Origin of the sequence: Novosphingobium sp. AAP1, from assembly GCF_001295765.1 — a bacterium.
GTDB classification, from domain to species: domain Bacteria; phylum Pseudomonadota; class Alphaproteobacteria; order Sphingomonadales; family Sphingomonadaceae; genus Novosphingobium; species Novosphingobium capsulatum.
Genome location: NZ_LJHO01000005.1, coordinates 1 through 55,743, shown reverse-complemented (window position 1 = coordinate 55,743; position 55,743 = coordinate 1). Strand labels below are relative to the sequence as shown.

Annotated in this window: 52 protein-coding genes, 2 tRNA genes and 2 riboswitches (1 of these 56 only partly in view); of the genes, 24 read left to right on the top strand and 30 right to left on the bottom strand. The window is 66.9% G+C overall.

Annotated elements, in window-relative coordinates:
- The 3 genes in view from cobM to IP65_RS12095 are tightly spaced (at most 2 nt apart) and all read right to left on the bottom strand, a layout consistent with a single transcriptional unit that may run on beyond the window.
- Positions 1-747, bottom strand: the 5' portion of a protein-coding gene (gene cobM / locus IP65_RS12105) for a precorrin-4 C(11)-methyltransferase (RefSeq protein WP_054131919.1). Its footprint begins 36 nt before the window's first position; the window shows 747 of its 783 coding nt (coding positions 1-747); the start codon lies at positions 745-747; its stop codon lies off the left edge, out of view.
- The gene (locus IP65_RS12100; RefSeq protein ID WP_054131918.1) at positions 744-1,121 is read right to left on the bottom strand and encodes a cobalamin biosynthesis protein; all 378 of its coding nucleotides are present in this window, start codon (positions 1,119-1,121) and stop codon (positions 744-746) included. The genes cobM and IP65_RS12100 overlap by 4 nt, the downstream gene beginning before the upstream one ends.
- 2 nt (positions 1,122-1,123) lie before the next feature.
- Positions 1,124-2,332 carry a bifunctional cobalt-precorrin-7 (C(5))-methyltransferase/cobalt-precorrin-6B (C(15))-methyltransferase gene (locus IP65_RS12095; RefSeq protein ID WP_054131917.1) on the bottom strand — a complete coding sequence of 403 codons (1,209 nt, stop codon included), beginning with the start codon at positions 2,330-2,332 and terminating at the stop codon, positions 1,124-1,126.
- On the opposite strand from IP65_RS12095, the gene IP65_RS12090 reads away from it, so the two are divergent.
- A complete protein-coding gene (locus IP65_RS12090; RefSeq protein ID WP_054131916.1) occupies positions 2,331-3,092 on the top strand; it encodes a cobalt-precorrin-6A reductase in 762 nt (253 codons plus the stop codon). The two genes, IP65_RS12095 and IP65_RS12090, sit on opposite strands and share 2 nt — an antisense overlap.
- On the opposite strand, the gene cobJ is transcribed toward IP65_RS12090, so the two are convergent.
- From cobJ to IP65_RS12055, 7 genes are all read right to left on the bottom strand, one after another.
- On the bottom strand, positions 3,056-3,817 hold the full coding sequence (gene cobJ, locus IP65_RS12085; RefSeq protein WP_022676219.1) for a precorrin-3B C(17)-methyltransferase: 762 nt from the start codon (positions 3,815-3,817) through the stop codon (positions 3,056-3,058). The two genes, IP65_RS12090 and cobJ, sit on opposite strands and share 37 nt — an antisense overlap.
- Positions 3,814-4,557 (bottom strand): precorrin-2 C(20)-methyltransferase, encoded by a 744-nt coding sequence (gene cobI, locus IP65_RS12080; RefSeq protein ID WP_054131915.1) that lies wholly within the window; start codon positions 4,555-4,557, stop codon positions 3,814-3,816. The genes cobJ and cobI overlap by 4 nt, the downstream gene beginning before the upstream one ends.
- Positions 4,554-5,183 (bottom strand): precorrin-8X methylmutase, encoded by a 630-nt coding sequence (locus tag IP65_RS12075; protein ID WP_022676220.1) that lies wholly within the window; start codon positions 5,181-5,183, stop codon positions 4,554-4,556. The genes cobI and IP65_RS12075 overlap by 4 nt, the downstream gene beginning before the upstream one ends.
- On the bottom strand, positions 5,167-6,327 hold the full coding sequence (locus IP65_RS12070; RefSeq protein WP_054131914.1) for a cobalamin biosynthesis protein CobG: 1,161 nt from the start codon (positions 6,325-6,327) through the stop codon (positions 5,167-5,169). The genes IP65_RS12075 and IP65_RS12070 overlap by 17 nt, the downstream gene beginning before the upstream one ends.
- Positions 6,324-9,602 carry a cobaltochelatase subunit CobN gene (gene cobN, locus IP65_RS12065; RefSeq protein WP_054131913.1) on the bottom strand — a complete coding sequence of 1,093 codons (3,279 nt, stop codon included), beginning with the start codon at positions 9,600-9,602 and terminating at the stop codon, positions 6,324-6,326. Before cobN ends, IP65_RS12070 begins: the two co-directional genes overlap by 4 nt.
- A 16-nt stretch (positions 9,603-9,618) precedes the next feature.
- Positions 9,619-10,656 carry a cobalamin biosynthesis protein CobW gene (gene cobW, locus IP65_RS12060; protein WP_022678352.1) on the bottom strand — a complete coding sequence of 346 codons (1,038 nt, stop codon included), beginning with the start codon at positions 10,654-10,656 and terminating at the stop codon, positions 9,619-9,621.
- 193 nt (positions 10,657-10,849) lie between these two features.
- A riboswitch (cobalamin riboswitch) is annotated at positions 10,850-11,071 on the bottom strand.
- Between the two features lie 71 nt (positions 11,072-11,142).
- Positions 11,143-12,156, bottom strand: a complete 1,014-nt coding sequence (locus IP65_RS12055; RefSeq protein ID WP_028658409.1) for a HoxN/HupN/NixA family nickel/cobalt transporter — start codon at positions 12,154-12,156, stop codon at positions 11,143-11,145.
- Between the two features lie 199 nt (positions 12,157-12,355).
- Positions 12,356-12,598, bottom strand: a riboswitch (cobalamin riboswitch).
- 158 nt (positions 12,599-12,756) lie between these two features.
- Here IP65_RS12055 and IP65_RS12050 point away from each other — a divergent pair.
- Positions 12,757-13,755, top strand: a complete 999-nt coding sequence (locus tag IP65_RS12050; protein WP_022678350.1) for a hypothetical protein — start codon at positions 12,757-12,759, stop codon at positions 13,753-13,755.
- A 10-nt stretch (positions 13,756-13,765) separates the two neighbouring features.
- Here the strand turns inward: IP65_RS12050 and IP65_RS12045 are convergent, their stop codons facing one another.
- The 3 genes from IP65_RS12045 to IP65_RS12035 all read right to left on the bottom strand — a co-directional run bounded on the left by IP65_RS12045 (position 13,766) and on the right by IP65_RS12035 (position 15,238).
- On the bottom strand, positions 13,766-14,644 hold the full coding sequence (locus IP65_RS12045) for an oxygenase MpaB family protein (RefSeq protein WP_022678349.1): 879 nt from the start codon (positions 14,642-14,644) through the stop codon (positions 13,766-13,768).
- Positions 14,645-14,784: 140 nt separating this feature from the next.
- A tRNA-Met gene (locus IP65_RS12040) sits at positions 14,785-14,861 on the bottom strand.
- 128 nt (positions 14,862-14,989) lie between these two features.
- A complete protein-coding gene (locus tag IP65_RS12035; RefSeq protein WP_022678348.1) occupies positions 14,990-15,238 on the bottom strand; it encodes a YdcH family protein in 249 nt (82 codons plus the stop codon).
- A gap of 185 nt (positions 15,239-15,423) precedes the next feature.
- Here IP65_RS12035 and IP65_RS12030 point away from each other — a divergent pair.
- A tRNA-Thr gene (locus tag IP65_RS12030) sits at positions 15,424-15,499 on the top strand.
- Positions 15,500-15,691: 192 nt separating this feature from the next.
- Here the strand turns inward: IP65_RS12030 and IP65_RS12025 are convergent.
- A complete protein-coding gene (locus IP65_RS12025) occupies positions 15,692-17,221 on the bottom strand; it encodes a glycosyltransferase family 39 protein (protein WP_054131912.1) in 1,530 nt (509 codons plus the stop codon).
- Between the two features lie 19 nt (positions 17,222-17,240).
- Positions 17,241-17,621 (bottom strand): glyoxalase/bleomycin resistance/extradiol dioxygenase family protein, encoded by a 381-nt coding sequence (locus IP65_RS12020; protein WP_022678208.1) that lies wholly within the window; start codon positions 17,619-17,621, stop codon positions 17,241-17,243.
- A gap of 275 nt (positions 17,622-17,896) precedes the next feature.
- On the opposite strand from IP65_RS12020, the gene IP65_RS12015 reads away from it, so the two are divergent.
- Positions 17,897-18,793 (top strand): helix-turn-helix domain-containing protein, encoded by an 897-nt coding sequence (locus IP65_RS12015; protein WP_022678209.1) that lies wholly within the window; start codon positions 17,897-17,899, stop codon positions 18,791-18,793.
- Between the two features lie 50 nt (positions 18,794-18,843).
- On the opposite strand, the gene IP65_RS12010 is transcribed toward IP65_RS12015, so the two are convergent.
- Positions 18,844-21,276, bottom strand: a complete 2,433-nt coding sequence (locus IP65_RS12010; protein WP_171794986.1) for a TonB-dependent receptor — start codon at positions 21,274-21,276, stop codon at positions 18,844-18,846.
- A gap of 284 nt (positions 21,277-21,560) precedes the next feature.
- On the opposite strand from IP65_RS12010, the gene IP65_RS12005 reads away from it, so the two are divergent.
- Positions 21,561-22,916, top strand: a complete 1,356-nt coding sequence (locus IP65_RS12005) for an amidohydrolase family protein (RefSeq protein ID WP_054131910.1) — start codon at positions 21,561-21,563, stop codon at positions 22,914-22,916.
- On the opposite strand, the gene IP65_RS12000 is transcribed toward IP65_RS12005, so the two are convergent.
- The 7 genes from IP65_RS12000 to IP65_RS11970 are packed head-to-tail and all read right to left on the bottom strand — an operon-like array spanning position 22,913 to position 28,495.
- Complete coding sequence (locus IP65_RS12000; RefSeq protein ID WP_022678211.1) at positions 22,913-23,563, bottom strand: TetR/AcrR family transcriptional regulator; 651 nt, start codon at positions 23,561-23,563, stop codon at positions 22,913-22,915. The two genes, IP65_RS12005 and IP65_RS12000, sit on opposite strands and share 4 nt — an antisense overlap.
- A 54-nt stretch (positions 23,564-23,617) precedes the next feature.
- Complete coding sequence (locus tag IP65_RS11995) at positions 23,618-24,295, bottom strand: arylsulfatase (protein WP_022678212.1); 678 nt, start codon at positions 24,293-24,295, stop codon at positions 23,618-23,620.
- Positions 24,292-25,056, bottom strand: coding sequence for an alpha/beta fold hydrolase (locus IP65_RS11990; protein WP_022678213.1), 765 nt, complete (start codon positions 25,054-25,056; stop codon positions 24,292-24,294). Before IP65_RS11990 ends, IP65_RS11995 begins: the two co-directional genes overlap by 4 nt.
- On the bottom strand, positions 25,053-25,880 hold the full coding sequence (locus IP65_RS11985) for a 2,3-dihydroxyphenylpropionate 1,2-dioxygenase (RefSeq protein ID WP_022678214.1): 828 nt from the start codon (positions 25,878-25,880) through the stop codon (positions 25,053-25,055). The genes IP65_RS11990 and IP65_RS11985 overlap by 4 nt, the downstream gene beginning before the upstream one ends.
- Positions 25,873-26,178: an Aromatic-ring-opening dioxygenase LigAB, LigA subunit gene (locus IP65_RS11980; protein WP_022678215.1), complete on the bottom strand. Its 306-nt coding sequence runs from the start codon at positions 26,176-26,178 to the stop codon at positions 25,873-25,875. The genes IP65_RS11985 and IP65_RS11980 overlap by 8 nt, the downstream gene beginning before the upstream one ends.
- A complete protein-coding gene (locus IP65_RS11975) occupies positions 26,175-27,335 on the bottom strand; it encodes a S9 family peptidase (protein ID WP_051146480.1) in 1,161 nt (386 codons plus the stop codon). The genes IP65_RS11980 and IP65_RS11975 overlap by 4 nt, the downstream gene beginning before the upstream one ends.
- A 47-nt stretch (positions 27,336-27,382) precedes the next feature.
- Positions 27,383-28,495: an FAD-dependent oxidoreductase gene (locus IP65_RS11970; protein ID WP_022678217.1), complete on the bottom strand. Its 1,113-nt coding sequence runs from the start codon at positions 28,493-28,495 to the stop codon at positions 27,383-27,385.
- A 284-nt stretch (positions 28,496-28,779) separates the two neighbouring features.
- On the opposite strand from IP65_RS11970, the gene IP65_RS11965 reads away from it, so the two are divergent.
- From IP65_RS11965 to IP65_RS21715, 15 genes are all read left to right on the top strand, one after another.
- Positions 28,780-29,289 (top strand): hypothetical protein, encoded by a 510-nt coding sequence (locus IP65_RS11965; protein ID WP_022678218.1) that lies wholly within the window; start codon positions 28,780-28,782, stop codon positions 29,287-29,289.
- A gap of 39 nt (positions 29,290-29,328) precedes the next feature.
- Positions 29,329-30,357, top strand: a complete 1,029-nt coding sequence (locus IP65_RS11960) for a hypothetical protein (protein ID WP_022678219.1) — start codon at positions 29,329-29,331, stop codon at positions 30,355-30,357.
- Positions 30,358-30,359: 2 nt separating this feature from the next.
- A complete protein-coding gene (locus tag IP65_RS11955; RefSeq protein WP_022678220.1) occupies positions 30,360-31,850 on the top strand; it encodes an aldehyde dehydrogenase family protein in 1,491 nt (496 codons plus the stop codon).
- Positions 31,813-32,937, top strand: a complete 1,125-nt coding sequence (locus IP65_RS11950; protein WP_369801289.1) for a maleylacetate reductase — start codon at positions 31,813-31,815, stop codon at positions 32,935-32,937. The genes IP65_RS11955 and IP65_RS11950 overlap by 38 nt, the downstream gene beginning before the upstream one ends.
- Positions 32,934-33,782, top strand: coding sequence for a dioxygenase (locus IP65_RS11945; RefSeq protein WP_054131908.1), 849 nt, complete (start codon positions 32,934-32,936; stop codon positions 33,780-33,782). The genes IP65_RS11950 and IP65_RS11945 overlap by 4 nt, the downstream gene beginning before the upstream one ends.
- Positions 33,772-34,152, top strand: coding sequence for a Rieske 2Fe-2S domain-containing protein (locus IP65_RS11940; RefSeq protein WP_171794987.1), 381 nt, complete (start codon positions 33,772-33,774; stop codon positions 34,150-34,152). Before IP65_RS11945 ends, IP65_RS11940 begins: the two co-directional genes overlap by 11 nt.
- Positions 34,153-34,194: 42 nt before the next feature.
- Positions 34,195-34,908, top strand: a complete 714-nt coding sequence (locus tag IP65_RS11935; RefSeq protein WP_054131906.1) for a CoA transferase subunit A — start codon at positions 34,195-34,197, stop codon at positions 34,906-34,908.
- Positions 34,905-35,567 (top strand): 3-oxoacid CoA-transferase subunit B, encoded by a 663-nt coding sequence (locus IP65_RS11930; protein WP_054131905.1) that lies wholly within the window; start codon positions 34,905-34,907, stop codon positions 35,565-35,567. The genes IP65_RS11935 and IP65_RS11930 overlap by 4 nt, the downstream gene beginning before the upstream one ends.
- On the top strand, positions 35,567-36,769 hold the full coding sequence (gene pcaF / locus IP65_RS11925; protein WP_054131904.1) for a 3-oxoadipyl-CoA thiolase: 1,203 nt from the start codon (positions 35,567-35,569) through the stop codon (positions 36,767-36,769). Before IP65_RS11930 ends, pcaF begins: the two co-directional genes overlap by 1 nt.
- Before the next feature lie 177 nt (positions 36,770-36,946).
- Positions 36,947-38,386: a PLP-dependent aminotransferase family protein gene (locus IP65_RS11920; RefSeq protein ID WP_231627675.1), complete on the top strand. Its 1,440-nt coding sequence runs from the start codon at positions 36,947-36,949 to the stop codon at positions 38,384-38,386.
- 75 nt (positions 38,387-38,461) lie between these two features.
- The gene (locus tag IP65_RS11915; RefSeq protein ID WP_171794989.1) at positions 38,462-39,097 is read left to right on the top strand and encodes an FMN-binding negative transcriptional regulator; all 636 of its coding nucleotides are present in this window, start codon (positions 38,462-38,464) and stop codon (positions 39,095-39,097) included.
- A 39-nt stretch (positions 39,098-39,136) separates the two neighbouring features.
- Positions 39,137-41,365: a TonB-dependent receptor gene (locus tag IP65_RS11910; protein ID WP_054131901.1), complete on the top strand. Its 2,229-nt coding sequence runs from the start codon at positions 39,137-39,139 to the stop codon at positions 41,363-41,365.
- Positions 41,365-44,502, top strand: a complete 3,138-nt coding sequence (locus IP65_RS11905; RefSeq protein ID WP_054131900.1) for an amidohydrolase family protein — start codon at positions 41,365-41,367, stop codon at positions 44,500-44,502. The genes IP65_RS11910 and IP65_RS11905 overlap by 1 nt, the downstream gene beginning before the upstream one ends.
- Positions 44,499-45,605 carry a PepSY domain-containing protein gene (locus tag IP65_RS11900; RefSeq protein WP_054131899.1) on the top strand — a complete coding sequence of 369 codons (1,107 nt, stop codon included), beginning with the start codon at positions 44,499-44,501 and terminating at the stop codon, positions 45,603-45,605. The genes IP65_RS11905 and IP65_RS11900 overlap by 4 nt, the downstream gene beginning before the upstream one ends.
- Positions 45,602-45,778, top strand: a complete 177-nt coding sequence (locus IP65_RS21715) for a hypothetical protein (protein WP_166643369.1) — start codon at positions 45,602-45,604, stop codon at positions 45,776-45,778. Before IP65_RS11900 ends, IP65_RS21715 begins: the two co-directional genes overlap by 4 nt.
- On the opposite strand, the gene IP65_RS11895 is transcribed toward IP65_RS21715, so the two are convergent.
- The 3 genes from IP65_RS11895 to IP65_RS11885 form a co-directional block, all read right to left on the bottom strand.
- Complete coding sequence (locus IP65_RS11895) at positions 45,768-47,441, bottom strand: amidohydrolase (RefSeq protein ID WP_054131898.1); 1,674 nt, start codon at positions 47,439-47,441, stop codon at positions 45,768-45,770. The two genes, IP65_RS21715 and IP65_RS11895, sit on opposite strands and share 11 nt — an antisense overlap.
- 443 nt (positions 47,442-47,884) lie before the next feature.
- Complete coding sequence (locus IP65_RS11890) at positions 47,885-48,775, bottom strand: ImmA/IrrE family metallo-endopeptidase (RefSeq protein ID WP_054131897.1); 891 nt, start codon at positions 48,773-48,775, stop codon at positions 47,885-47,887.
- On the bottom strand, positions 48,775-49,089 hold the full coding sequence (locus tag IP65_RS11885) for a helix-turn-helix domain-containing protein (protein WP_054131896.1): 315 nt from the start codon (positions 49,087-49,089) through the stop codon (positions 48,775-48,777). Before IP65_RS11885 ends, IP65_RS11890 begins: the two co-directional genes overlap by 1 nt.
- Positions 49,090-49,224: 135 nt before the next feature.
- On the opposite strand from IP65_RS11885, the gene IP65_RS21345 reads away from it, so the two are divergent.
- Both IP65_RS21345 and IP65_RS11880 read left to right on the top strand, forming a co-directional pair.
- Positions 49,225-49,428: a hypothetical protein gene (locus tag IP65_RS21345; RefSeq protein WP_156306565.1), complete on the top strand. Its 204-nt coding sequence runs from the start codon at positions 49,225-49,227 to the stop codon at positions 49,426-49,428.
- Positions 49,429-49,547: 119 nt separating this feature from the next.
- Positions 49,548-49,901, top strand: a complete 354-nt coding sequence (locus IP65_RS11880; protein ID WP_054131895.1) for a hypothetical protein — start codon at positions 49,548-49,550, stop codon at positions 49,899-49,901.
- Positions 49,902-50,240: 339 nt separating this feature from the next.
- Here the strand turns inward: IP65_RS11880 and IP65_RS11875 are convergent, their stop codons facing one another.
- Genes IP65_RS11875 through IP65_RS11860 form a run of 4 tightly spaced genes read right to left on the bottom strand, consistent with a single transcriptional unit; the run spans position 50,241 to position 52,598 of the window.
- The gene (locus IP65_RS11875; RefSeq protein ID WP_054131894.1) at positions 50,241-50,879 is read right to left on the bottom strand and encodes a GNAT family N-acetyltransferase; all 639 of its coding nucleotides are present in this window, start codon (positions 50,877-50,879) and stop codon (positions 50,241-50,243) included.
- A gap of 20 nt (positions 50,880-50,899) precedes the next feature.
- Positions 50,900-51,445 (bottom strand): hypothetical protein, encoded by a 546-nt coding sequence (locus tag IP65_RS11870; RefSeq protein WP_054131893.1) that lies wholly within the window; start codon positions 51,443-51,445, stop codon positions 50,900-50,902.
- Positions 51,442-52,275 (bottom strand): SPFH domain-containing protein, encoded by an 834-nt coding sequence (locus tag IP65_RS11865; RefSeq protein ID WP_022677533.1) that lies wholly within the window; start codon positions 52,273-52,275, stop codon positions 51,442-51,444. The genes IP65_RS11870 and IP65_RS11865 overlap by 4 nt, the downstream gene beginning before the upstream one ends.
- 41 nt (positions 52,276-52,316) lie before the next feature.
- Positions 52,317-52,598 (bottom strand): hypothetical protein, encoded by a 282-nt coding sequence (locus IP65_RS11860; RefSeq protein ID WP_022677532.1) that lies wholly within the window; start codon positions 52,596-52,598, stop codon positions 52,317-52,319.
- 201 nt (positions 52,599-52,799) lie between these two features.
- On the opposite strand from IP65_RS11860, the gene IP65_RS11855 reads away from it, so the two are divergent.
- Both IP65_RS11855 and IP65_RS11850 read left to right on the top strand, forming a co-directional pair.
- The gene (locus IP65_RS11855; protein ID WP_054131892.1) at positions 52,800-54,311 is read left to right on the top strand and encodes a tryptophan halogenase family protein; all 1,512 of its coding nucleotides are present in this window, start codon (positions 52,800-52,802) and stop codon (positions 54,309-54,311) included.
- Positions 54,308-55,693 carry a putative 2OG-Fe(II) oxygenase gene (locus IP65_RS11850; RefSeq protein ID WP_054131891.1) on the top strand — a complete coding sequence of 462 codons (1,386 nt, stop codon included), beginning with the start codon at positions 54,308-54,310 and terminating at the stop codon, positions 55,691-55,693. Before IP65_RS11855 ends, IP65_RS11850 begins: the two co-directional genes overlap by 4 nt.
- Positions 55,694-55,743: the final 50 nt, after the last annotated feature.

Sequence of the window (55,743 nt, the reverse complement as noted above, 5' to 3'; positions counted from 1 at the left end):
CGGGCGAAAGCGGCGATCATAATCGGCGGCATAGAGGCTGCTTTCGACAAAATCAGTAGCGCCCAACACGCGGCCGACCAGGATCAGCGCGGTGCGCTCCATCGTGCCGGCCACGGCGGCCTCCACGCTGTCCAGCGTGGCGCGCACCACGCGCTGATCGGGCCAACTGGCGCGCCACACCACCGCCACCGGGCAATCGCCGCCATAATCGGGCAGCAGATCGGCCACCACTTGCGCCAGGTTGTGGATCGACAGGTGAATGGCGAGCGTCGCGCCGGTCTGGGCAAAGGCCACCAGAGTTTCGCGCGGTGGCATCGCACTGGCCCGGCCCGGCGTGCGGGTCAGCACCACCGACTGCCCCAGCGCCGGCAGCGTCAGTTCGCTTTCCAGTGCGGCGGCGGCGGCGGCAAAGGCCGGCACGCCGGGCGTGATGGTGAAGGGAATGCCTAGCGCCCGTAAGGCCCGCAGTTGCTCGCCCAACGCAGACCACACCGACAGATCGCCCGAATGCAGCCGCGCGACATCGTGGCCAGCGGCATGGGCCTGGATGATGTGGTCCATGATCTGGTCAAGCGAGAGCGGCGCCGTGTTCACGATGTGCGCGCCGGGCGGGCAATGGGCGAGCAGTGCCGTGGGCACCAGCGACCCGGCATAGAGGCACACCGGGCACGCGGCGATACGATCGCGCCCGCGCAAGGTGATGAGATCGGGCGCGCCGGGGCCGGCGCCGATAAAATGGACCGTCATTGTTCAATTTCCTGGGCATGGCCCTGAGCAAGGGCACAAGTGGCCATGCGATCGGGCGATATCTGGCGGTGGCACAGCAACTGCGCGCCCGGCCCCGCTGCGGCCAGCGCGGCTGCTTCAGCCAGGCTGCCAGTGCCGCGCGTGCGCAGGCTGGCGGCGGATTGCGTGGCCGTGCCGCAGCGCTGCACGGCATCGGCCGCCACCGGGATCAGCGGCAGGCCCAGCGCGCGCGCCAGCGGCGCCAGCGCCGGGGCCTTGTCTGCCGCCGTGGCCAGATGCGTGGCGGCCGGCAGCCCTTGCTGGGCCATGGCAAAGGCCGCGTGCAGGGCAGCAAGCGGGGCGCCCGCGCGAAAGCCCAGGCCGGCGACGATCATTGTCATCGCACCACGCTCCACTGCACGATCGGATAGCGCGCCTTCCAGCCATGCCGCGTGCCGAGTGGCGCGGCGTCGGCCAGTTCGATCCGCAACAGGCTGCCGCCAACGCGGCCATACCAGGCGGTAAGCAGGGCTTCGGATTCCAACGTCACGGCATTGGCGAGCAGCCGCGTGCCGGCCGGCAGCCGCGCCCATAGCGCATCGAGCAGCGCGGCCGACAGCCCGCCGCCGATGAACACCGCATCGGGCGGCGGATCATCGGGCAGGCACGCCGGCGCGCGGCCGGTGATCACGCGCAGGCGATCCACGCCCAGTGCCCCGGCATTGCCGCGCACGCGGGCGGCACGCTGCGGATCGGCCTCGATCGCCACGGCGCGGTTGGCGGGATGGGCCAGCAGCCATTCGATGCCGACAGAGCCAGAGCCGGCGCCGATATCCCAGAGCAGTTCACCCGCGCGTGGCGCCAGCGCCGCCAGGGTGAGCGCGCGCACGGCTGACTTGGTGATCTGGCCATCGGCGGCGAACAGCGCATCGGGCCGTCCGGGCGTGAGCGGCAGAGCCAGCCCCTGCCCGGCAACGACAATGCCCACCGCCACCGGATGGGCGACATCGCCAAGGGCAAAAGCCTGCGCCTCAAAGCAACGCACCCGCTCGCGCGGGCCGCCCAGCGCTTCGAGCACGCATAGCGTGCTGGCGCCAAAGCCCAGCGCGACGAGATAGGCTGCCAGGTCTGCCACCGCCGCGCCATCGCGCAACAGGGCAATCACGCGCTGGCCGGGCGCGAGATGCGGACGCATGCGCGCCAGCGGCGCGGCGTGGAGGCCCAGGCACGCGCAATCCTGCACTGCCCAGCCCAGGCGCGCCGCCGCCAGGGAAAACGTCGATGGCTGCGGATGGGCCAGCCATTCGTGCGGCGCGAGGTGGGTGATGACACTGCTGCCGGCACCGAACCAGAATGGATCACCCGATGCGAGCATCGCCACACGGCGCCCACGCAAAGCGAGCAATTGGGCGACACCATCGGCAAAGGGCACTGGCCATTCCACCGCCTTGGCCTTAAGCGAGCCCAGCAAGGCCAGATGGCGCGGCGGGCCGATCACCACCTCGGCCTCGTCCAGTTCGGCCAAGGCCACCGGGGACAGGCCGTCGCGGCCGTTTTCGCCAAGGCCGATGATCGTCAACCATGCGCGCAAAGGGGTATCAGCCATGGCCAATGTCCTGCTGCTGGGCGGAACGAGCGAGGCCAGCGCGCTGGCCCGCCTGCTTGCCGCGCAAGGCATTGCCGCCCGGTTGAGCTATGCCGGGCGCACCCACGCCCCGCTGGCGCAGCCCCTGCCCACGCGGATCGGCGGCTTTGGCGGCGTGGCCGGGCTGGCCGCCTATCTGCGCGAGGAAGGCATCACCCACCTGGTCGATGCCACCCATCCCTTTGCCGCGCAGATCAGCGCCCATGCCATCGCCGCCGCCGCGCAGGCCGGGGTGCCGCTTATCGCGCTTACCCGCCCGGCCTGGCAGGGCCAGCCGCAAGACCGCTGGACCATGGTGCCAGACGTGGCCGGCGCCGTAGCGGCCCTCGCTGGCCCGGCGCGGCGTGTGATGCTGGCGTTGGGGCGGCTGCACGTGGCCGATTTCTTGGCCCAGCCGCAGCATGACTATCTGCTGCGCTTTGTCGATGCGCCCGCCGCACCGCCGCCCTTGCCGCGCCATCGCCTGGTGGTGGACCGGGGGCCGTTCACCGTGGCGGGCGATCTGGCGCTGCTGCGCGACCAGGCGATCGACGTGGTGGTATGCAAGAACGCCGGCGGCAGCGGCGCGCAGGCCAAGCTGATCGCCGCGCGCGCGCTGGGCCTGCCGGTGATCATGATCGACCGGCCGTTCATCCCGCCACGCCAGAAAGTGCATGAGCCAGCGCAAGTGCTGGACTGGATCGCTCATGGCGCCACCCCGCCCGCGCTGCGCGGGGTGTAGAGCAGCGGGCCAGCGGCACGCGCCACGATCCGCGTCTGGCTCGATCCCACGATGACCACGGTGCGCATGTCGGCCATCTCGGGCCGCGCCTGGGCCAGCGAGACGATGCGTAGGTCTTCCTGCGGGGTGGAGACGGCGCGGGCAAACAGGATCGGCCGTTCCGTGCCGCAGCATGTGCGCAGCAATTCCAGCGCGCGGGCAAAGCCCTCTGGCCGCGCGCGAGAGCGCGGATTGTAGAGCGCCATGGCAAAATCCGCCTCTGCCGCCAGGCGCAGGCGCCGCGCGATCATGTCCCACGGCTTGAGATTGTCAGACAGGTTGATCGCGCAGAAATCGTGGCCCAGCGGCGCCCCGGCGCGGGCGGCAGCGGCGAGCATGGCGGTAATGCCGGGCAGCACGTCGATCGCCACATCGTCCCATGATGCCGGGCCGCTTTCCAGCACCTCGAACACGGCGGCGGCCATGGCGAATACGCCGGGATCGCCCGATGAGACCAGCACCACGCGGCGGCCCTGCGCCGCCAGATCGAGCGCATGGGCAGCGCGTTCGCGTTCGACGCGGTTGTCCGACGGATGCAGCACCAGGCCGGGGCGCGGCGCCACACGCGCGACATAGGGGATATAGCCCAGCACATCGGTGGCGGCATCGAGCGCGGCGCGCACCTGCGGGGTGATCATCGCCTCGCTGCCCGGGCCCAGCCCGGCGATCGCCAATGTGCCCGTCATGGCCGGCGCCCCTGGCCGTGGATCAACAGGATCGAGAAATAGGGCGTGACGGCTTGGGCCTCGCCCAGCGGCGTAACCCGCTGGCCGGGCATGGCGGCATGTTCCACCAGCCAGGCCTCCCCCTCGCGCCCGGCGGCGGCCACCGCGCGGCGCAGCTTGGCGAGGTGCCGCCCGATCTTCATCACCACCAGGGCATCGGTATCGCGGATGCGGCGGGTCAGTTCCGCCTCGGGCAGGGTGGCCATGGCCACGGTGAGCACGTCATCGCCCCAGGTGATGGGCACGCCGGTGGCATTCCACGCGCCCGCCATCCCGGTGATGCCCGGCACCACCTGCACGGGCACCTGCCCCGCCAGGCGGCTGTGCAGGTGCATGAACGAGCCATAGAAAAACGGGTCACCCTCGCACAGAACGACCACGTCTTCGCCGGCGCGGGCCAGATCGGCCAGGCGAGCGGTGCACGTGGCATAGAACGCGGCGAGACATGCGTTGTAGCGCGGATCGCTGACCGGGATTTCGGTGGTGACCGGGTATTCCATGGGAATTTCCACGGCATCGGCGCGCAGCAAGTCTGCCGCGATGCGCCGCGCCTGGCCCGGCCGCCCGGCCTTGCGGAAATAGGCGATGTGGCGTGTGCCGCGCACCAGCCGATCCGCACGCACGCTCAACAGGTCGGGCGCGCCGGGGCCCAGGCCAACGCCGTGGATCGTGCCAACCGGCGCAAGGACTGGCGCGCTCATTCCGCGTCGCTCGCCAAGGCGTTGATCGCGGCCACGGTGATCGCGCTGCCGCCCAGGCGCCCTTCGACGATGCAACACGACACGCCGTGCCACGCCCACAGCGCGGCCTTGGATTCGGCAGCGCCGACAAAGCCAACCGGGCAACCGATGATCGCGGCCGGGCGCGGGCAAGCCGGGTCTTCCAGCATGGTCAGCAGGTGGAACAGCGCGGTGGGCGCATTGCCGATCGCCACCACGCTGCCGGCAAGATGCGGTCGCCACAGTTCCAGCGCGGCGGCAGAGCGGGTGTTGCCCATGGCCTGGGCCAGGGCCGGCACTGCCGCATCATGCAGCGTGCACAGCACCGGATTGGCGGCGGGCAGGCGCGTGCGGGTGACGCCTTCCGAAACCATTCGCGCATCGCACAGGATCGGCGCTCCCGTGCGCAGCGCGGCGCGCGCCGCCGTGGCGAAATCGGCGGAAAAGCGAATGTGCGGCGCCAGTTCCACCATGCCCGCCGCGTGGATCATGCGCACCGCCACTGGCTCTTCGGCGGGTGAAAAGCGCGCCAGATCGGCCTCTGCCCGGATCGTGGCGAAAGACTGGCGATAGATGGCCGCGCCATCGGTTTCATAGACATGGGGCATTGGGCAGCTCCGCACTGGGGCAACTTGCAAACTGGTCGAGCGCTTGCTGGGCGGTGAGCGGCGCCTGGCACGGCGGCGCGCCAGCGGCGGCATCACGCGCCAGGTCGAACCGGCCATCGGCCCGGCCGGTGAGCACAAGATCGGTGGCGCGGGTGCAGGCACAGCCCTTGGCACAGCCCGATACGTGCAAGCTGCCGCGCACATGCGGCGCCAGGGCGATGGCAAGATCGCGCGTGGGCACATGGGCCTGCGGGCAGGCCGGCGCGCCGGGGCAGGCTTCCACCCGCAACAGCGGATCGGCCGGATCGGCAATCAGGCCTGGCACGGCATCGCCGCCGGCGCCTTCCACCATCAGCAGGCGCCAGGGCGTGATGCGCAGCGCTTGGGCGCCGGGCGCGGCCAGCGCGGTGGCCAGCACCGGCGCTGCAACCCGGCCGAATGGCGCGCCATGCACCATGCCGAGCGCGCAAGGCCCTGGCCGCCAGGCCAGCGCCAACGCCGCTGGCAGATCCTGCCCAGCCGCCCACGCAGGCAGCGGGGCATGATGGCGCGCCATGCGCCCCTGCCCGCCGCTTTGCACGAACCAGCGGGCCAGCGCGATCAGCCCGTCAACCTCTGCCCCGGACGTCAGGGCCACGCCATGGGCGCGCCCAGCCGCGCGCAGGATCAGGCCGCCATGCCTGCCGCGCTCGACTCGAAAATCGCCCGGCTCTGCCAGCAATTGCGGGTGCGATCCGGCGTCGATGACAAAGCCCGCCTTGGCCGGCAGCACCGGCAGTTCGTTGAGGCGCGCCAGCAGCGCCATGGCGATGCGGTGCGTGTCATCGCCATCGCGCCAGCCGGGCGCCACCAGCAGGTTGCGCCGCGCCTCTGCCAGCGGATCGGCATCGACCAGGCCCACCGCCAGCAGTTCGGCCAGCGCAGCCTGCCAACCCGCGTGATCGAGCCCGCGCAGCTGCAGGTTGCCCCGCCGCGACACATCGATCAGGCCATTGCCATGCCGCACGGCAAGCGCGCATACCGCTTGCGCAGCATCGCGAGACAGGCGCGCCAGGCGCGGCTTGATGCGCAACAGCAGGCCGTCGCCCGCCGCCATCGGGCGCCAGGCATCGGGGCACCAGCCTGCCACGCGAAAGCCGCTCATGCCCTGCCCCCCGCGTAATCGGCCAGATCGGCAAGAATGGCATTGCGCCGCGTGGCCCACAGGCCAGCGGCGTGCAGCGCGGCAAAGCCCTGCTGCATCGCGGCCAGGGCGCCGGGGTTCTCGCGCAACAGGAACGCGTACACTGCCGCATCGCCCAGGGTGGCCTGGTAATAGAGGTCGAACAGGTGCGCTGGCACGCTGCCAGGGGCGAGATGGGCAAAGGCGCCCAGGTGATCGAGCGTGGCGGCCAGTTCCGCCCCGCCGCGAAAGCCGTGGCGCATCATGCCCGCGATCCAGCCGGGATGGGCGGCGCGGGCGCGCACCACGCGGGCCAGTTCCTCGCCCAAGGGCCGCGCCACCGGCCGCGCGGGGTCGCGGCTGTCGAGGTGATAGAGCGCGGCCTTGCCCCCGGCCCCACCCCCGACCACGCCCTGCGCGGCGGCAAAGCCGGCCTCGTGCGCGGCATAGTCTGCGGCGAGCAGCAGGTCGGTTTCCGGCAGATCCTGGGCGTGGACAAAGGCGCCGGCCCGCCCCACGCGGGCGCGCAGGCCAGCAGGGTCTGGCTGCGCCGCGCCGGTATCAAAGGCGTGGTTTGATGCCGCCAGCCAGGCTTCACCCGCCGCGCGGCGGCCGGCGGCGTCATAGGTCTGCGCCGCCTGCCCCATGCTCAGGCCATAGCGCCCCGGCGCCGGGCCATAGACCCGCGCACCTGGCGCCTTGCCGACAAACGGGTTCCACTCCGCCGGCTCGTCGCGCGCGGCCAGGGCGCGCACCGCCTGCCCGAACAGCACCGGCAGCAGCGGAAAGGCATCGCGCAGCAGGCCCGAAATACGCAGCGTCACATCCAGACGCGGGTGATCGAGCCGAGCGATCGGCAGAATCTCGATCCCCGTCACCCGTTGCGAGGCGGCATCCCATTCCGGCCGCGCGCCCAACAGGTGCAGCGCCATGGCAAATTCCTCGCCACCGGTGCGCATCGTGGCCGAACCCCACAGGTCCACCACCAGGGCACGGGGATAATCGCCGTGATCCTGCAGATGGCGGCGCACCAGTTCCTGCGCCAGCACCACGCCTTGCGCATGGGCGGCGCGGCTTGGCACGGCGCGCGGATCGATCGCATAGAGATTGCGCCCGGTGGGCAGCACATCCGCCCGGCCGCGCCACGGCGATCCGGCCGGCCCCGCCGTAACCCGGCGCCCGTCGAGCGCGGCCAGCACACCATCGCGCTCTGCCCCGCCCTGCGGGCCGCGGCCGAATATGTGCAGGCCATCGCCATACTGGCTGTCCTTCACATCGCAGACAAAGCGGTCGATCCGGGCAATCGCCTCGGCCGGGGTGGCGGCCGGATCGATGCCCAGCTCTGCCTCAAGCCCCAGCGCCTGCGCCTGCGCGCGGATGGCCACGATCAGCCGGTCGCGCCGCGCCGGATCAAGGCCCACCGCGCCGGAAAACTCGTCGAGCAGCGACTCCAGCCCAGCCAGGCCCGCGCCGCTTTCCGTGCGCCGCAGCGGCGGCGGCATGTGGCCCAGCGTGACCGCGCCGATGCGGCGCTTGGCCTGCGCCGCCTCGCCCGGATCGTTGACAATGAAGGGATAGATCACCGGCAGGCTGCCGATCAGCGCCTCGGGCCAGCAGGCACCCGACAGCGCGACGGCCTTGCCCGGCAGCCATTCCAGCGTGCCATGCGCGCCCATGTGCAGCAGGGCATCGATCCCTTGCGCGCGCAGCCACAGATAAAACGCGACATAGCCATGGCGCGGGCAGCGCGACAGATCGTGATAGGCCTCGTCGCGCCCGGCCAGATCGCCGCGCTCGGGCTGCAACGCCACCAGCGCTTGCCCCGCGCGCAACGCGGCAAAGTGAAAGGCGCCATCGCGAACCGCCGGATCATCCTCTGGCGCGCCCCAGCTTTGTGCGAGATCCTGCTGCAGGGCCGGCGGCAGTTGCGCCAGCGCGGCGCGATAGGCGGCCAGAGGAAACGCCAAAGTCTCGTGGCCAAGCCGGCGGGCTAGGTCACCAGGCGGCGCCACCGCATACCCAGCGTTGGCCAGATCGGCGAGCAGCGCTGTGGTAGAAGCCAAAGCATCAAGGCCCACCGCATGGGCCATGGCATGCGCCTTGCCCGGATAAGTGGACAGCACCAAGGCCAGGCGCCGCTGCGCCACGGGGCGCCGGGCCAGCGCGATCCAGCCCGCCACCCGCGCCACGATGGCGTCGATCCGCGCCGGATCGGGCCGGTGCATGTGGCGGGCAAAGCCGAGATCGGCATCCTGCGTGCACGGTTCCTTGAAACTGGCAGCGCCGGCAAACAGCCGCCCGTCAATCTCTGGCAAAACGACATGCATGGCCAGGTCGGCCGGCGCCAAGCCGCGCACCGCCCCGGCCCAGCTTTCGCGCGTGCCAGTGGCCAGCGCCACCTGGAACACCGGCACGCCGGCCAGGTCCAGCGGGCTCTGCCCGGCATCGTCCTGCGCGGAAAAGGCCGTGGCATTGATGATCGCGGCCGGGCGCAGCCGGCCGAGTTCTGCCGCCGCCACCGCGCGCGATTGTGGTTCCTTGAGCGAGGTGACGTAAAGCCCCTGCGCAGCCAGGCCTGCTTCCTCCAGCGCGGTGATCAGCGCGGTTACCGGCGCAACATCGCGCGCGGTGAGATAGGCGCGGTAGAACACGACCAGCACCAGCGGGCGCGCGGCGTCCACCGCCTTGCCATGGGGATGCCACAGGCCCGCCGCCGGCAGCGGCGCCACCGGCGCGGCAAGCGCGGTTGCGTTCAGCGCCAGCCCGCCCGCCTGTGCCAGTGTCACTAGCGCGCGATGGGCAGCATCGGGCCCGCCCGCCTCGCACAGCGCGGCCAAATCGCGCAAGCTTTCGCGCGGCAAGGTAGAGGCTTCGTCAAGCTGCGGATCGGCCCGCCCGTCTGCCGGCAACACCGCAAGCGCCACGCCGCACGCGCGTGCCAGGGCCGCCACCTGCCCCAGGCCATAGCGCCACCACGAAACCCCGCCGATCAGGCGGATCAGGATCGCCCGCGCGCCAACCAGCGTGCGCTCGATATAGGTATCGACCGACAAGGGATGTTCCAGCGCGGCCAGATTGGCCAGGCGCAGCAGCGGGAACGCCGGATCGGCCTGGCGCGCCAGGTGCCAGCCAGCGGCAAAGGCGCCCAGGTCGCTGTCGGAAAACGACAGGACGACGAGCGGCGCCGGCGCCTGCCCCAGATCCTGGGGCACGGCCGTTTCCTCAAGCCCGTGGCTCTCGCGGAAGATGACGTGCATGGGCCCGCGCCGCCGATCAGGCCGCCAGCACCGCCCTGATCGTTTCGGGTTCCAGCTTGTCGCGCTCGGCAATCGCCACCAGTTGCCCGGTGCGCGGCTCTCCCACCTGCCAGGGCCGGTCATACTGATGGCGCACGCGCGCGCCCACGGCCTGAACCAGCAGGCGCATCGGCTTGCCCGCCACCGCGACATGGCCTTTCACGCGCAGCACGCCATGCTCTGTGGCCAGGCGGGCGATGCGCGCGGCCAGGTCGGCCGGATCGGATACCTCGCCCAGCGGCACGACGGTGCTGGCAAAATCGTCGTGCTCGTGATCGTCGGCGCCATCGTGGTGCGACGGGCGGGCTGCGATATCGTCTTCGGCCGCCGCGTTTAGCCCCAGGATCACGCGCGGATCGGCTGCGCCTTCGGCCAGGTCAATCACCGGAACCGCGCGCGGCGCGGTATCAGCAATCATGGCGCGCGCCTTGGCCAGACCCTCCGGCCCGGCCAGATCGCCCTTGGTCAACAGCACCAGATCGGCACACGCCAACTGGTCTTCGAACACTTCGGCCAGGGGCGTTTCGTGATCGATGCCGGGATCGGCGGCACGCTGCGCGTCGAGCGCGGCGAGATCGGGGGCAAAGCGGCCGGCGGCCACCGCCTCGGCATCGGCCAGCGCCAGCACGCCATCGACGGTGATGCGGCTGCGGATCGCCGGCCAGTCAAACGCCTTGAGCAAGGGCTTGGGCAGCGCCAGCCCCGAGGTTTCGATCAGGATGTGATCGGGCCGGGGATCGAGCGCAAGCAGGCGTTCGACCGTGGGGATGAAATCATCGGCCACGGTGCAGCAGATGCAGCCATTGGCCAGTTCGACGATGTTTTCGGCCGGGCAATCGGGAATGGCGCAGGACGTGAGGATATCGCCATCCACCCCCAGCGTGCCGAATTCGTTGACCACCACGGCCAGGCGGCGCCCGCCAGAGTGGCGAAGCAAGTGGCTGATCAGCGTGGTCTTTCCCGCGCCGAGAAAGCCGGTCACGATGGTGACGGGCACTTTTGCCAGATCCGGCATGCACAAAACCCTTCCGCGGCGCCAGGCGAGCGACACGGCAGGGCTTGCCGGAAAACGATCCGGCCAGGCGCGCGGCAGCGGGCCGGCGCACGAAAGCGCCCACCACAACGCAACCCGTGCAGCCCCAGCCGCACAAGTCTTCGTCGCCCAGACGGAAGTATTACCGTGCCCGGACCATCCCCTGGATCAAGGCAAGAGCGACCAGTGCGCCGGCAGGTCTCCTGGCTCGTGGGTCAGGGCTTGATGCACGCCTTCCCAGGCCCGCTTGGGGCCCAGTGGCCATCCCCGTCGTGCGGGGAACAGTGCATCGCGCTCGCCACTTACAGTTGCAGGGACAGCTGCGGACTTGGGGCAAAGCCCCGCACCGCATTCCCGATTAAGCCCCTCTCGGGGCACCGACGCGATCTTTTGCAGGGCACTGGCCGAAACCGGCGCCTGCGCTGCCCTCCTAGCCGAGTTCGCCGGCCAAGCCAACCGGGCATGACATCAGATTGCGCGAACCACCTCGATGTCGTCGAGCCGCTGCCAGCGATAGATCGCCGCACTGGCCAGCCAGCACAACGCAAACAGGGCAATGATGGCAAAGCCCAGCCCGTTGAAATTGCTGGCAAGATTGGCCGCCAACCGCCATGGCGCACCGGTCAGGCCCAGCTTCTGGCCGATCAGTGCGGCCGCCTCGATCCCGCCGATCACGATCGCCACCAGCGCCGAAACCAGCGTGATGGTGATGTTGTAATAGAGCTTGCGGATCGGCTTGACGAAGGCCCACTCATAGGCGCCAAGCATGACCACACCATCGATCGTATCGATCAGCGCCATGCTCACCGCAAACAGCGCGGGCAGCACCAGGATCGTGCCCAACGCCAGGCCACTCGCCGCCTGGCTGGCCGACAGGCCGAGCAGCGCGACTTCCGTGGCCGTATCGAAACCCAGCCCGAACAGAAAGCCAAGCGGCGCCATGTGCCACGATCGCGTGACCAGGCGAAACATCGGGCGGAACAGGCGCGATAGCAGGCCCCGGCCCGACAGCAGCAGGTCAAGGTCTTCCTCCACATAGGTGCCCCCTGCGCGCACATGGGCAAAGGTGCGCCACACCCCACGCAGGATCACCAGGTTCATGGCGGCAATGGCAAACAGGAACAGCGCCGATATCGTCGTGGCGATCATCCCGCCCACCTCGCGAAAGGCGCCAAACCGGGCGAGCGCCGTGGCCGTCAGCGCCACCAGGACCGAAGCGATGGCGATGATCGTGGCGTGGCCCAGGGCAAACCACAGGCCCACGGCGATCGGCCGCTGCCCCTGCTGCATCAGCTTGCGCGTGACATTGTCGATCGCGGCGATGTGATCGGCATCGACCGCGTGGCGCAGCCCCAGCCCCCAGGCGAGCACGGCGGTGCCCAGCATCAGCGGCTGATCATGGAACAGGCCCAGCGCCCACAGCCAGGCCAGGGCATTGGCCAGCAGCAGCCCGGCCAAAAGAGCAGCGATATGCCGGCGCAGCGAGGGCGCGGCCGAACGGGCCAGCAGGCGGCGAACAGGAAAGGAAACAGGCACGAGCGGAATACTCCGGCCAGAATGGCGACGGAGCCGGACGCGTGACGCCACGCGCACGCCACAAGGCGCCCACGCAGCCACACACCGGCCAGGCGGCGTCGCTCTGACGGACCGAACCGTGCCGCGGCCATCCCCTGGACCAAGGCATGAGCGACCAAGCGCCGGCCGGTCTCCTGGCTTGCGGGTCAGGGCTTGATGCATGCCTTCCCAGGCCTCGCCCGTCTTGGCGTCCGGCCCAGTGGCTGCCCTCCCCGCCGATATCGGGAAAGGCGGTATGCATCGCGCTCGCCGCTTACAGTTGCAGGGACAGCCGCGGATTTGGGGCGCCATGGCCCCGCACCGCATTCCCGATTGAGCCCTTCCGGGCACCGGCGCGATCTTTGCCCGGCAGAAATCCCGCCAGGCCCACCGGGCATAGCCAGCCGGCAGCGGCGGCGCAACGCCCACGCGATGGTGGCGCTGCGTTTTCGGTGGTTGCGAGCGACGGCGCGCTGGGCAATGATCGGCACTGCCCGGCATCATCGCCGTCGCAGGAGGCCGCGCAGGATGATTCCAGCCGCACGCATCGCGCATCATCGACGGGCAGCAAACCTGGTCCCCGCCGTCGTCATCGTTGCCGCCATGCTGGCCGCGCGCCTACCGCTGGCGCAAAGCCACCCCGCGCTGTCCTTGTGGCTTTGCCTGTGGCTGAGCGCCGATAGCCTGCTGTTGTCACGCATCGCGCGCGATGGCGCCGGCCGTCCCGACGCTCGAACCGTATGCGCGACGCTGGCAGGCGCCTGTTGCCTCGTTAGCATGGCCGCACCGCCTGCCCTGCGTGCCGCCTTGTTGGCCATGCCCGGCACGATGGTGGCCATGGCGCTGGCGCTGCTTGCCCACCTTGCCCTCGCCGGTCGGCAGGCGCTGGCTATCGTGCGCCGGGGCGGCACGGCCGCGCGCTGGGAAAGCGTAGCCGCACAATTCCTGCCCCCTGCCCTGGTGCGCCTGGCCCGCGCGGAACTGGTGGTGCTGCACATGGCTCTGTTGCGCTGGGGAGGACCAGCCGACGTTCCACCCGGCGCGCGCGCCTTTGCCTATCACCGGCACCTTACGCCGATGGCGATAACGCTCCTGTCGCTCTCGGCCATCGAAGTGGCGGTCTATCACGTCTTTCTGGGCCACTGGAGCCGCCTGCCGGCCTTGGCGATGTTCGTCGTGAGCGACTTGGGACTGGTCTACCTGGTGGGCGTGGTCAAATCGTTCCGCTTTCGCCCGATCCTGCTGGAGGCAGACAGCTTGCGCATTCGCGCCGGGCTGCTCCTCGACGTGGCAGTGCCGCTCAACCGCATCGAGAGCGTCAGCATGGCCATCGACGGCGCCGAGGTGCGCGATGCCGCCACGCTCAATGCGGCGCTGCTGGCCTGGCCCAACGTGATCGTGCATTTGCGCGCCCCGATTGATCATCATCGCCTGCTGCGCCGCCGCAGCATCAGGCGCGTGGCGTTCCGCCTGGATGAGCCAGAGCCATTCGTGCGCCTGTTGCAATGGCGGCTGGGCCAGCCCTGAACCGCGCCGTTCAACCTGCCGGTGGCAGGCGGCGGGCCGGGGCAAATGCCCATTGCAACGTGCGCGCCATGGCCATGGCGCCACCGCGCACGATCGGTGTCGCCGGCCGGGACAGGTGGCGCCCGTGCAGCGCCTGCGCCCAGCGCGGCATCAAATCGACCGCCGCCTGGAACAGCAGGTGCTGGGCCGGAGCGGCGGCCAGCGAGGGCGACGGCTGCGACAGCACCATGCGCGCGACCTGCCGTGTGCGCTGATCAGCATGCAGTTCAGGGCGAAACGCGGCGATGAGTGCCTCGGCCTGCGCGCGCGTTTCCGGCACCGGATCGGCGCCAAGCCGGCGCGCCACCACACCCGCCTCGCGCATATAGGTGTCCTGGTCTGCGCTTGACATGCCGGGCTCGCCATAGGCGATCCACGCATCGAGAAAACCGATAGCCTCGCACACGTGCACCCAGGCCAGCAGGTGTGGGTCGCTGGCGCGATAAGGCGTGCCGTCGGCCAGGGTGCCCTGTACATATTCGTGCACTGCCCGCACCTTGTCGATCGCGGCATCCGCCTGCCCACGCTCGGCATAGGTTGTCACGGCAATGAACCGCGCGGTGCGGCGCAGGCGGCCCAGCATGTCGTTGCGGAAAGTGCTGTGGTCCCACACGCCAGCCAGCGCTGCCGGGTGCAGCATTTGCAGCAGCAGCGCGGTCACGCCCCCGATCATCATCGTGGTGACATCGCCATGCACCCGCCAGATCACCGAATCCGGCGCAAACAGCGCATCATTCGAACGCACGATCGGGCTTTCGCCCTTGGCCCGATCATGGAACAACGCCTGCACCCGCCCGACAAGCAGTCGCCGCAGCGTTGCGGCAGGGCCAAGATCACGGCGTGAGGTCATGCTCAAGGGTTTGCCGCAAGGCCACGTGCAGCGCCAGCGCAAAGCCAATGCAAGGACACGGCCATGCGGGCAAAACACTGCGCGCCTGGCGACCGCGCCCCTGTAAGAGCGCCATTATCGCTGCTGAATATCAGGAAAAGTGGTAGCGGAGGAGGGACTCGAACCCCCGACACGCGGATTATGATTCCGCTGCTCTAACCGACTGAGCTACTCCGCCCCAGGTCCGCGCCGCGTCTGGCGACGCGCGGTAGGGCGGCCGATTAGGCGGCGCGGGCTGATCCGTCAACCTGCTTTTTTCCAGCGATCCCGATGTTCTCCACAGGCTTGCGCATGGCCGTTGTGCGCTCAGCCAGCCTTGGCAAGCACCAGTTGTTCGGCCAGCGCGTCCAGAACCGCCAACCGCTGCTTCTTGAGCGCTTCCACGTGCTGGTCAGAGCTGGGCGCAACCTCGCTCTCGATCCGGTGCACCGCATGGTTGAGGGCGTGATACTCCTCGACCAGGCGGTGCACATGCGCATTGCCGAGCTTGAGCGCGTGCAACAGCGCGGCATCGTCGGGAAAGGCATCCTTGAGATCACCGGGCACGTGGGTCATCGCTTGCTCCTGCAAAGGTGTTCGTGCACGCGATCATGCCGGCCTGGGCACGCGGCGCATTGCGCTCCATCAAACCGGCATGGCCATGGCTGTGCAGAGATATCCACAAAAACCCGGCAGCGCGTGCAAAACCCATTGCAATCCCGTGCGTGCAAAGCTAATCGCCCGCCAGCCCACACGGCAGGGCCGCTTTAGCTCAGTTGGTAGAGCATCGCATTCGTAATGCGGGGGTCACAGGTTCGAGTCCTGTAAGCGGCACCACGGGTTTCTTCCCATAAAATCTCAAAATATTGATTTGGCCATATTTTCGGTCGATTTCGTCTTCCGGATGCTCTCGCTTTGCGCCAGAATTTCGCACCGCGGTTTACGCCAGGTGGGGGCATTTCTGGGGGAAACGGGAGCCTGGCAAAAGGCGTTGCCGCCAAATAGGCACGTTTGCTGCTGTGGCTGCCGTCAGGAGAAGTTCTTGAGATCCGGCCACATCTCGGTCAGCGATGGCTTCACGTTTTCGCACAGCGCTATCACCTTGCCGTTTTCATACGCCATGGCATAGCGCGACCAGGTTTGGCCGAGCAGCGTGACCTTGCGGCAATAGGGCTGCATGGTGGCCAGGTGATCCTGCACCGACAGCACGTGAATGGGATGCTGTCCGCGCAGGCCCCAAAGGTAATACTGGTTGTGCCCGCTCAACGCGGGCGGCAGGCCCTGGCCGTAGAGATCGAGCGCGGCCGCTTCGCCATAGTTGTCCACCTTGATGGCCGTGACCGCGCGCTCCGGCGCCGGGATGCGGGCCCAGGCTGCATCGACCTGCCGCGCGAAATCGCGCCAGCCCAACTGGTCTGCCATGCTCTGTGGCAAGGCTGTGCCGGCAAAGCTGCGCTCTTGCTGCTGCGGCGCCAGCCCGGTTGCCCGCACATAGCGTTCCAACGCGGCTGGTGACAGGATTGGCAGGGCGAGCGGCGCTGCCAGTGCCGCGACGACGACGGCTGCCGTGGCGACCGCCGCCACACCCACTTTGGCCGGCATGCTTTTTACCCAGGGTGCCAGCGCAGTCGCGCCGATCACGAACAAGGTGGGATAGAGCGGCGCCAGATAATAGTCCTTGCCGTGACCAAGGCGCACGATGACGATCACCACGACGGCGCCGATCACCAGGAAACGAAGATCGGCCAGGCGCCTTGCCAGGAACGGGGCCGCCAGGCCGGCGATCCACAGCGGCGCGAACGCCGGGTTCATCACCAGCACCTGGTTGACGAGGAACGGCATGGCATCGACCGCCGCGTTCTTGCCCTTGGCCGCTGCTGCCAATTCCAGGAACGGAAAGCCGTGGGCATATTGCCAGAGGAAAGACGGCACCGCGATGATGGCGGCAATCGCCACGCCGCCCCACAAGGCCGGCCGCCGCAGCAGCACGCGGCCCGGCGTGACGAGCAGGCCGGCGGTCAGGCCGACCATCCAGAACAGCATGGCATACTTGATCTCAAGCGTGAGCCCGACCAGCAGCCCCGCCCCCAGCAACGCGCGATCATCACCGTCGCGACCGGCTTTGACCAGCAGATAGGCAAGCGCCGTCCAGGCCAGCGGCTCGAAAGCCGAGGTGTTGAGCGTGGCAACGATGCCCATCAGCATGGGCGCGAGGGCGCAGGCCAGGCCGGCCATCGCCTGTGCCAGCCTTCGCCCGCCCAGCAGCCGCGCGAAGCGCATCGCCAGCCATACCAGCGCCCCGCCCGCCAGCGCCGTCGGCACACGCAAGCCAAAGGCGCCCCATCCCAGCTTGAACAGGCCAGCGGCGAGCAAGGGCACGCCGGGCGGCTGGTCGACATAGCCGAACGCAGGGTGCTGTCCGCAGACGATGAAGTAGAGCTCGTCGCGGAACAGGTCGTACCGCCCGGCAAACAGCAGGTGGACTGCAGCAACGGCAAGGCCCGCAACCAGCGCCAGGCGCTGGTCCGGACATTTGGCGCTGGAAACAGGCACTGTCATCGATCCATTCCTGCGGGCATCAGTTCGAGGGCTCGCCCACGTCGATGCGGTTTCCATCCGGATCGGCGAACACGAAAGCGCGCTGGCCATAGTCCTTGTCGGCCAGGCGTTTGATGATCCGCACACCTTTGCTTTCGCAGATGGCGTAGAGTGCAGCCACGTCGCTGACGTAGATATGCATGACGTTGGTGGTCGACGGCTTGTGACCGGGCGTGCGGCTCAGGTGAATTTCCGCGCGCCCCTTCTTGAGGACCATGAAGCCGACCGGAGACCCGTTCTCGAATACTTTCTCAAAGCCGAGCACGCCCACGTAAAAGTCGTGCGCGGCGTGAATGTCCCGCACGCTGATTCCGGGTGCGGCGCGTCCGAACGTGATGTCAGCTATTCCAGGTTCCGCCATCGTCTTGTCCTTGCCAGGCAGGGGCGGCGGTGCGCGTGCCGATTGCGGAGCGGTGTCCTTGGCGCGGTGTTGAACACCGGCCGATTATCCATGTCAACCAATGGGCTGATCGGCCGGGCAAAGCTGCCGGCGGTCGGGCATGGCTGCCACGGCACCGCGAGTCCGCCAGGTGGCCATGGCATCGTCCATCAAGCCGCGACTGTACAATCGTACGGTTTTTCGCTACGCCGCGTGCGGGACCGGAAAAACCGGCAGGCCGGGAGAGAGGATTGGCTATGCGTATCGGCACCGAATCGGGACTTACAGCCGCAGACACTCACGGCATTCTGCTGCGGCCGGAACACGAGGTCTTGCAGTCGAGCGACTCGCTGGAATGGCAGTCGTTCTATGCCTCGCACCAGCGCGAGGCCCCCTATGCCGACACGTTCGGCGGAAATGACCATCATCTCATCATCGTGCATCTCAATGGCCCGGTGCGCATCCGGCGCGAACTGAGCGGCGAACGGCGCGAGGCGCGGATCGGCACCGGTGGGCTGTTTATCCTGCCGGCGCAGCGCGACTTCGGCGTGGCGCTCATGTCACCGCTGGAGACGGTGCACCTCTACGTCCATCGCAAGCTGATCGCGGCGACAGTGCGCGAACTGTGCGACGACGCGCTGGACTCGGTGGAGTTCCTGCCGCGCATGGGAGAGCACGATCCGCTGCTCGAACAACTGGCGCGGCTGGCCTGCACGATGATCAAGGAGCGGCAATCCGATCTGTTTGCCGACAGCGTCGCCCGCCTCATCGCCGCGCAACTGGTGCGCCACCATGCTCTGGCAAAACGGGTGGAACTGCCGCGGATCACCGGGCTCCAGCCGAGCCAGATCGCCCGGGTGCGCGCTCTGGTTGCAGAGAAGATGGAAGCGCCGATCAGCGTGGACGATCTTGCCCGTGCGGCCAATTTGAGCCCGATCCATTTCGCGCGCCAGTTCAAGCGCTCAACCGGGCGGGCGCCCTATCAGTACATCATCGAGCAGCGGGTGGAGCGTGCGCGCGACCTGCTGCGTGGCGATCTGCCGATTGCCGAGATCGCCGTGCGGTGCGGCTTCACGCACCAGGAACACCTTACCCGGATCTTTGGCCGGACGACGGGCGTTACCCCGGCCGCCTATCGCCGTTCGCTTCGCTGAGCGGTGGTCACTGGGCCCCGGGACGCCCATCCCGGGGCCCAGCACCGCCATCAATACTTGATCGCGAAACGGAAGCCATAGAGGCGCGGTGCGCCGGGCGAACCGGCGAACAGGTTGGCATTGGCGTTATAGACGATATCGCCCCACGGACGCTGGTTGCCGATGTTGTTGACGAACAGTGTCGCCGACCATTTATCGTCCTCGCCCGAATACGTGGCCGAGGCCTGGCCGGTCCAATAGGCCGCCTGCTGTTCGATATCGAGCAGTTCGAACCCGACATAGCTGGACGACTGGTAGCGGGCGTCACCTTGCAGCACGATCTTCGCGGTGCCGATGGGAATGGTCTGGCGCACGCCGAAGTTCATCGTCCATTCCGGCGAACGCAACGCGCGCAGGCCCGAACAATCCACCACCGAGGAGACAGAGCCCGGCGCCGGGGCCGTCACCGCGCAGCGGGTAGGCGGCGGCGCGGGCGTCGAATAGCGAAAATCGGTGTATTTCGCATTGAGATACTGGATGTTGGCAGTGAGCAGCGTGTTGCGCGCAGCCAGGAACTGTGCCTCTCCCTCGGCACCATAGTTGCGCGAGTTGCCGATGTTTTCGGTAAAGAAAGCCGAAGCACCGTTCGAATCGACGCCAAGATGCGCGATCTGCTGGTTCTTGTAACGCCAATAGAAGGCTTCGAGATTGAGCTGGAGGCGATTATCGAAAAATCGGTTCTTTGATCCGATCGTGTAGGCCTGGATCGTTTCGGGGCGGTATTGCTGCCGGGTGGGATCGACGGCGAAGGAGAACCCGCCACCGCGATAGCCGGTTTCGACCGAGGCATAGAGCAGCGAGTGCGGACCCACGTCATATTCCGCACCGGCCCGCCAGGTTGCGCGGCTGTTCTTCTGCTCCATGTTGAGCACCGCGCGGTTGTTGCCCAGGATGCTGGTGGGCGCGGACGGATCAGCATAGATGCTGCTGAATGCCGGAACCGGGCTTGGCAGCGGGCCCACCAGGCCAAGGCTGGAGATCAGCCCGGCCGGGGTCTGCGTATAGGGCAGCACCAGGCCACCCGGGCAGCTGGCCGCAACGCAGACCGCCACCAGCGTCTGCGACGCGCCATCGACGGTCTTGCGATCGCTGGTATAGCGCAGCCCGCCGCTCAGGCGGAACGTGTCGGTAAAGGCCAGCGTCACCCGGCCGAACGCGGCATAGGATGTCGTATCGAGCGCGCCACCCAGATAGTTGGTCAGCGTTTGCTGGGCGAACACGTCGGCGGTTTGCGATTCCTCGCGATAGTAGAACGCGCCGAGCAGGTAGCGGAAGAAGCCCGTATCGGGCGAAGCGAAGCGCGCTTCCACGCTCTTCTGGGTGGTCTTCTCGTCGAACAGGCTGATGAACGAGGTAACCGCGTTAAGCGCGTGCACATCGGCACGGCGATAGGCGGGAATCACGGTCAGCGTGCCGGCAGCGGTAGTCCAGCTCAGCTCGGCATTGACGCCCCAGAACGTGCTGTTCTGCCCTGGATAGGGGGCGAGCGGCTGAAGCGTGCGACCGATCTGGAAGCTGACCTGCTGCGGGAACAGCGCCTGCACCTGCGGATCGTACAACCCGGTGCCGCGATCGGTGGGTGCCGGCGTGATCGCGCCGGTGACGGGATTGCGCACGCCAACCAGGGCCGCGCTGCCACCCACGCCGCCAGCCTTGTAATAATCGGCAGCGATGCGGATCGAGAAATCGCTCGTCGGGCGGAACAGCAATTGGGCACGGGCACCCTTGCCGTCCTCGTCATTGGTACCATCGCTCAAATAGCCATCATGCTTGCTGTAGATGCCGGCAACACGCAGCGCGGCCTTGTCAGACAGCACCAGATTGACATCGCCTTGCAGCACCACCGTGTTGTAGTTGCCGAGCGTGGCGGAGAAATCGCCGGAATTGCCGTCCAGTTTCGGGCGCGCCGGCAAGATGTTGATCGCGCCACCGGTGGCGTTGCGGCCATAAAGCGTGCCCTGCGGGCCCTTGAGCACTTCGACCCGTTCGACATCGTAGAACACGCCGGTGGTAGCGCTCGGCCGGCCGACATAAACGCCGTCATAGTTGAACGCGATCGCCGGATCGCTGAACGAATTGACCGCGAACGTGCCCACGCCGCGCAAGTAGAACAGGTTGGACGAGCCGCTGGAGGCGACCTGCAAGGCGGGCACCAGCGTCGTCAGCTGCGAGGACTGGGTGACATTGAGCCGGGCGAGTGCGTCAGACGATACCACGCTGACCGCGATCGCGGCGCGCTGGAGGTTTTCCGAGCGACGTTGCGCGGTAACCACGATGTCCTTGAGGCCTTGCTCGCTCGCGTCGCTCTGCGCGCCGCTGGCGGCCTCTGCGGGCTCCGCAGCAGGCGCCTGGGGCGCGGCGGCCGATGCGGTCTGCGCGGCAGCGGGCATCGCGCACAGCGCGAGCGCCAACGGTGCAGTCGACAGGAAATAGCGTGGGTTCAAGGCATCCTCCCATTTGCGTTGTTTGCTGTGTCCCTTGCGCTGGCTGGTCCGGCGCAGGGCACATGCGGTTGATGCTGGTCTAGGCAGGCCCTTTGCCGGAATCCTGCATGATGCAGCACGGCCGATGCATGAAAACGGCACGCGCAGTTCCCCGGTCGTTTCCGTGCAGGCAAATGCCCGGAACATGCAGGAACTTCCCTGTCGTCGGGGAGAATGCCAAGGATGGCGCAAAGACCGGGCCGCAGCGCATGCTGCAGAGCGCGGGATGGTTAGGAGAGATGCGAGTGAATAACGACCAGGCCGTGGCAACCGATCTTCCCCGCGGTGCATATCTGATCCGCGGCGCCCGCATCCTCACCATGGACCCCGCAATAGGCGACCTTGCCCGCGGCGATGTGCTGGTGCGCGGCGGCGCCATTGTCGCCGTGGCCGAGGAGTTGCCAGCCGACGATGCCGAAGTGATCGATGCTGCCGGCATGATCCTGATGCCCGGCTTCATCGAGACGCACTGGCACATGTGGAACAGCATCTGGCGCGGTTTGTCGCATGATGCGCCCGGCTATTTCGCGCTCCACCGCCTTGCCGGGAGCTACACCGCCGAGGATCACTATGCCGCCATCCGCTATGCCGCGACCGAGGCGATCAATGCTGGCGTCACCACCTGCCACAACTGGTCCAATGCGCTGCGCAATACCGAAGACGCGCTTGCGCAGGCGCAGGCCCTGGCAGACAGCGGCATCCGCGCCCGCTTCGGTTATGGCCATCTGCCGCATCCTGGCTCCACCGCCGTCGACGATGGCGAAATTGTCCCCATGCTCGAATGGCTCGGCCAGCATGGCGACGAGCGGATCGATCTGGGCGTCGTCATCCACACGACGCAGCACTTCGTCACCGAAGTGGAAGCGGCGCGGCGCCACGGGCTCAAATCGATCGCCCCGCATGCCGACCTGTCGCAGGTTCTGCACCTTTTGGGGCCAGAGTTCATCTTTACCCATGGGCCCGGCACGCCGGACCAGCTGCTCCAGCTTTTGGCGGCGCGCGGCGTCAAGATTTCCCTCTGCCCTTCTACCGACACGATAATTGGTGCAGGCTTGCCGCCGCTGATCCGCTTCCTTGAAAACGGCGTACCGTTCCACGACATCGGCTTCAGCGTCGATGTAACGGCGCAGACCTGCGTGGATCCGTTTGCCGCGATGCGCACGATCATGGCCTCTGCGCGAATCGCCCAGCAGCGCGGCGCCTCGTTCACCGAGATCATTATGCGGCCCGGCAACCCGGCAGATCCCACCAATGGCCTGACCATGCCGCGCCAGATGCTGCAGCTCGCAACGCTGAACGGCGCGCGGGTGCTGGGACTTGAAGACACGACCGGATCGATCGCGCCCGGCAAGCGCGCCGACCTGATCCTGGTACGCACCAGCGATCTCAACATGATCGCGGTGGACGATAGCAACGCCACCTTCCAGCTGGTCCAGCACGGCCAGCCGGCGAACGTTGACACCGTCATGGTCGACGGCCGCTTCCTCAAGCGCGCTGGCCAGCTGCTGGGCATCGATGTGGCCGCCGTCGGCAAGGCCGCCGCGCGATCGCACGATGCGATCCGCCGCCGTGCCCAAGTCGGCTGCGACGCGACGCTCTAGGCGGCGTGGGGATCAGTTCCCGCCGGCTCCGCCAGGGCGCGGATGCCGGCGGCGGCGAAACGAACGATCGGATCGAAGCTCGCCACAACATCGCTGCTGGACAGGCGCCCGTGGGTCAACCGGTCGAGCAGCCGGGTGTCGGCAAACATGCTCACCATGCCGCCCAGAAGCAGGACATAGCCACGTGCGGCCAGATCGGGCGTGAGGCGCGGCTCCACCACCTGGATGCGGGCGATCATTTCTTCGGCCACCCCACCGAAGATCGCCGCGGCAACCGGGGTCCACCGCGCATCCTGGGTCATCATCGCGTGCAGGCGGGCATAGGAGCGCCAGCCTTCGTCGCCCTCGGCGATCCGTTCGACATAGGGACGCAGAAAGGCCGCCAGCAGTGCTTCCAGGTCTGGCTTGTCCAGCGCGTCGAGCGCGGCGAGGCGTGCCGTATTGATGATATCGGCGCGCCGTTCCAGCACGGCGGCAAACAGCTGATCCTTGGCGGGGAAGTGGTGGGTCAGCAGGCCGAGCCCGACCGGCCCGCGTTCGGCGATCATCCGCATCGAGACCCCGTCGAAGCCATGCACGGCAAACAGCGCTTCTGCTGCGTCGAGGATGATCTCGCGCTTGGTCTTCTTCTGCGTACGTCCCGTCACGCTCGTTTCGTCCCCCGGTGCAGCGCGGCGCTTCGACAGGGCCGCGCGGCGGCGTTAGCGGATCGCGCCGCGATTCTCGACGCAAGCCTCATGAAAAATTGCCGCGCGAATGCCCTCTACCGCACATTGCGGCGTGGTCAGGACCGTTCGGCCGGCATGCGGCGCGATCGCGGCCGCAGCGCGGGCCAGACTGAACTGCGCCAATGCCACGACGCTGCAATCCTCGGGCAGAGTGGCAGCGACCGCTGCAACAATCGCATCGTGCCGCGCGGCATCGCCGCTTTGCAGCGCGTCGAGCGCACCGGGACAATGTACCGGCAGCACCCGGTCGGGATCGGGGAATTCGGGCAGCATCGAAGGCAGCGTCGGTGCAAAGCTCGCCAGCAGCGCGATGCGCCCTGCCCCCGCCGCCGCGACGGCCCGTGCGATCATCGCCGTATTGGGCTTGTGCACCGGCAGCGGCGCCAGATCGGCGGCAACGGCGTCGATCGCCGGCCCAAAGGCAGAGCAGGTGAACAGAATGCCATCGGCCCCTGCCCCTGCCGCATAGCGGCCCAGCGTGCGGAACCGCGCAACGATCGCGTCGGTAAGCGCGCCAGCCTCGGCCAAGTCGCGCGACAGGCTGTCGTCGAGCAGGTTGGCCAGGCGCGCCTGTGGCCAATGCTCGGCAAAGGCGGCGTTGATCGGCGCGATCGAGGCTTCCAGCGCATGAATCAGTGTAATCGCGGTCATTGCCCCTCCACGAAACGCGCGATCGTTTCGCCAAATGCACCTGGCGCCTCGACATTGGCGAGGTGCGCGGCCGGCAAAGTGGCAAACCGCGCGGTCGGGATATGCGCGGCGAAGTCTTGCATCATCGCGGGCGCCGCCGCCTTGTCCTCGGCACCAGCCAGCACCAGGCATGGCATCGCGAGTTTTGGCAGCAAGGCCATGTGATCGAGCGTGGCGATGATCCGCGCTGCCGCAACAAAGCCGGCGGCGGGCGTCTGGCGGATCATGCCGCGCACCCCGTCAAGCGTCTGCGGCGAGGCAGCAGCGAAATCGGGCGTGAACCAGCGGTCGAGGCTGGTTTCGACCTGCGTCTCGATCCCCTCGCGCTCCACCATCGCGATCCGCTCATGCCACATCGCGGCGACGGGCGGGGGCGTGCGCGCGGCACAGCAGGCCAGCACCAGGCGCTCCACCCGGGCAGCATGGCGCAGCGCCACCTGCATCGCCACCATCGCGCCAAACGACATGCCGACCAGGCTGAACCGATCGATGCCATGGGTTGAGAGCGTCTCGGCAACCGCATCGGCATAGTCGGCAAAGCCAGCGCCTTCGGGCAGCAATGCACTGGCGCCATGGCCCGGCAGGTCCACCCGCACCACGCGAAACCGCTGGGAAAGCTGCTCCACCTGCGGGCGCCACAACGCGGCCGAGGTGGCGATGGCATGGAGGAAGACGAGCGGCGGCGCGCCGGCGGGGCCGTCGATATGGATTGCAAGCGTCATGCCATCATGCTCCAGCGGCCCAGCCCGATCCCGGTATACCAGTCGGTGATGCAGTCATAGTGATAGGTTTCGAACGGCGCGCCTTCGGCAATGCCCTGGGCGACCAGCCAGTTGCGCACTTCTTCCGCGCCATTGCCGGCTGTGTTGACCGTCGCTTCCGCAAAGTCGGCAGCCGCATCCAGCCCGCCAGCTTCCAACTGCTGGAGAAAGCCACGGTCGAACGCCTCGTCGAGCTGGCCCATGCGCGGCGTGCCAACATCGTGGCTCAGCCCGCCGGTGGCGAGCACAGCCACGCGCGCGGCGCCCATATAGCCCCTGATAGCCTGCCCCAGTGCCCGGCCGAACGCCACGCAGCGCCGCATCGCCGGCATCGGCGGCTGCACCGTGTTGACCAGGATCGGCACTACCGGGATGGCCCCCGCAATCCCGGCCAGATCGAGCGGGGTCATCATGCCGTGGTCAAGCGTCAGTTCCATCGACAGCGCCGGGTCAAAGCCCGCCGCCATCACCGACTGGAGCAGATGCGCGGCAAGCGCGGCATCGCCCGGCAATTGCTGCTTCGGGATCTTGAGCCAACCCTCCACCGGGCTGGGGTAGGATCGCGCCACGCCGATGCAGAAAGGCGGCAGGTTATCGAGAAAGAAATTGTGCAGGTGATCATCGGAAACCAGGACCAGCGCGTCGGGCTGCGTCGCCGCGATCTCCTGCCCCACCCGCGTGAACTGGCGAAAAGCGGCCTCGCGCCGCGCGGGCGCGGGCGCATCGGGCATATTGGTCATCACGGGGGTGTGGCTCACGGCATAGACGCCGGTAATCTCAGCCATGGGTCGCATCTCCTACGGCGCGCAGGGCAGCCAGATAGTCGGCTTCGGGAACCCGCAGTTGCAGGCAATAGGCGCGCAGCAGATAGGGGTTGGCGCCCAGCAAATAGAGCCTGCCGATGTCGGTGGCGTCGAGCGCGGCGCGGGCCGCATCAGACAGCGGTTCGTCCGCGATGTAGCGCGCCGGATTGTCGAAGAAGCGGGTTTCCTCCGCGCGGTCATGCTGGACGCGATAGAGGATGCGGTTGATCGCATAGGCCTCTTCGGTGGGCATGTCCTGCACCCAGTTGCGCGCGGTCATGCCGATGCTCCCGCACCTACGGCGCCGACGAGCCAGTCGACGATGGTCGGCAGCGTTTGCGGGGTGATGCCCATGTGGCCGCCGGGGAACATGCGCACTGCCTTGGGGCTGCCGTGGCCGACCAGAAGATCGATATCGGCCACCGGGCACTGGCTGTCGCCACGCCCATTGACCAGCAGCAGCGGTGCCGAAGGGCGATCGAGCAGGCCTTGCTCAAGCAGCGAGAGCTGGGCAAAGCCCTGGATATAGCCCTCCCAGCTATCGACGCCGAGCATGCGCATCCGCGTCTCGACCAGTTCCATCAGATAGCTGTCAGGATGGCGCGAGCGTTCGATCCATTCGCGCTGGAACATGAAGTGCGCGCCGCCACCCCAGTTCACCGCGCCGGCCACGCGGTCAGGGACGACATGGGCGAGCTTGGTCGCCCAATAGCCGCCGAACGAGCGCCCGAGCAGGCCGACCTTGGCGCCATCGAGATCCGGCTGCGCCGCTGCCCAGTCGAACACGGGGAGGAACTGACGCTCGGCATCGGCGGTGCCCTTTACGGGCGATTCGCCGGTGCCTGGCCCATCCATCGCGATGGTGGCGATACCGCGGGCCAGCAGCAGGTCGCACGCCGCGGTCATCTGTTCCTTCCACGCGTCCACCCCGCCCCACATCACCACGACACGGGGGCGAGCAACGCCCTGGGGCCGGCGGTAGTAGAACACGACCTCGCCGCCTTCACCGGCATGGCCGTCAAACGGCACCACCACGCGGGCCAGCGGCGGCGACATCAGCGCGCCGGCGGCCAGATAGGCATCCCGCTCGCGCGCGGCACAGGCAAGCTTGTCGGGATGGTTGGGGCACGGAAAACGGCCGAGGAAAAAGAAACCGTGCGCGCGCAGATACTCCTTGCGCCGCAGCGCCGGATCGCTTTCCGTCTCGGCGCGCTGCCACGCCTTTTCGCCAGCGTCACGCCAGGCCGCTGCCCAGTTCACCGGATCGAGCCCCTGGAGCGTTGTGAGGACGGCAGCGGTATCGTCGGCGGCCAGGTTGTTCATCGGGTGGATCGCCTTGCCCGTGCGATCGAGCATCCACGCCTTGGCTTCGTCCAGGGTACGCGGCCGCCCGGTGTCGGGGGTGGCGGGCGGCAATTGGGGTTCGGTGTCGAACATCGCTATCTCCTGCTGCTGCTGCTGCGCGCGCAGCGCATGCAAAGGCATCAAATGGGCTGGGCGAGCATGGCGAGTGTCTCGCCGACGATCCGGGTCTGCTCGGCGGGCGGCGCGCCGGCGCGCTCGAGACGACCGATTTCCATCGAGTTGCGCACGACCAGCTGGCAGCGCGCCGTGCGCCGCTCGGCAAAGCGGGCGAGCACTTCGGGCAGGTCGTCACCGCGGGCCAGTTCCTCGCCAAGCACGATGGCATCCTCCACCGCCATGCCAGCGCCAGACGCGAGATGGGGCGTAGTGGGATGCGCGGCATCACCGATCAACAGCACGCGCCCGACATGCCAGGGTGGCGGCAGCAGGAACGCCTCGAGCGGCCGCATCACGATCTGCGAGCGGGGGCCAAGGCCCTCGCGCAGCGCCCGCAACGGGCCGCCGTATCCATCCAGAAGATCACGCAAGCCGAGGTACAGTTCCTCATCTGGCACCACGCTGCGGCGCGGACAGGTTTCGAGCAGGAACATGTACAAGCTGTCGCGCGACACGGGCGACAGCCCCACCTTGACCGGCCCGCCCAGGAAGAAATGGCGGCGGTCGATCTCTGCCGGGCGATCGGCGAACAGCCGCCAGATCGTTTGCCCGGTATATTCGGGCTGAGGCGCATCTGGCAGGATCAGGCTGCGGGTGCGCGAAAACACGCCGTCGGCCCCCAGCACCAGATCATAGCTGGCACGGCCGCCATCGCTGAACACGACATCGACCTGGTCATCCCGCTGATGCAGCGCGTCGACAGTCAGCCCCAGCCGTACAGTGGCGCCCGATGCGCGGGTCTTTTCCGAGAGGATGCGGTGCAGCGTCGGCCGCATGATCCCGCCGCTGCCGGGCATGCCGGCCGGATCGGGCACTTCGCCCACCTGCTGCCCCTCGATCGTGCAGACCCGGATGCCGTTGCCGGAAAAGCCGTCGCGCAGCACGTCGTCCAGAATGCCCAGTTGATCAAAGGCGCGCAGCGTCGGGCTGGTGATGGTGATGCCGGCGCCATAGACGCGCCAGGCTGGGTCGATGTCGATCAGGTCCACCGCCACACCCAGGCGCCGCAGCACGAGGGCCGAGGACATACCCCCGATTCCGCCGCCGATGATCAGGGCCGAGCGCACGCTGGTCATGCCCGCACCCGCGCGATGCTTGCCGCGCCCATCCTCACGATCATGTCTCTCTCCGCTCCTTGAAGGTCGTTTCGCCATTTCGATTAGCGACGAACCGTACGATCGTACAGCCCCGGGAACGGGCGTGCCTGCGCTTTCGGGCGAATCTGTGCAAGCCGTGCCGAAGCACGCTGGAATCGTGCAGGAAGACAGGCAGCCACGCTCCTAGCCTGCCCTCGACCAAGCCACTGTCCCGTCAGGGTTGGAGCGCGAACACGCGCCGTGGCACGCTCAGGAGATTGGAAATGTCCGACGTCATCACCCGCTTTGGTTCGCTGGATGATTACGAGAAGGGCGGCGTCGAGATCATCAACGACGATCCCCGCAACTATGTGTTTTCCAACGTCTTCGAGGTGGCAAAGACCAACGCGCCCTATGCCCGTGTCGCCGTGGGCATCAACTTTGAATATGTCATCGAAGCTGCCCGCGCCGAAGGCACCTCACCCTGGTACACCTGCGCGCACGACGAGTTTGTCCTGTGCATGGATGGCGATGTCGAAGTCCACCTCGTCAAGCTCGCCAGTCCGGATGATCATGTCGATCCCGAGCATGAGGGCGCGGTGCAACTGGCCGACGCCATGCCCGAAGGCCGCAAGATGGGCCGCCTCGTGCTCGGGCGCGGCCACCAGGGACTGCTGCCGGTGGGGGCGGCCTATCGCTTCCATGCCGAAAAACCCGCCGTCATCCTGGTGCAGACGATCCTTGGCGACGTGACCGTCCAGAAATGGGCGGAGATCTGCCAGACCACGGCCTGATCGCGCCGCGCCTTTCCCGACCCTTTCAGGAGAAATTCCATGGCCATGTCGCTATCGCTCGACGCCCAGGCTGCGCCCACCACCAGCACCGCCAGCACCGACACCGAAACGCTGGAAATCAGCAACCAGACCGGGTTCCGCGCCTTCCGCGCCGGCGGCTTCCACTTCAAGCGTGACGAGTATTTCGCCCACCTCTCGTGGCCGGGCGGAACCCACATCATCCCGATCGACGTGTTCCTGCGGGCAATGATGCGCGATGTCGCCTGGGGCTTCTTCTATGGCGTGGTGAACTTCGACGCGGTGTTCGGCACCATCAACCACTATGGCGAAGTGACGATGTTCGCCGGGCGCTTCAACGATGCCTACCGCAGCGCCGGCCGCGACTATTCCGAGCGTTTCCAGTCGGCCGCGCTGATGGCGACGTTCAAGGAACTGCTCTCTGACTGGACGGTGGCGGGCTATGACCCGTTTGCCGCGCCGATGGAAACCGGCGTTCCCTGGGGTGTGAAGCACGGCGCCAACGATGCCGCCATCACCCGCCAGCGCGTGACCGCGCACCGCATGGTCGGCCTGCCCGGCGACACGCCGCTGCGCACCGATACCGCCGGCTTCCCGGTAAACCGCCAGTTCGCCGATGTGCCGCAAGACCAGCCGGTAGTCGAGGCCGAGCCCGGTTTCGAGCACGAGGTGAGCGCCTATAACCTGTTTGGTTACCTGTCCCGCTCTGACGTGACCTGGAACCCCAGTGTCTGCTCGGTGGTGGGCGATAGCCTGTTCTGCCCCACGTCGGAGGAGTTCATCCTGCCGGTCGAACATGGCAACGATCGCTGCGAGTGGTTCCTGCAGCTTTCCGACGAGATCACCTGGGACGTGAAGGACAAGGAAACCGGCAAGCCGCGCGCCCGCGTGCTGGCCCGTGCCGGCGACATCTGCTGCATGCCTGCCGATATCCGCCACCAGGGCTATTCGACCAAGCGCTCGATGCTGCTCGTCTGGGAAAACGGCGCCGCCAAGATCCCGCAGATGATTGCCGAGGGCACCGCCCCCGTCACGCCGGTGCAGTTCTGACCATGGCGCGGATCGACCCCCTTCTCGCTTTCCCGACCAAGCTGCTGATCGACGGAAAATGGTGCGATGGTGCCGATGGCGGCACGATCACCGTGGCCAATCCCTTTGATGGCGAGGCCCTCGCCGAAGTCGCCATCGCCACGGCCGCCGATGTAGATCGCGCGGTCGAGGCGGCCGCGCGCGCCTTCCCGGCCTGGCGGGCGCTGGCTGCACACGATCGCGGGCGCCTGCTGCTCAAGCTGGCCGACGCGATCGAGGCAGATACTGCCAACCTTGCGCGGCTCGAAGCGCTCGATACCGGCCACCCGATCCGCGATTGCCTGTCGCTCGACGTGCCGCGCACGGTGCTGTGCTTCCGATATTTCGGCGGCATGGCAGACAAGCTGGAAGGTTCTGTCGTGCCGGTCGATGCGGGCTTCCTCAACTATGTCGAACGCGAACCGATCGGCGTGGTCGGCGCGATCGTGCCGTGGAACTTCCCGTTGATGTTCACCAGTTGGAAGCTGGGCCCTGCGCTCGCGGCAGGCAACACGGTGGTGATCAAGCCATCGGAAATCACGCCGCTGTCCACCTTGCGGATTGGCGAGCTGATGCAGCAGGTCGGCTTTCCGGACGGCGTGATCAACATCGTCACCGGCTACGGCCACGACGCGGGCCAGCGCATTGCCGAACATCCCGGCATCGGCAAGGTCGCGTTCACGGGCTCTACCGCCACCGGTCGGCGGATCGTCGAGGCATCGGCCACCAACCTCAAGAAGGTGCAGCTGGAACTGGGCGGCAAGGGACCGAACATCGTCTTCGCCGATGCCAATCTGCCGGCGGCAGTGGGTGGATCGGCCTTTGCGATCTTCCACAATCAGGGCCAGGCCTGCATCGCCGGATCGCGGCTGATCCTGCACGAAGCCATCGCCGACGCTTTCCTTGAAAAGTTCGTGGCGCTCGCCCGCTCGATCCGGCTGGGCGATCCACTCGATCCGCAGACGGAAATGGGGCCGCTTACCTCGCGGCTGCACCAAGAGCGCGTGCTGTCTTTCGTCGAGGTCGCGCGCGAACAGGGCGGCGACGTGCTGACCGGCGGCCGCGCGCCTGTCGATGCAGCGCTGGCGGCGGGCTGCTTTGTGGAGCCGACCATCGTGCGCGCCCAGCCCGATCACCGGGTGGCGCAGGAGGAGGTGTTCGGTCCTTTCGTCACCGTGCTGACCTTCCGCACCGACGAGGAGGCGCTGGCGATCGCCAACGGCACCGAATATGGCCTCGGCGCCGGTCTGTGGACGCAGGACATCACCCGCGCGCACCGCTTCGCCAAGCAGATCCACGCCGGCATGGTGTGGATCAACAGCTACAAGCGGGTCCATCCGGGCTCACCCTTCGGGGGCGTCGGCCGTTCTGGCTATGGCCGTGAAATGGGTTTCGAGGCGATGCGCGAATACACCGTGGCCAAGTCGGTGTGGGTCAATGTCGACGCGCAAATCCCGCCCTTCTACCGGCGCTGAGCCAAGGATGCGGCACTTCACCTATCAGGGCCTGCCAACACAGGTCACCTTTGGAACCGGCACCGTGGCTTCGCTGCCCACGGTGCTGGCGCACCAAGGTGTGCGTCGCGCCGTGCTGCTGTCCACCCCGCAACAGGCAGAGCAGGCACGCGCGGCAACCCGGTCGCTTGGCAACACGATCGTCGCCACGTTCACCGACGCGACGATGCACACCCCGGTCGAAGTCACGGCCCGCGCCGAAGCGGAATTGGCGGCATGCGGCGCCGATGGCGTGGTCGCGTTCGGCGGCGGCTCCACCATCGGCCTGGGCAAGGCGCTGGCCGTGCGAACCGGCGTGCGCCACATCGCCGTGCCCACCACCTATGCCGGATCGGAGATGACACCGATCCTGGGCGAGACCGCAGGAGGCCGCAAGACCACCCGCCGGGCGCCGGAAATCCTCCCGCATGCCGTGGTCTATGACGTGGACCTGACGCTGGGCCTGCCGCCCGGCATCTCGGGCACCAGCGGCATCAATGCCATCGCCCATGCAGTCGAGGGGCTCTATGCCCGCGATACCAACCCAGTGATGCAGTTGGTCGCGCAGGAAGGCATCCGCGCGCTGGCGTCAGCACTGCCGCGCGTCGTTGCGGACGGGGCCGACGTGGCGGCGCGTAGCCAGGCGCTCTATGGTGCATGGCTGTGCGGCATGGTGCTCGGTTCGGTCGGCATGGCGCTGCACCACAAGCTGTGCCACACGCTCGGCGGCAGTTTCGATCTGCCCCATGCCGAAACCCACGCCATCGTGTTGCCCCACGCGCTCGCCTACAACGCGCCGGCGATCTCCGAAGCGATGGCGATGCTCCGCTCTGCCCTGGGTGACGACGATCCGGCTGCGGCGCTCCATCGGCTGGCTCGGCAAGTTGGCGCACCGTGCGCGCTGCGCGATCTGGGCATGCCCGAATCCGGCATCGACGTGGCAACCGACCAGGCGCTCGAAAACGCCTATTGGAACCCGCGCCCCTTGGAGCACGCAGGGGTCCGCGACCTGATCGCCCGCGCCTGGGCTGGCGATCCACCCGCTGCAAGCGAAAGCGAGGCCGCATGAGCACGCCCGACTTCGCCGCCATCACCACGGCCGCGATCGACCGCATGGCCGAGGCACCAAATGCCCGGTTGCGGCAGATCCTTGCCGTGGTGCTGCGCCACCTGCACGACGCCATCCGGGAAACGTGCCTTACCGAGGCCGAATGGGAAGCGGCAATCGCGTTTCTCACCCGCACCGGGCAGATGTGCACCGCCGAGCGGCAGGAATTCATCCTGCTTTCGGACGTGCTTGGCGTCTCGATGCTGGTCGATGCGCTCAATCATGCTGCTGGCGAGGGCGTGAGCGAGTCCACCGTCTTTGGCCCGTTCTATGCCGGCCGCCAGCCGGTGCTTGCCGCCGGGGCTTCGATCCTCAAGCGCCCGGAAGAAGGCACGCCGCTGCACATGCGCGGGACGGTATCCACGGTACGCGGCGCACCCCTCGCCGGTGCGCTGGTAGAGGTGTGGCAGACCGCACCGAACGGGCAATACGACGTGCAGGACCCGCAGCAGCCTGCCGGACACCTGCGAGCCAGCTTTGAAACTGCCGCAGACGGCAGCTTTGCCTTCGCCACGATCGTGCCGGTCAGCTACCCCATCCCCGACGATGGCCCGGTCGGCGCGCTGCTTGAGGCGCTCGGCCGCCATCCGAACCGACCGGCCCACATCCACTTCATGATCACGGCACCAGGCTATCGTCGCCTCGTCACGCATCTGTTCATCGAGGGTGACCCATATCTGGCAAGCGACGCGGTCTTCGGCGTGAAGCAATCGCTGATCGTGCGGCCCCAGGCACAGGCCGATGGCAGCCTCGGGATCGACTATGCCTTCACCCTGGCCGACGCGCCCGCGGGGCATGATGGATGATCCAGGCCTGTGGAGATACCGCCCCAATGCCCCGGCGCCCGGAACCCTGCTCGGCCCCATCGCGGACATTCCGGTTGGCACCGCCAGGGAATATCGCTTTGGTCGTGGCCGCAGCGCTTTCTCGATGTTCGTGGTCCACATCCCGGATGGCGGTGTGCGCGCCTATCTCAACCTCTGCCCGCACTATTCGCTGCCGCTCAACCACGCGCCAGACGAGTTCATGCAGAGCAGCGCCATCCTGTGCAGCCAGCATTTTGCACTGTTCCGCGCGGATACCGGCGCCTGTTTCTCGGGCGCCTGCGAGGGCCGGTCGCTCACCGCCATTCCCGTCGGCGTCTCGGGACAGGGCCTGCTGACGATTGCCGACTGACACGTATCTGGGCGGCGCACGGTCTGCACCGCTGGAGGAACCATGAAGAACAAGCTCTACGATAGCCCCGCCGACGCGCTGGACGGCCTGTTGTTCGACGGCATGACGATCATGTCCGGCGGCTTTGGCCTGTCGGGCAATCCGGAAAGCCTGATCCCGGAAATCCGCGCACGCGGCGTTCGCGGCCTTACGGTCATCTCGAACAATGCCGGTGCCGACGGGTTTGGCCTGTGGATGCTGCTGGAAAGCCGGCAGGTGAAGAAAATGATCTCGTCCTATGTCGGCGAGAACAAGCTGTTCGAGCAGCAATACCTCTCCGGCGAGCTGGAACTGGAACTCACGCCGCAAGGCACGCTGGCCGAGCGCATCCGCGCGGGCGGCGCGGGCATTCCCGCGTTCTATACCAAGACCGGAGTGGGGACGCTCGTGGCCGAGGGCAAGCCGATCGAAACCTTCGACGGCGTGGAATACGTCCGCGAAACATGGCTGCGTGCCGATCTGGCGATCATCAAGGCATGGAAAGCCGATCCCGAAGGAAACCTGATGTTCCGCAAGACCGCGCGCAACTTCAATCCCAACATGGCGACGGCGGGCAAGGTCACGGTTGTCGAAGTGGAAGAGATCGTCGCGGCCGGCGCGCTCGACCCGGACTGCATTCACACACCCGGCATCTATGTCGACCGGATCGTCCGGTCGACGATCAACGAGAAGCGCATCGAAAAGCTGACCACCCGCGCGCCGGAGATTGTGACATGAGCTGGACCCGCGACGAAATGGCGGCCCGCGTCGCCCGCGAGTTGCAGGATGGATACTATGTCAATCTTGGCATCGGCATCCCGACGCTGGTAGCAAACCATGTTCCCCCCGGCATCGATGTGACGTTGCAATCGGAAAACGGCCTGCTTGGCATCGGGCCGTTTCCCTATCCCGGCGAAGCCGATCCCGATCTCATCAACGCCGGCAAGCAGACCGTCACCACCCTGCCCACGTCCAGCTTCTTTTCCAGCGCAGACAGCTTTGCGATGATCCGCAGCGGCCGGATCGACATGGCCGTTCTGGGCGCGATGGAAGTGAGCGAAGGCGGCGACATCGCCAACTGGACCATCCCGGGCAAGATGGTGAAGGGCATGGGCGGGGCAATGGACCTCGTCGCAGGCGTGCGCCGCATCGTCGTGGTGATGGAGCACACCAGCAAGAGCGGCGGGCACAAGATCCTGCCGGCCTGCACGCTGCCGCTGACCGGCCGGGCCTGCGTCGATCTGATCGTCACCGATCTCTGCGTGCTCGCCTGCGCCAAGCCGGGCCTGCGCCTGGTCGAATGCGCGCCTGGCGTGACGGTGGAGGAAATTCGGGCAAAAACCGGCGCCAGTTTCTCGGTCGCGCTGTCTTCTCCGTCCTCAAGCCAGGATCTCTGATGCGCCACGCCTTTATCTGCGACGCTATCCGCACCCCGATCGGCAGGCTGAACGGTGCGCTCTCCACCATCCGCGCTGACGATCTCGCCGCCATTTCGCTGCGCGCGCTTGGCGAGCGCAACGGCGGGGTGGACTGGGAAGCCATCGACGACGTGCTGCTTGGCTGTGCCAACCAGGCGGGCGAAGACAACCGCAACGTCGCGCGCATGGCGGTGCTGCTGGCAGGCCTGCCCGAAGCGGTGCCTGGGGCTACCGTCAACCGGCTGTGCGGCTCTGGCCTCAACGCCGTCGGTATGGCCGCCCAGGCGATCCGCGCCGGCGATGCCGAGTTGATCATTGCAGGGGGCGTCGAAAGCATGACCCGCGCCCCGTTTGTGCTGGGCAAGGCAACCACGCCCTTCGACCGCGGGCAGAAGATCGAGGACACCACCCTGGGTTGGCGCTTCATCAACCCGCTGCTCCGCGCGGCCTATGGCGTGGACACGATGCCGCAGACCGGCGAAAATGTGGCGGCCGAGTGGCGGATCACGCGCGAGGAACAGGACGCTTTCGCGCTCGCCAGCCAGGAAAAGGCCGCAGCGGCGATCGTCAGCGGCCGAATGGCGGTGGAAATCGTGCCGATCGGCATTCCCCAGCCCAAGGGCGAGCCCACGATCTTCGCGCGCGATGAGCATCCCCGCGCCACCAGCCTGGAGGCGCTTGCCAAGCTCCGGCCGGTCGTCCGCCCCGACGGGACGGTAACCGCCGGCAATGCCTCAGGCCTCAACGATGGCGCGGCGGCCATGCTGGTTGCCAGCGAAGCGGCCGCCCGCACCCATGGTCTGACGCCCCGCGCCCGGATACTTGGCATGGCCACAACGGGCATTGCCCCGCGCGTGATGGGCGCAGGCCCGATCGAGGCGGCCCGCAAATTGTGCCGGATCACCGGGATCGCGCTCGAACAGGTCGATGTGATCGAGTTGAACGAAGCCTTCGCCAGCCAGGCGATCGCCACGCTCAGGTCTCTTGGCATCCGTGCCGACGATCCGCGCGTCAATCGCAATGGCGGCGCCATCGCGCTGGGTCATCCGCTGGGCATGTCTGGCGCGCGGATCGTCATGACCGCCATCGAGGAACTGCACCACAGCGGCGGCCGCTATGCGCTGGCATTCATGTGCGTCGGGGTCGGCCAGGGCATCGCGCTGATGCTCGAAAAGGTCTGACGGCGGCCGGGGCCTCCACCCCATTCGGACAGGTCTTGTAACGCGCAAGAACGGAGGTGCTGCGCAGCGCCGCAAGGGAAGCCCCTTGACCCCCAATCCCAAAACCCCGATTGGACCCCACAACACCCCTTTTGCGGAGTCCATCACAGGTCCATGCGCCGCGGCTGGTCCCTTACCTTGCAACAGCGCATTCGCAGCGATCAGGCCACGCCGCTCTATATGCAGCTGGCCCATGCCCTGATCCACGAGATCGAGCGTGGGCGTCTGCAACCCGGCTCGGCGCTTCCCAGCAGCCGGGAACTGGCGGCGGAACTGGGCTTCAATCGCAAGACGGTGGTGACGGCCTACGAGGAACTGATGGCGCAGGGCTGGCTGGAAGCGGCCGGGCGCAAGGGCACAGCGGTGGCCAAGCGGCTGCCCCGCAGCCGGCCCGAGGCGATCGAGGCCAGTCCGCCCATCGGCCGGCGGCCGATCTATCGCTTCGTCTCCCCACCCGATCGACCCATTGCCGTGCCGCCTGGCCGGGTGATCAAGCTGGACGAGGGCAGCCCCGATGGCAGCCTGTTCCCACCCGAGGCCCTGGCGCGCGCCTTTCGCACCGCTGCTCTCTATGCCGCGCGGCGCCAACAGCTGGGCTATCGCGATCCCTGCGGCAGCGACAAGCTGCGCGCGAGCCTCGCTACCATGCTGCGCGAGGAGCGCGGGCTGGTGGTGGACGCGGAAAACGTGTGCGTCACGCGGGGCAGCCAGATGGGCATCGCGCTCGCCGCACGGCTGCTCGCCCGTCCCGGTGCGGTCGCCCTGGCCGAGGCGCTGACCTATGAACCCGCCGTCGCCGCGTTCCAGGCGGCCGGGGTGCCGGTGCTGCCGGTACCGCTTGACGACGAGGGCATCGACGTCGACGCGGTGGAGCGCGCCTGTCGCAGCCGGAAGGTCTGCGCGGTTTTCCTTACCCCGCACCACCAGTTCCCCTCCACCGTTTCGCTCGCGCCGGAGCGACGGCTGCGCCTGGTGGAGCTGGCCCGCCAGTTTGGCTTTGCCATCATCGAGGACGATTACGACCACGAATTTCGCTTTGGCTCGCAACCGCTGCTGCCCATGGCCGCCTATGCGCCTGATGTGGTGATCTATGTGGGCTCGTTGTCCAAGCTGCTGCTGCCCGCGCTGCGCGTGGGCTATATCGTGGCGCCAACGCCAGTGATCGCGGCGGCGGCACACCAGGTTTCGATCGGCGATGGCATGGGCAACAGCCTGACCGAGGATGCGGTGGCCATGCTGTTCGAAGAAGGCGAAGTGCGCCGCCACGCGCGCAAGGCCACGCGCATCTATGGCCAGCGCCGGGATGCGCTGGCCCAGGCCGTGCAGGATGAACTGGGCGATCTGGTCAGCGCCCGCTTGCCCGCCGGCGGCCTGGCAATGTGGCTGGAATTCCAGGATCTTGCCGCGCTTGCCCGGATCGAGGAAGGCGCAGGCGCGGCCGGCATCACCTTTGCCCAATCGGCATCCTATCGCCTGGCCGAGAATGCCCCCCATGGCCTGCGCCTGGGCTTTGCCAGCCATGCCGCGGAACGCACGGTACAGGCGGTGCGCGTGCTGGGTGCACTGGGCCGGGGTTGAGCCCGGCGTATTGGCCCCCGACAAATTGCGAATCTGGCACTTTTGCCGGGCCAGGGAAGCGGCAAGATGGCGGCCATGGACTTTCCTTCTGGCACCCCTGCCGATCTGGCCCGGCTCGTGGCGGACTATCCGCTGGCATGGCTCGTCAACCATGGCGAGGCCGGCTTTTTCGCGACGCCCCTGCCGCTTGTGGCCGAACTCGACGACAGCGGCGAGGTGACGGCGCTGATCGGCCATTGCTCGCGCCGCAATGCGCAGGTCGCCGCCTTGCAGGCCGATCCGCGCGCGCACGTGCTGGTCATGGGGCCGCAGGGCTATGTCTCGCCCGCGCTGGTGAGCAAGCCGCACTGGGCCCCCACCTGGAACTTTGCCGTCGCCGCCTTCGCAGTGACCGTGGCGTTCGACGAGAACGGCACGATGCCTGCCGTGCGCCGACTGACCACCCATGTCGAAGCGGACCAGCCACGGCCCTGGCAGATAGAAGAGGCCGGCGCGCGCCTGCCCCACCTGATGGCGCGGATCATCGGCTTTCGCGCCACGGTTACTGCCACCGATGCGCGGTTCAAGCTGGGCCAGGAGGAAGACCTGCCCGAACTGCGCGAAATCATCGCCGCCCATCCCGATCCGGTGCTTGCCGGGTGGATGCAGCGGCTCAACGACGACCGCCTGCAGGCCCATGCAGCGGCACACAGGGACGAAACCGCAGGATAGCCGAACCGGGCGATCCATGACATGCACAGGGGAAGTACCATGAGGACCACACTGCATCTTGCCTGCCTGGCCGGCGTTTCCGCGCTGGCACTCGCTGCCCAGCCGGCCCTGGCCGCAGATGAACCGGCGGCCGAAAGCGCCGGCAGCATCGTCGTCACCGCGACCAAGCGCGCCGTGGCGCTCGACCAGACGCCGATCGCCGCCAGCGCCGTCTCGGGCAAGGATCTGGCCGCCGCCAACGCGCAGAGCCTGGGCGATTACATCGCCCGCCTGCCCGGCGTGGTGTTCAACGATTACCAGCCCGGCATTTCCGAGGTGGTGATCCGTGGGATCGCGGCGACGACCTATCACGAACAGGGCCAGACCACGGTTGGCTATTACCTCAACGAAGTGCCGCTGGTGGAACCGGGCTTTCCCATCGCCATCCCCGATGTCGACACATTCGATCTCAACCGGGTGGAAGTGCTGCGCGGCCCGCAAGGCACGCTGTTCGGTTCTTCCACCTTGGGCGGCCTCGTCAACTATGTGGTGAACCTGGCCGATCCGACCAAGATCGATGCCGCCGCATCGGGCCTGGTGGGCACCACCAAGAACAGCCATGGCGAAGCGAACTATGCCGCCAAGGCCATGATCAACGTACCGCTGGTGACCGACAAGCTGGCGGTGCGCCTGGTCGCGCTGCAGCGGTTTGACGCGGGCTATCTCGACAATCCCGGCACCGGGGTGAACGGCAGCAACGATTTCCGCACGCGCGGCCTGCGCGGCTCGGTGGTGTTCACGCCCACGGCCGCGACCAAGATCAGCTATCTGTCATCGTGGCAGGATACCTACCTTGAAGATCAGACCTACCTCGATCTCGACCACCCCTACATCCGCAACACCGCACGGGCCGAGCCGCAGCGCACGCGCTTCTGGATGAACTCGCTGCGCCTCGACCAGGACCTGGGCGGCGCCGAGTTGACCGCGATCGGCTCGGTTATCGAGAAGCATAATTTCACCCAGTTTTCCTATCCCTATTACTACGTCACCGGCGTGACCACGGGATCGGGTGCGGCCTATTCGGCTGGCAATGCCAATGCCAATATCAAGACGGCGGAAGTGCGCCTTGCCTCCAAGGGCAATACCCCGCTGCGCTACCTGATCGGCGCGAGCTATATGGAAGCGCGCAAGCATAGCTACGACCAGATCTTCCAGAACGGGGCTGCGGCCTATATCGACGCCAATCCCGCGCTGTTCGGCGGCTATGCCGGTAGCGTGCTGACCCCCGGCGACCGCCTCTATGGCTACCTGTCTGACACCTATAACCAGGACGTGGGCGTCTTTGGCGAACTGACCTATGCCCCGCGCCACGATATCGAGATCACCGTGGGCGGCCGCTATTTCTGGAACCGCTACAACGCCACCGTCGTCAACCAGGCGGGTGCGCTGGGCGGCTATCCGGGTGGCTACAACCCCACGGACGCCAAGGGTTACGTCTCCAACAAGGAAGACGGCTTCACCCCCAAGGTGACGATCACGGCGCGGCCCACCAAGGATTTCCTGGCCTACGCCACCTATTCGGAAGGCTATCGCGTGGGCGGGATCAACCCCAACGCCGGCCTGCTGCCGACCATCCCGGTCAAATACAACAGCGACCGGGTGAAGAACTATGAAATGGGCGTGAAATTCCACGCGCTCGACAACCGCCTCTATGTCGAGGCGACGGTGTTCAATATCGACTGGAAAGGCATTCAGGCACGCCTGTTTGGCCCGGCGCCGTCATACTATTCCTATGTCTCCAACGCCGGCAGCGCCAATATCAGCGGCGTGGAACTGTCCGCCACGGCGCAACTGGCGCGCTTTGCCAGCTTCAGCACCAGCGCCACGGTCCAGGATGCGCGCCTCACCGCGTTCCTGCCCGATACCTTTGCCGTGGGCGGCGGCTATGCCTCGGGCTCGGTCCTGCCCGGATCGTCGCGCTGGTCGGTGGCCAACAACCTTAAGTTCGAGTTTGCCGATGCGCCGCTCAAGCCTTCGTTCGAAGTGGCGCATCGCTACCTGTCGTCAGCTCCGGTCGCGTTTGGCAACACCGCGACACGCGGCAATTTCAACATCTTCGATCTGCGCGCCAGCGTGACCGTGGGCGAAAAGCTGCGGGTGATGGTGTTTGCCAACAACGTGTTCGACAAGTTCGGCATTCTCAACGCGCCATTCACGTCGCAGGCGGTGCCGGCCGGTTCGATCGTGCGCCCACGCACGCTGGGCCTACGGGCCGACTGGTCGCTCTGATGCGCCAGGCCGCGCCGGTTCTTTCCCTGGTACTGGCGCTGGCCGCCGGGGCCGCTCATGCCGAGCCGCCCCGGCATCTGGCCTATCAGGCCCACGAAGCGACCTGGGCGCAGCCAGCGCTCTCGCCCGGCGGCGCCTGGCTGTGGTTCGATATCCTGGGTGATATCTATCGTATGCCGGCTGGCGGCGGTACGGCGCAAGCGGTGCTCACCGGCACGCCGTTCGAGCGCAATCCGGTGCCCTCCCCCGACGGGCAATGGATTGCGTTCATTTCCGATCGCTCGGGCGTGACCAACCTGTGGGTCGCGCGCAGCGATGGCAGCGGCGCACGCCAATTGACGCACGAAACGTCGCTCGTGCTCATGACCTCTCCGGCATGGGCGCCCGACGGCCGCAGCGTCTATGTCAGCCGCGCGGTCCATGCTGTTCTCGCGTTCGAGCTGTGGCGCGTGCCGCTCGACGGCGGCGCGGCGCAAGTGCTGGTCAAGGCGCAACCCAGCGGCAACGAAGGCTGGGACGAGCGCATCAATGCCCTGGGAGCAGCGCCGTCTCCCGATGGCAAGGCGGTGTGGTATGCCACCAAGCGCGGCCACACCTGGACCGAGAAGGATCCGCCCACCTGGTCCATCGTGCGACAGGATCTGGCTACAAGCGCGGTGGAAACCGTGGTGCCGGGCGGCATGCGGCCAGTGCTTTCGCCCGATGGCCAGTTGCTGGCCTATGCCGCGCGGCGCGATGGCACCACGCCCGCCACCAGCGAGACCGGCCTGCGCCTGCGCAACCTGGCCACGGGCGAAGACCGCTGGATCGCCTGGCCGATCGACCACGATGGGCAGGAAGGCGGCTATTACTACGACCTCACCCCCGGTTATCGCTTTACCCCCGATGGCCGCGCGCTGATCCTGGCCAAGGGCGGCGGTTTCGTGCGGATCGACCTGGCCAGCGGCGCGCAGACGCCGATCCCGTTCACGGCACCAGTCGACCTCGCGCTCGCCCCGCCAAGCCGCGTGCGGCAGCGCGTGGAAGACGGCCCCACGGTGCGCAGCCACCTGGCTGAAGGCGCGGCGCTGTCTCCTGATGGCAAGGCCATTGCCTTTACCGCGCTAGGCACGCTCTATCTCGCCGACCGCGCCGGTGGCGCCCCGCGCGCACTGTTTGCCGGCAATGCGTTCCAGCCCGCCTGGTCGCCCGATGGGCAGACCCTGGCTTTCGTGCGCTGGAGCGCGGAAACGGGCGGCGGGGTGTGGACCATTCCCGCCCAAGGCGGCACGCCCCACGCGCTGGGGCCGCAGGGCGCCTATTGGACCGAACCGCGCTGGAGCCGCGATGGCAGCGGCGTGGTGGCCCTGCGCGCCGCGCAGTTCGACCGGTTGCACGCGCCCAACGAACTCGATCCAGCCTGGCCGGTAGACGTGGTCGCGTTGGGCCGGGATGGCAGCGCGCCACGCGTGATCGCGCATGGCGCCGGCCTCAAGCAGCTGCAGCAGACCGACGATAGCAGCTGGTGGGTCAACAGCGGCGGCGCCCTCGCCCGCGTGGAAGCAGATGGCACCCTGCGCCCACGCGCCCGCATCGTCGCCCGCGCGGCCGGGCAATATGTCAAGGAACCGCGCCCGGTCGATGAACTGCGGATTTCGCCCGACGGCCACTGGCTCGCCGCGCTCACTGCGTTCGAATTGCACGTGCTGCCCCTGCCCGCCACGGACCAGCCGGTGAACCTGGCCGATGCCAGCGCAGTGCAGCGCCAGATTACCCGCATCGGCGCCGATACCATGCGCTGGGATGGCGACGGCCTGTCGTGGACCACCGGGCCGTTCTGGCGCCATGCCGCGCCTGCGGCACTCACCGCCGCCGATCCCGAAAGCACTGCCACCCCGCGCGATCTCTCGGTGCAGGTACCCCGCGCGCTGCCCGCGATGCCGCAGGTGCTGCGCGGCGCCACGGTTTTGACCATGGACCACGGTGCCGTCATCGCCGATGCCGATGTGGTGATCATGGGCGACCGTATTGCCGCGATCGGCCCGCGTGGCACCGTGCCGGTTCCCGCCGGGGCGCAGGTGTGCGATCTGGCCGGCAAGTTCATCATCCCGGGCCTGATCGATGCGCATGCCCACTTCTTCCCCATTCCGCGCACCATCCACGATGGCACGCACTGGGAATTTCCCGCGCTGCTCGCATATGGCGTCACTTCCGTGCTGGAAGTGCAGCCATTCACGCCCGATATCTTTGCCTATGCCGATCGCATGGACGCCGGGCTTTCGACCGGGCCGCGCCTGTTCAGCACCGGGCCGGGCGTGTTCGTCAACAGCGCGATCACCTCGCAAGGCGTCGCGCAGGATGTGCTCACCCGCTATCGCGATGCCTATCGCACGCGCAACATAAAGAGCTACATGATTGGCGACCGCGCCGCCCGGCAGGATATGGCCAATGCCGCGCGCAAGCTGGGCATGATGCCCACGACTGAGGGCGCGGCCGACTATGTGCTGGAGCTGACCCACGCGATCGACGGCTTTTCCGGCAACGAGCACAACCTGCCCATCACCCCGATCCATGACGACGTGGTGCGCCTGTTCGTGGCCAGCCAGATCGCCTACACCCCCACGATCACCGTGCTCTATGGCGGCGCGCCCCTGCTTTTCGACGAAATCGAAAACCACGCCCCGCAAGACGATGCGCGGCTCACGCGCTTTACCCCGCCGTTCGCGCTGGCGGCCCGGCTGCGCGACCGGCACTGGACCGCCGCACCCTGGCAGACCTGGCAGCGCTTTGCCCGGGATGCCGTGCGCCTGCGTCGCGCCGGCGGCCTGGTTGGCGTAGGCAGCCATGGGGAAATGCAGGGCATCGGCGTGCATTGGGAAATGGGCGCCTTCGTGGCCGGCGGCGCGACCCCGATGGAAGCGCTGGAAATGGCGACGATCGACAACGCCCGGATCATCGGCCGCCCGGACGACCTGGGCAGCATCACGCCCGGCAAGCTGGCCGATCTCGTCGTGCTCGATGCCGATCCACGCACCGACATTGCCAATGCCCGTGCCATCGCGCTCGTCATGCGCGGCGGTATCGCGTTCGATGGCCGCACCCTGGCCCGCGATGGCCAGGCGGCGGTTGCACCGTGGTGGCAGGATACCGCGCCATGAAGCCCGCGACACTGCGCGCCTGGGGCAAGGTGCACACCTGGTCCAGCCTCACCTGCACGCTGTTCGTGCTGATCCTGACGCTGACTGGCCTGCCGCTCATCTTTCATGACGAGATCGACGGCCTGTCAAAATCGACCCGGCCCGAACGCTGGAGCGCGGCCGACCTGCTGCCGGTTGATCGCGCCATGGCGGCCGCGCTGGCGCGCCATCCCGGCAGCGTGCCGATCTACCTGAGTTTCGATGAAGATCGCCCGGTCATCAACCTCACCACCGGCCCGACCGGCGATGCGCCCGAAGCGGCGATGCAGTTCAACCCGATCGACTTGCGCACTGCCGCGCCACCCCACGGCGATGCCCCCGGCCATGGCGTGATGGATACGGTGCTCGATCTGCACAAGGATCTGCTGCTGGGCAAAGTGGGCGAATATTTCCTGGGCGCGATGGGCCTGTGTTTTGCCCTGGCGCTGGTTTCGGGCGTGGTGCTCTACGCGCCCTTCGCGCGCAAGCCGGGCTTTGCCACGGTGCGCCGGGGCAAGTCCAACCGCCTGCGCTGGCTCGACTGGCACAACGTGATCGGCGGCGTCACGCTCGCCTGGGCCATGGTCGTGGGCCTGACCGGCACGATCAATACCCTGGCCGATCCGATCACCGCCTGGTGGCGCGGCGATGCCCTGGCCCGCCTGGCGCATGACAGCACGGGGCCGATCGTGCCCTATCGCCCCGGCATTGCCGCGCTGGCGCTGCGCCATGCGCAGGCCGCCGTGCCGGGGATGACGGTGCAGTTCGTGGCCTTTCCCGGCGCTGCTTTCAGCAGCCATGATCACATCGCGGTCTATCTCAAGGGCGCCACCCCGCTCACCGCCAAGTTGCTCACCCCGGTGATGGTCGATGCGCGCACCGGCCAGGTCGATGGCGTGGCGCCGATGCCGTGGTACATGAAAGGCCTGCTGCTGGCGCAACCGCTGCACTTTGGCGATTACGGGGGGCTGGCCATGAAAATTCTCTGGGCGCTGCTCGATCTGGTGAGCATCGTGGTGCTGGGCAGCGGGCTCTACCTGTGGCTGGGCAAACCCCGCCCGGCCCGCAAGGCGCGCGCGGCATGAAGCAGGCGCATCCCCTGGTGCCGGTGGCAATCATCGCGGTCGTTTCGCTGGCCGGCATGATCGCCGGGTTGGCGGGCGACGGCTGGGAAGACGTCGCCGCCGCGCTTGGCCTCACCGCCAGCGTGGCGCCCATTGCCTGGGCGCTGCGCCGCGGCCGCTCGCTCAGGCGGTAAAGCGCTCTACCCCGCCAACCACCGTGCGGATGACTTTCGCCTGCTCGATCGTTTCGGGATCGATGTGGAACAGGTCACGGTCGAACACCGCGAAATCGGCCTGCATGCCGGGCATGATCACGCCGCGCAGGTGCTCCACTTTGCCGGCATAGGCCGCCTCGCGGGTATAGCCGCGCAGCGCCTGGGCCATGGTGATCCGCTGTTCGGGATACCAGCCCTTGGGATTCTTGCCATCGATCGTCTCGCGCATCACCGCGGCATAGATGCCGGTTAGCGGATCGAGCGGCGCCACCGGCCAGTCAGACCCGAAGCAGACATGCGCGCCACTGCGCACCATCGATCCCACGGCAAAGCTGGTGCGCAGCCGCTCCGGCCCGATCCGCCGCACGGCCCAGCGGCCATCGTCGATGGCGTGATAGGGCTGCATCGAAGCGATTACCCCCTGCCGGGCAAAGCGCCCGATCGCTTCTTCGCGCAAGTGCTGGGCGTGTTCGATGCGAAAGCGCCGGTCGCGCGCGCCATTGGCCTTGGTCACCGCCGCCATGGTATCTAGCACGATGTCATTGGCTTCATCGCCGATGGCATGGGCGGTCACCTGCAGGCCGGCCTTGTCCGCGCCCGTCATCCATGCCGCCAGATCCTTGGGATCGGTCACCACGATGCCATGCGCGCCGGATTCGTCCTGGTACGGCAGATACATCAGCGCGGTGCGCGACCCCAGCGAGCCGTCGAACACCACCTTGCACGCGCCCCAGCGCACCCAGTCGTCGCCGCGGCCTTCCTCGGCCACGATCCGGGCCATGCGCTCCCAGTCTTTCAGCGGCGTAAACTGATAGAACCGCATGCCGGTTTCGCCCTGCGACCGCAGCCGATGGGTGATTTCATAGGTCGACCAATCGAGATCGGGCACGTGCACTTCGGTCACGCCCTTGCTCAGCCCCAGGGCGATCCCGGCGCGCACCGCCGCATCCAGCCGCGCCGGGCTGGGTTGGGCAATGGCGCGCAGCACGAGGTCCTTGGCCGCATCCTTGACGATCCCGGTCGGCTCCCCTTGCGCATCGCGCACGATCACCCCGCCCGGCACATCGGGCGTGTTGCGGTCGATCCCCGCCAGCTTGAGCGCCAGCGAATTGCACAAGATCATGTGCAGGTCATAGCGGATTACCGCCACCGGCGTGTCTGGCGTGACGGCATCGATCCACTGCCGCGTGGGCAGGGTGCCGCCCCAGCGATCCTGGTCCCAGTTGCCCCCTTCCAGCCATTCGCCCTTGGGCAGCACGCGCGCCGCCTTGGCGATCTGCGCCACGAATTCATCGGGGCTGGCCGCATTGCGCAGCGACGGCTGGGTTAACGCCAGCGACCCGATGGTGAAATGGGTGTGGCAATCAACCAGCCCGGGCGTGACGAAGGCGCCCTGCAGATCGACCACGCGGGTGCGCGGACCAGACCGCGCCCGCACCGCCTCGCGCCCGATCGCCACGACATGCCCCCCGGCCACGCCGATGGCATCGCTGCGCACGTCCGGCCCCGCCCCGGTCCACACCGCAGCGTTGACATAGGCCACCTCCACCGTCCCTTGCGCGGCCGCCAGCGCCCGCACTGGCAGGGCAGACGCCGCCACGGCGTTGAGCGAACCCGACACGAAAGCGCGACGCGTGACCATGACCTTGTTACCCCGTTTGCATTCTTACCGACTGGCACTTTGCGCCGGCATGGACAAGGCGCGGCGTCCAGCTTGCAGATCACGGGGGGGCCAGAGGGGTGGGGTGGGCGCTTGGGGTGAAGGTGGAGCGTCGAGGCTTTGACCGCTTTAGCAGTATAGAATGCGGCGGGGGTCTGGGTTCGGGACTTTCCGGCCATTCCCTGATGATGCCCCGAATGGCAGATATCTTTCCAAAACCCGCTGCTCGGCTAAATGTAAGCACGAATTGCGACCGCAATTGGGCCGGTAGGTGATCGGCAGCATTCGGGCAGAGGAGTGTCGGAAATTGCCGCGCCGGCGCGGCAATCGTTACAATGCAACAAAATTGGCAATAGGGTTGCAGTTATAAATTTCCGATGTGGCAATCGATGCGAAACAACATCGTACGCTGGTTCCTCGGCGTCTTACCGTCCCCGAGCGAACTTTGGCGTCCAGCTGTCTTGGAGAGCGACTTCTTCGTCATCCTCGTCCCGATCGGGCTCGATGGCGAGCTCATCGGAAGAAAGGACCGTGAGCGTCAGACCGTAAGAACCCAAGCCGACCACCTGCTCGTCGAGCACTGGGTTTCGGTCTGTCGTGAACCAATCGCGTAGGCGGCACTCGCCCGTGGCCTGACGGCCCGCTGACACATTGCTAGCAAGCGCATTGAAGCGGGCCGTCGTCGAATTAATGGGAAGGTCGGCTCCCTTTCGCAGAAAGATGTTTCTACCGAGACCCTTGAAGGTCTCTGAAGGGAACGTGTACAGCACGGCCTGACCTGCACTGACGACAACGCAGATCGGGAAGCGGGCACATTGAGCGACGCGGATCGCGGCAGCGGTCAATGAAACCTCAGCCATTTCCGCTAAATGCCGGATACCTTCAATCCCGACCTCAGAATCGTCAATGAGCCGTCGCACGAGAAAGCCCGGCATCAGCAGTCCGGCTGCGAAATGGTCGGCCTCAAGCTCGATGGAAAGTGCGCCTTCACTGAAACCGGCGCGCGAAAAATGCTGTCCTCCCTCCTGGAGAATCTGGCTGGGATGATCGGGGAGGCAATAATGACCTAGCTCATGGGCAATACTGAAATTTTCGAAGCCAATATTTTGGTGTTCTGAGGAATAGATTAGGAGCGGCTTCGGCTCCATAAAAATAAGCGCCCCCGATATCCCCTTCATCCCCGGAGGTTTTTTTTCGACGTGCAAGTCTTTGCGCTCCGCAATAGCAAGTGGTTGAACGGGGAGGTTGGTAAACCCTTCGTCACGGGCTACTTTCTCTCCCACCTGAGTGGCCATCAGCAGACGGAAACCAGCCATTATTTTTTTCCCGCTCCAGCCAACTTATCGATTAGCCCTTGAACATAATCGCGGTCGCCCTTGGTGAGTTTTTCCTCGTTTCGGAAAGCCACCGCCGCTTGGACTCCAAGGAGATAGTCGGAAGAGACATCTAGGGCCTTCGCTAGACGCCGCACGTTCTCGAATGAGGGCTTGCGTCGATTGGCTTCGAAATGAGCAATAGCGGAAGGCTGCAATTCGGCACGTTGGGCGAGTTCTGCCTGACTAAGCCCCTGCTTTTCCCGCGCCTCACGGAGGCGGGTGGCGAAGATTGAGTCGGAACTTGACTCGGTCATGACGACTCCGTATAGTAAATATGACGATAACGCCATTAAGATGCCAGGCATCGCTTCCGCGGCCCTGGCTTGACGATATCGTCATGATAATCGGTACAAAGCGTAGTTATGTCAACCAATCTGGAGTTCCCTCACATGTCAAAAGATAAGATTTTCATCGAACCCCGTCCTGACGGAGGTTTCGGTGCCAAGCACGAACACGGCCAGCGATCGGTCGTTACCGCCCCCACGCAGGGTGCTGTCATCGACCAGGTGAAGCAGAAGTATCCGGACGCGACGGTGCATGTTGCTCGCGTCCGCAACATTGGCCCTGGCCCCGACAAATTCCGTAAGGTGTAATGTCCTGGTGACTGGGCCTCATACCGCTTGGTGGGACATCGCGAGCTTATTGTCCGATGTCTCACCACGTGCATCTCGTGCCGTCGATGCACCCTTAACCAACAAACGGAGAATTACCAATGGCTGTACGTTTTTATACTCAGGCCCCGAAGGCTTTGCTTGCGAAGTTCGACGCGGCAATCAAACAGAAGGAGCCTAAGGGCAAGATTGATACCTGGGAAACCAGCGATGACGGTAAATATTACACTCATACGGCCGAGAGATGGTCCAAGAAAGCATGGTTTAAGCCTTCCACGAGCGACGGCCTTCTGACATTCAATATCATCAAGCCCAAGAACCAGAACGTTACGTCTTCAGTCTACGCCTATTATCACGGGCATCTGATCGAGACCTTCCTGAACCATTTTGATGCCAATTTTACATCTGCCGAGGCAACCGCCCTGCCTGTGGTCGGCGATCTTTGCAACTCCTGAGTACAGTGAAGGGCGAGTCTGGGAATCTATGGGTCGTCCCGGCGATGGAGGTAGCAAACTGCCAAATTTTTCGTGTCCAGCTTTTTAATTTTAAGCAACTGAAACTGAACATTTCATCATGTGACAAAATTGCCAATTTTGTTGCATCTTCCGCCTTGCGATCAACGACTCTCGGGCTGGGGTAGTAGCGCCTCGAACGACTGAAATTGCGGGGGTGCTTTGCCGAGCGCCCGCTTTCACCCACCGCGATTGACCGCTTTCGGCTGGACCCGGCATTTACCGGTGCTGATTTCAACGACCGACTCTGGTCGAAAGGCGCCCCCACCCCACATAGCCCGATCAACCCTCAACAATCGAGCCACTCGCATAGGCCGCAACGACGCGCCACCCCAAGGTCTCGTACAACGCCCGGCCATCGTCCGTCGCGACCAGCAGTTCCAGGCTATCGGCATTACGCCGCGCCGCATGCAAGGTCTGCATGAGGACATGGCCCAGGCCTTTGCGGCGGTGCGCGGGCTCGGTCACAATGCGGTCGTAGACGAAGACGTGATCCGTTTCGGCGCCATAGCCGCTGGCGGCCAGTTCGCCGGTTTCACCCAGGATGCGCACGGCCACCACCGGGCCGGATTGCTCGGTGGTGATGCGGTAGCCGTGCGCCAGCGTTCGGCGCGGCATTGCGCCGTGGGCGCGCATCACGTGGCTGGCGGGGTGAACCATCCAGTGCGCCGGCAGGGCGGCGCGCAGGGCTTCTGCCGTGGCGCAGGCCTTGATGAAATGGCGGGGCTGGTAGATCGTGTGGGCGAGGTCTTTCAGGCCATCGCACAGGCGCGGAAAGACCCAGCGCACGGTTTCCGTGTCTGATCCGGTATCGACGCGGAAGCCGCCGTGCTCGGGCACCGGCATGGGCAATCCGCGCGCCAGCGAGCGCGCGGTGAGCCAGGCGTGCAGCAGGTGCGGATCAAGGCCCTGGGGGTTCATCGCGGCGCGGCCCGGCGCGGTTACAGCAGCATTGCCTGGCGCTGCGCGATGCGGTCCTTGAGGCGGGCGATGGTGGCGGCGATGGCGGGCGCCTGCTCCAGGATCAGCACCGGATCGTCGCCCGGCACGGCTTGGGCCAGGGCATGGGCATCGGCCACCAGGTCCACATCCACTTCCGACAGGCGACGCAGCGTATCAGCCTCGTTGCGATAGCGCGCGGTCATGAAGTCGTTGCCAGGCACCGGCATATGCGACACCTGCGCATCGAGCGCGCTGATCGTCTGGGCCAGGGCCTCCAGCCGCTTGGCATGGGCGACCAGGCCTGCGGGCGGGAACGGCTGGGCGCGCGAAGGCGGCGGGATCATCTCGCGGCGATAGCGCCCTTCGGCCTCGCTCAGCGCCTTGCGCGCCTGTTGCAACAGCTCGCTCACCATGCGGCGCACGCGCTGGTCATCGGCGCGCAGATCGTTTTCCACGCGATAGAACGTATAGCCATAGCCGCGGAACAGGTTGAGCGCGACCTGGCCGGCGCGCGCCGCCAGCCCGTCGTCCTCGCCTCCGCTCATGTCGGCGCGCCCACTTCCGGGCCGAGCGGGTAGAAGCCGGTGGGCTGGCCACCGATCGCAAAGGGCATGCCCACCGCCGCGTTAGGGGCGGAAACCAGGCCCTTTTCCGCCATCTTGAGCGCAAGGTAATAGCGCACCGATTCGATCGGGGTAAGGCCGATCGCCTGAAGCGAGATCAACTCGCGCATGCGTTCGTCGCGCGGCATGATCAAGACCTTGAGGTCATTGAGCATGATGCCGTAAACCTTGAGGAAATCAGCAAGGTGGACCTTCACCGCCTCGCGCACGTCGTTGATGTGCTCGTTGATGTTTTCCAGCTTGGTAACCTGCACGATCTGGTTGATCGCCTGCTCGATCGCCGGGCCAGCGTAATCGGCCACTTCGTTGGTATCGATCACCGTGCCGGAAAACGGCATGTGGGTGATCAGGTCGAGCGCTTCCTGCTTGCTGTCGATGTGGATGTAGTAATCGACGACATACGACACTTCGGCCATCTCCGCCGACGTGGCGATGCCGCTGTTGCGCACCAGCAGCTTGGAGCGGTTGATATAGATGACTTCATAGACCCACGGCGAGGAGCCGCCGAAAAAGCCCTTGGCGATCGAGCCGATCAGCGGCTTGTCAGGCGTTTCGATGGCATATTGCCCGGTTTCATAGACATCGAGCACGGCCCCGCGCGACTTGAGCACGCAGAAGTGGTTGCTTTCCACCGTCAAGAGCGAGCCCGAGACGATGCTTTCATCAGCGATCTTGTAAGCGACGGTACGGGTGCCGAGCGCATCGGACCCATCGTTGCGCACCGTGGTGATCACTTGTCTGGTAATGGCCATCGCATGTCTCCTGAACGGAAGCGGGGAAAGGCGTGCAGGGTCTAGCGCGGGGAGCACAGCCCCGGGCCGCGCACGGTGCGGTAGAAGCGGTCCAGCGTGGCAGAACGCCGGGGCGCGCTGGGCAGCACGGCCGGGGCATCGCCTTCATCCAGCGCCCTGGCATCAGGATCGGCCAGGCCCGGCATTGCGGACGCGGCCGCCTCGACCGCCGGAACGGGCCGGCGCGGTGGCGGAGCGGGCAAGGGCTGGCGGGCCTGTCGCGACGCCTGCCGGCGCAGCAAAACGAGCAGAACGACGAAAGCCAGAATGAACAGATGACTCACGCGGCGCCTTTCTGATCTGGCCCTGCTGGATCGCAAGCTAGACCTTTCGCTGGCAATTTCTTCTGACAAATGAGATTATTACCAATATTTCATGCGTGTCCGCGCCGGTTCACAAGAGCGGTTCCAACCCGCCCAAAAGCCCGCTTTGCGCGCTCTGCAATTGATTGTAGGATGCAGCCACCCAGGGAGGGGACCAAGACCATGGACGATCGCAAGATCCGCAAGGTACTGATTGTTGGCGGCGGATCAGCCGGATGGATGACGGCTGCGATGCTCTCGCAGGCCCTGGCGCGCGATTGCGCCATCACCCTGGTGGAAAGCGAGGAAATCGGCACGATCGGCGTGGGCGAAGCGACCATTCCGCCGATCCGCGTGTTCAACCAGACCCTGGGCATCGACGAGCGCGAGTTCCTGGCGCGGACCAAGGGCAGCTTCAAGCTGGGGATCGAATTCGTCGGCTGGGGCGCGGAAAATTCGCGCTATTTCCACCCCTTCGGCCCCTATGGCCGCAACTTCGACATGGTGCCGATGCACCAATACTGGTTGCAGGCGCGCCGCCAGGGGGAGACCGCCCCGCTCGACGAGCATGCCATGGCCTGGCACCTGGCGCGGGCCGGGCGCTTTGCCCACCCCTCGCCCGATCCGCGCAGCGTGATGAGCACATTCGATTATGCCTATCACTTCGACGCCGGGCTCTATGCCCGCTTCCTACGCACGATTGCCGAACAGCGCGGCGTGACGCGGGTGGAGGGCCGCATTGCCGATGTGGCACTGCATGGCGAGACCGGCTTTGTCGAGGCAGTCACGATGGCCGACGGCCGCCGCATCGAGGCAGAGCTATTCATCGATTGCTCGGGCTTTCGCGGGCTGCTGATCGAGGGCGCGCTCAAGACCGGATACGAAGACTGGTCGCACTGGCTGCCGTGCGACCGCGCCGTGGCCATGCCCTGCGCCCACCCCGCCGCCGATCCCAACCCCACGCCCTATACCCGATCGACCGCGCGCGCGGCGGGGTGGCAATGGCGCATTCCGCTGCAGCACCGCATCGGCAACGGCTATGTCTTTTGCAGCGCGTTCCTGGGCGAAGACCGCGCGGCCGAGGATCTCGCCAGCACCCTGGATGGAACGGCGCTGGGCGATCCGCGCGCGGTGCGCTTCCAGGCGGGGCGACGCAAGCTGCACTGGAACCGCAACGTGATTGCCGTGGGCCTGGCCTCGGGCTTTCTCGAACCGCTCGAATCCACCTCGATCCACCTGATCCAGGCCAATATCTCCAAGATCCTGGCCCTGTTTCCCGATCGCGATTTCGATCCCGCCACGCGCGATGAATTCAACCGCGTCGCCCATGGCGAGATGGAGCGCATCCGCGACTTCATCATCCTGCACTACAAGCTGACGCAGCGGCAGGATGCCGAGTTGTGGCGCCATGTCGCGGCGATGGACATCCCCGACAGCCTGGCCCTGAAAATTGCGCATTTCCGCCGCCATGGTCGCCTGATCGCGCGTGAGCTGGACCTGTTTGCCCCGCCATCATGGCTGGCCGTGCACATCGGCCAGAACAACCTGCCGGAAGGGCACGACCCGCTGATCGACTATCGCGGCGTCGACGGGCGCGAATGGCTGGGCCGGCTGCGCGGCGCCATGGCCGCGGAGGCGGCGCAGCAACCCATGCATGGCGCCGTGCTGGCCGGGCTTGCCCCGCAGCCGGCATGAGCGAAAGCGCGGGCGAATGGCTCGACCGCGCCCGCATCCTGCGCGCGCGGCAAGACATGGTCGGCGCGCAAGGCGCCATCGCGCGCGCCCATGCCCTGGCGCCCGACGATCCCGCCGTCGCCTTTCTCCACGCGCAATCGCGCTATGAACTGGGCCATCCCGCCGCGCACCTGTTCGCCACGGTCTGCCGCCGCTGGCCCGACCATCTCGACGCACAGCGCAACTACGCCCTGGCGCTGGCCAGCGAAGGCCAGGCGGCAAAAGCATTGGCCACGCTGGAGGCGGCCTTGGCGCGCCACCCCGCCTGGGCCGACGGGCACCGCGTGCTGGGCTCGCTGCGCTGGGTGAACGGAGACCGCCACACCTTCGACGCCAGCTTTGCCCGCGCCGCGCGCGCCCATCCGGCGCAGCCCGCCCTGTGGCTGGGGTGGTTTGCCGCCGTGGCCCAGGTGCGCGACTGGCCCCGCGCCGCCGCCATCCTGGACGAAGCGGAACGACACCTGGCCGCGCTGCCTGCCCTGATCCAGGCGCGGGTGTTCCTGGCCGGCGAAAGCGGCGATGCGGAAGAGATGGCCCGGCTGATCAACCAGGGTACGCTGCCCGGCAGCCCGCTGATCACGATCGCACGCATCCGCCAGGCGCTGCGCGGGGGCGCGCCCGATGCCGCACTGGCCCTCGCCCTGCCCTTGGCGCAGCAGGCGCCGGGATCACCTTTGGCCGGGCAGGTCTGGCCCTATGTGTCGACCTGCTGGCGCCTGCTGGACGATCCGCGGACCCAATGGCTCGATGACGATCCCGCATTTGTGCGCAGCGTGGCAGTGGGGCTGAGCGGCGCGGAACTGGCGCAACTGGCCGATCTGTTGCGCGGGTTGCACCGGGCGCAACTGCCCTATCCCGAACAATCGGTGCGCGGCGGCACGCAGACCGACCGCAGCGTGCTGCTGCGCCACGAACCCGTGCTGGTGCGCACGCGCGAGGCATTGCTGGCGGCAACGCGCGATTACATTGCCGCCCTGCCCCCGCCCGATCCTGCCCACCCGCTGCTCTCGCGCCCGCGCGAGCCAGTGCGGATCAGCGGCAGTTGGTCGGTGCGGCTGCACGGGCAAGGCTTCAACGTCACCCATTCGCATCCGTTGGGGTGGATCAGCAGCGCCTTCTATGTCGCCCTGCCCGATCCGGCCGAAAGCACCGCGCCCGATGCCGGACACTTTCACTATGGCGCCCCGCCGCAGGAGCTGGGCCTGGATCTTGCCCCCTATGGCACGATCGCGCCGATGGTAGGGCAACTGGTGCTGTTCCCCTCCACGCTGTGGCACGGCACAGTGCCGTTCGCTGCGGGTGAACGGCTGAACATTGCCTTTGACGTGGTGCCTGCACCCTGATCCTCCCCCACCGGGGGAGGGGGACCAGCCGCAGGCTGGTGGAGGGGGAC

Excerpts from the sequence above, each read along its gene's own strand:
- IP65_RS12045 (WP_022678349.1), bottom strand. The coding sequence starts at position 14,644 with ATGACCTCACGCCGTGATCTTGGCCCTGCCGCAACGCTGCGGCGACTG.
- IP65_RS11880 (WP_054131895.1), top strand. The coding sequence starts at position 49,548 with ATGGCTGTACGTTTTTATACTCAGGCCCCGAAGGCTTTGCTTGCGAAG.
- IP65_RS11950 (WP_369801289.1), top strand. The coding sequence starts at position 31,813 with ATGTCGACGCGCAAATCCCGCCCTTCTACCGGCGCTGAGCCAAGGATG.
- IP65_RS11970 (WP_022678217.1), bottom strand. The coding sequence starts at position 28,495 with ATGACCAGCGTGCGCTCGGCCCTGATCATCGGCGGCGGAATCGGGGGT.
- IP65_RS21715 (WP_166643369.1), top strand. The coding sequence starts at position 45,602 with ATGAAGCAGGCGCATCCCCTGGTGCCGGTGGCAATCATCGCGGTCGTT.
- IP65_RS11980 (WP_022678215.1), bottom strand. The coding sequence starts at position 26,178 with ATGACCGCGCGCAACTGGGTGCAGGACATGCCCACCGAAGAGGCCTAT.
- cobN (WP_054131913.1), bottom strand. The coding sequence starts at position 9,602 with ATGCACGTCATCTTCCGCGAGAGCCACGGGCTTGAGGAAACGGCCGTG.
- IP65_RS11855 (WP_054131892.1), top strand. The coding sequence starts at position 52,800 with ATGGACGATCGCAAGATCCGCAAGGTACTGATTGTTGGCGGCGGATCA.
- IP65_RS11995 (WP_022678212.1), bottom strand. The coding sequence starts at position 24,295 with ATGACCGCGATTACACTGATTCATGCGCTGGAAGCCTCGATCGCGCCG.
- IP65_RS11935 (WP_054131906.1), top strand. The coding sequence starts at position 34,195 with ATGAAGAACAAGCTCTACGATAGCCCCGCCGACGCGCTGGACGGCCTG.
- IP65_RS11870 (WP_054131893.1), bottom strand. The coding sequence starts at position 51,445 with ATGAGCGGAGGCGAGGACGACGGGCTGGCGGCGCGCGCCGGCCAGGTC.
- IP65_RS12020 (WP_022678208.1), bottom strand. The coding sequence starts at position 17,621 with ATGGCGGAACCTGGAATAGCTGACATCACGTTCGGACGCGCCGCACCC.
- IP65_RS12100 (WP_054131918.1), bottom strand. The coding sequence starts at position 1,121 with ATGATCGTCGCCGGCCTGGGCTTTCGCGCGGGCGCCCCGCTTGCTGCC.
- cobI (WP_054131915.1), bottom strand. The coding sequence starts at position 4,557 with ATGAGCGCGCCAGTCCTTGCGCCGGTTGGCACGATCCACGGCGTTGGC.
- IP65_RS12025 (WP_054131912.1), bottom strand. The coding sequence starts at position 17,221 with ATGACAGTGCCTGTTTCCAGCGCCAAATGTCCGGACCAGCGCCTGGCG.
- pcaF (WP_054131904.1), top strand. The coding sequence starts at position 35,567 with ATGCGCCACGCCTTTATCTGCGACGCTATCCGCACCCCGATCGGCAGG.
- IP65_RS11915 (WP_171794989.1), top strand. The coding sequence starts at position 38,462 with ATGGACTTTCCTTCTGGCACCCCTGCCGATCTGGCCCGGCTCGTGGCG.
- IP65_RS12015 (WP_022678209.1), top strand. The coding sequence starts at position 17,897 with ATGCGTATCGGCACCGAATCGGGACTTACAGCCGCAGACACTCACGGC.
- IP65_RS12070 (WP_054131914.1), bottom strand. The coding sequence starts at position 6,327 with ATGAGCGGCTTTCGCGTGGCAGGCTGGTGCCCCGATGCCTGGCGCCCG.
- cobJ (WP_022676219.1), bottom strand. The coding sequence starts at position 3,817 with ATGACGGGCACATTGGCGATCGCCGGGCTGGGCCCGGGCAGCGAGGCG.
- IP65_RS11940 (WP_171794987.1), top strand. The coding sequence starts at position 33,772 with ATGATGGATGATCCAGGCCTGTGGAGATACCGCCCCAATGCCCCGGCG.
- IP65_RS11965 (WP_022678218.1), top strand. The coding sequence starts at position 28,780 with ATGTCCGACGTCATCACCCGCTTTGGTTCGCTGGATGATTACGAGAAG.
- IP65_RS11885 (WP_054131896.1), bottom strand. The coding sequence starts at position 49,089 with ATGACCGAGTCAAGTTCCGACTCAATCTTCGCCACCCGCCTCCGTGAG.
- IP65_RS11850 (WP_054131891.1), top strand. The coding sequence starts at position 54,308 with ATGAGCGAAAGCGCGGGCGAATGGCTCGACCGCGCCCGCATCCTGCGC.
- IP65_RS12050 (WP_022678350.1), top strand. The coding sequence starts at position 12,757 with ATGATTCCAGCCGCACGCATCGCGCATCATCGACGGGCAGCAAACCTG.
- IP65_RS11875 (WP_054131894.1), bottom strand. The coding sequence starts at position 50,879 with ATGAACCCCCAGGGCCTTGATCCGCACCTGCTGCACGCCTGGCTCACC.
- IP65_RS11865 (WP_022677533.1), bottom strand. The coding sequence starts at position 52,275 with ATGGCCATTACCAGACAAGTGATCACCACGGTGCGCAACGATGGGTCC.
- IP65_RS11900 (WP_054131899.1), top strand. The coding sequence starts at position 44,499 with ATGAAGCCCGCGACACTGCGCGCCTGGGGCAAGGTGCACACCTGGTCC.
- IP65_RS12035 (WP_022678348.1), bottom strand. The coding sequence starts at position 15,238 with ATGACCCACGTGCCCGGTGATCTCAAGGATGCCTTTCCCGACGATGCC.
- IP65_RS11905 (WP_054131900.1), top strand. The coding sequence starts at position 41,365 with ATGCGCCAGGCCGCGCCGGTTCTTTCCCTGGTACTGGCGCTGGCCGCC.
- IP65_RS21345 (WP_156306565.1), top strand. The coding sequence starts at position 49,225 with ATGTCAAAAGATAAGATTTTCATCGAACCCCGTCCTGACGGAGGTTTC.
- IP65_RS11990 (WP_022678213.1), bottom strand. The coding sequence starts at position 25,056 with ATGACGCTTGCAATCCATATCGACGGCCCCGCCGGCGCGCCGCCGCTC.
- IP65_RS11910 (WP_054131901.1), top strand. The coding sequence starts at position 39,137 with ATGAGGACCACACTGCATCTTGCCTGCCTGGCCGGCGTTTCCGCGCTG.
- IP65_RS11960 (WP_022678219.1), top strand. The coding sequence starts at position 29,329 with ATGGCCATGTCGCTATCGCTCGACGCCCAGGCTGCGCCCACCACCAGC.
- IP65_RS12095 (WP_054131917.1), bottom strand. The coding sequence starts at position 2,332 with ATGGCTGATACCCCTTTGCGCGCATGGTTGACGATCATCGGCCTTGGC.
- IP65_RS12075 (WP_022676220.1), bottom strand. The coding sequence starts at position 5,183 with ATGCCCCATGTCTATGAAACCGATGGCGCGGCCATCTATCGCCAGTCT.
- IP65_RS11975 (WP_051146480.1), bottom strand. The coding sequence starts at position 27,335 with ATGTTCGACACCGAACCCCAATTGCCGCCCGCCACCCCCGACACCGGG.
- IP65_RS11930 (WP_054131905.1), top strand. The coding sequence starts at position 34,905 with ATGAGCTGGACCCGCGACGAAATGGCGGCCCGCGTCGCCCGCGAGTTG.
- IP65_RS11945 (WP_054131908.1), top strand. The coding sequence starts at position 32,934 with ATGAGCACGCCCGACTTCGCCGCCATCACCACGGCCGCGATCGACCGC.
- IP65_RS11985 (WP_022678214.1), bottom strand. The coding sequence starts at position 25,880 with ATGGCTGAGATTACCGGCGTCTATGCCGTGAGCCACACCCCCGTGATG.
- IP65_RS11895 (WP_054131898.1), bottom strand. The coding sequence starts at position 47,441 with ATGGTCACGCGTCGCGCTTTCGTGTCGGGTTCGCTCAACGCCGTGGCG.
- IP65_RS11890 (WP_054131897.1), bottom strand. The coding sequence starts at position 48,775 with ATGGCTGGTTTCCGTCTGCTGATGGCCACTCAGGTGGGAGAGAAAGTA.
- IP65_RS11955 (WP_022678220.1), top strand. The coding sequence starts at position 30,360 with ATGGCGCGGATCGACCCCCTTCTCGCTTTCCCGACCAAGCTGCTGATC.
- IP65_RS12090 (WP_054131916.1), top strand. The coding sequence starts at position 2,331 with ATGGCCAATGTCCTGCTGCTGGGCGGAACGAGCGAGGCCAGCGCGCTG.
- cobW (WP_022678352.1), bottom strand. The coding sequence starts at position 10,656 with ATGCCGGATCTGGCAAAAGTGCCCGTCACCATCGTGACCGGCTTTCTC.